39 protein-coding genes and 1 pseudogene (1 of these 40 only partly in view) are annotated in these 43,391 nt (G+C 72.1%); 18 read left to right on the forward strand and 22 right to left on the reverse strand.

The annotated features are described in order from the left end of the window. Both KZ813_RS04725 and pdhA read right to left on the reverse strand, forming a co-directional pair. Window positions 1–1,084, reverse strand: partial view of a pyruvate dehydrogenase complex E1 component subunit beta gene (locus KZ813_RS04725; protein ID WP_219753787.1) — the 5' portion only. It extends 356 nt beyond the left edge of the window; 1,084 of the gene's 1,440 nt are visible here — the first part of the coding sequence; the start codon lies at window positions 1,082–1,084; the stop codon falls past the left edge of the window. Window position 1,085: 1 nt separating this feature from the next. Then, the gene (pdhA, locus tag KZ813_RS04730) at window positions 1,086–2,156 is read right to left on the reverse strand and encodes a pyruvate dehydrogenase (acetyl-transferring) E1 component subunit alpha (protein ID WP_219753788.1); all 1,071 of its coding nucleotides are present in this window, start codon (window positions 2,154–2,156) and stop codon (window positions 1,086–1,088) included. A 114-nt stretch (window positions 2,157–2,270) separates the two neighbouring features. On the opposite strand from pdhA, the gene KZ813_RS04735 reads away from it, so the two are divergent. The 3 genes from KZ813_RS04735 to KZ813_RS04745 are packed head-to-tail and all read left to right on the forward strand — an operon-like array spanning window position 2,271 to window position 5,912. Next, entirely contained in the window at window positions 2,271–3,638 is a 1,368-nt protein-coding gene (locus KZ813_RS04735) for an MFS transporter (RefSeq protein ID WP_219753789.1), read from the forward strand. Then, window positions 3,635–4,555 (forward strand): cysteine synthase A, encoded by a 921-nt coding sequence (gene cysK, locus KZ813_RS04740; RefSeq protein ID WP_219753790.1) that lies wholly within the window; start codon window positions 3,635–3,637, stop codon window positions 4,553–4,555. Before KZ813_RS04735 ends, cysK begins: the two co-directional genes overlap by 4 nt. Before the next feature lie 58 nt (window positions 4,556–4,613). Beyond that, window positions 4,614–5,912 carry a cell wall hydrolase gene (locus KZ813_RS04745; protein WP_308461786.1) on the forward strand — a complete coding sequence of 433 codons (1,299 nt, stop codon included), beginning with the start codon at window positions 4,614–4,616 and terminating at the stop codon, window positions 5,910–5,912. 239 nt (window positions 5,913–6,151) lie between these two features. Here KZ813_RS04745 and KZ813_RS04750 read toward each other — a convergent pair whose 3' ends face one another. The 4 genes from KZ813_RS04750 to hisI form a co-directional block, all read right to left on the reverse strand. Further along, the gene (locus KZ813_RS04750; RefSeq protein WP_219753791.1) at window positions 6,152–7,954 is read right to left on the reverse strand and encodes an acyl-CoA dehydrogenase C-terminal domain-containing protein; all 1,803 of its coding nucleotides are present in this window, start codon (window positions 7,952–7,954) and stop codon (window positions 6,152–6,154) included. Window positions 7,955–7,958: 4 nt separating this feature from the next. Continuing rightward, window positions 7,959–8,390: a MerR family transcriptional regulator gene (locus tag KZ813_RS04755; RefSeq protein WP_219753792.1), complete on the reverse strand. Its 432-nt coding sequence runs from the start codon at window positions 8,388–8,390 to the stop codon at window positions 7,959–7,961. 115 nt (window positions 8,391–8,505) lie between these two features. After that, a complete protein-coding gene (locus tag KZ813_RS04760; RefSeq protein WP_308461787.1) occupies window positions 8,506–9,006 on the reverse strand; it encodes a hypothetical protein in 501 nt (166 codons plus the stop codon). After that, window positions 9,003–9,383, reverse strand: coding sequence for a phosphoribosyl-AMP cyclohydrolase (gene hisI, locus KZ813_RS04765; protein ID WP_219753793.1), 381 nt, complete (start codon window positions 9,381–9,383; stop codon window positions 9,003–9,005). The genes KZ813_RS04760 and hisI overlap by 4 nt, the downstream gene beginning before the upstream one ends. Before the next feature lie 279 nt (window positions 9,384–9,662). Here hisI and KZ813_RS04770 point away from each other — a divergent pair, with 279 nt between their 5' ends. Both KZ813_RS04770 and KZ813_RS04775 read left to right on the forward strand, forming a co-directional pair. Beyond that, window positions 9,663–11,003: a cryptochrome/photolyase family protein gene (locus KZ813_RS04770; protein ID WP_219753868.1), complete on the forward strand. Its 1,341-nt coding sequence runs from the start codon at window positions 9,663–9,665 to the stop codon at window positions 11,001–11,003. A 10-nt stretch (window positions 11,004–11,013) separates the two neighbouring features. Further along, window positions 11,014–12,225, forward strand: a complete 1,212-nt coding sequence (locus KZ813_RS04775; protein ID WP_219753794.1) for an SAM-dependent methyltransferase — start codon at window positions 11,014–11,016, stop codon at window positions 12,223–12,225. A 33-nt stretch (window positions 12,226–12,258) separates the two neighbouring features. Here KZ813_RS04775 and KZ813_RS04780 read toward each other — a convergent pair whose 3' ends face one another. From KZ813_RS04780 to KZ813_RS04790, 3 genes are all read right to left on the reverse strand, one after another. Further along, on the reverse strand, window positions 12,259–12,966 hold the full coding sequence (locus KZ813_RS04780) for an SDR family NAD(P)-dependent oxidoreductase (RefSeq protein WP_219753795.1): 708 nt from the start codon (window positions 12,964–12,966) through the stop codon (window positions 12,259–12,261). Window positions 12,967–12,968: 2 nt separating this feature from the next. After that, a complete protein-coding gene (purF, locus tag KZ813_RS04785; RefSeq protein ID WP_219753796.1) occupies window positions 12,969–14,426 on the reverse strand; it encodes an amidophosphoribosyltransferase in 1,458 nt (485 codons plus the stop codon). 191 nt (window positions 14,427–14,617) lie between these two features. Continuing rightward, window positions 14,618–15,556: a histone deacetylase family protein gene (locus KZ813_RS04790; protein WP_219753797.1), complete on the reverse strand. Its 939-nt coding sequence runs from the start codon at window positions 15,554–15,556 to the stop codon at window positions 14,618–14,620. Window positions 15,557–15,614: 58 nt separating this feature from the next. On the opposite strand from KZ813_RS04790, the gene KZ813_RS04795 reads away from it, so the two are divergent. The 7 genes from KZ813_RS04795 (at window position 15,615) to KZ813_RS04825 (ending at window position 22,474) form a co-directional block, all read left to right on the forward strand. Continuing rightward, window positions 15,615–16,616 (forward strand): alpha/beta hydrolase, encoded by a 1,002-nt coding sequence (locus tag KZ813_RS04795; RefSeq protein ID WP_219753798.1) that lies wholly within the window; start codon window positions 15,615–15,617, stop codon window positions 16,614–16,616. A gap of 96 nt (window positions 16,617–16,712) precedes the next feature. After that, the gene (gene cobA, locus KZ813_RS04800; RefSeq protein ID WP_219753799.1) at window positions 16,713–17,513 is read left to right on the forward strand and encodes a uroporphyrinogen-III C-methyltransferase; all 801 of its coding nucleotides are present in this window, start codon (window positions 16,713–16,715) and stop codon (window positions 17,511–17,513) included. Next, entirely contained in the window at window positions 17,510–17,806 is a 297-nt protein-coding gene (locus KZ813_RS04805) for a DUF2849 domain-containing protein (RefSeq protein WP_219753800.1), read from the forward strand. The genes cobA and KZ813_RS04805 overlap by 4 nt, the downstream gene beginning before the upstream one ends. A 158-nt stretch (window positions 17,807–17,964) precedes the next feature. Next, window positions 17,965–19,596, forward strand: coding sequence for a nitrite/sulfite reductase (locus KZ813_RS04810; RefSeq protein ID WP_219753801.1), 1,632 nt, complete (start codon window positions 17,965–17,967; stop codon window positions 19,594–19,596). A 24-nt stretch (window positions 19,597–19,620) separates the two neighbouring features. Continuing rightward, complete coding sequence (locus KZ813_RS04815) at window positions 19,621–20,052, forward strand: DUF934 domain-containing protein (RefSeq protein WP_219753802.1); 432 nt, start codon at window positions 19,621–19,623, stop codon at window positions 20,050–20,052. Beyond that, window positions 20,045–20,803, forward strand: coding sequence for a phosphoadenylyl-sulfate reductase (locus KZ813_RS04820; protein WP_219753803.1), 759 nt, complete (start codon window positions 20,045–20,047; stop codon window positions 20,801–20,803). Before KZ813_RS04815 ends, KZ813_RS04820 begins: the two co-directional genes overlap by 8 nt. Before the next feature lie 177 nt (window positions 20,804–20,980). Then, window positions 20,981–22,474, forward strand: a complete 1,494-nt coding sequence (locus tag KZ813_RS04825; RefSeq protein ID WP_308461788.1) for a DUF4403 family protein — start codon at window positions 20,981–20,983, stop codon at window positions 22,472–22,474. A gap of 84 nt (window positions 22,475–22,558) precedes the next feature. On the opposite strand, the gene KZ813_RS04830 is transcribed toward KZ813_RS04825, so the two are convergent. The 6 genes from KZ813_RS04830 to KZ813_RS04855 all read right to left on the reverse strand — a co-directional run bounded on the left by KZ813_RS04830 (window position 22,559) and on the right by KZ813_RS04855 (window position 27,909). Then, on the reverse strand, window positions 22,559–22,924 hold the full coding sequence (locus KZ813_RS04830) for a response regulator transcription factor (RefSeq protein WP_219753804.1): 366 nt from the start codon (window positions 22,922–22,924) through the stop codon (window positions 22,559–22,561). Between the two features lie 87 nt (window positions 22,925–23,011). After that, window positions 23,012–23,491 (reverse strand): GAF domain-containing protein, encoded by a 480-nt coding sequence (locus KZ813_RS04835; RefSeq protein ID WP_219753805.1) that lies wholly within the window; start codon window positions 23,489–23,491, stop codon window positions 23,012–23,014. Between the two features lie 113 nt (window positions 23,492–23,604). After that, window positions 23,605–23,895 (reverse strand): hypothetical protein, encoded by a 291-nt coding sequence (locus KZ813_RS04840; protein WP_258046395.1) that lies wholly within the window; start codon window positions 23,893–23,895, stop codon window positions 23,605–23,607. Between the two features lie 11 nt (window positions 23,896–23,906). Beyond that, on the reverse strand, window positions 23,907–25,451 hold the full coding sequence (locus tag KZ813_RS04845) for a L,D-transpeptidase family protein (RefSeq protein ID WP_219753806.1): 1,545 nt from the start codon (window positions 25,449–25,451) through the stop codon (window positions 23,907–23,909). Window positions 25,452–25,615: 164 nt separating this feature from the next. Continuing rightward, window positions 25,616–26,068 carry a MaoC family dehydratase gene (locus KZ813_RS04850; protein WP_219753807.1) on the reverse strand — a complete coding sequence of 151 codons (453 nt, stop codon included), beginning with the start codon at window positions 26,066–26,068 and terminating at the stop codon, window positions 25,616–25,618. Further along, the gene (locus KZ813_RS04855; protein WP_219753808.1) at window positions 26,068–27,909 is read right to left on the reverse strand and encodes an acetyl/propionyl/methylcrotonyl-CoA carboxylase subunit alpha; all 1,842 of its coding nucleotides are present in this window, start codon (window positions 27,907–27,909) and stop codon (window positions 26,068–26,070) included. The genes KZ813_RS04850 and KZ813_RS04855 overlap by 1 nt, the downstream gene beginning before the upstream one ends. A 116-nt stretch (window positions 27,910–28,025) precedes the next feature. On the opposite strand from KZ813_RS04855, the gene KZ813_RS04860 reads away from it, so the two are divergent. After that, complete coding sequence (locus KZ813_RS04860) at window positions 28,026–28,352, forward strand: GIY-YIG nuclease family protein (protein ID WP_219753809.1); 327 nt, start codon at window positions 28,026–28,028, stop codon at window positions 28,350–28,352. Window positions 28,353–28,432: 80 nt separating this feature from the next. Here the strand turns inward: KZ813_RS04860 and KZ813_RS04865 are convergent, their stop codons facing one another. Both KZ813_RS04865 and KZ813_RS04870 read right to left on the reverse strand, forming a co-directional pair. After that, the gene (locus KZ813_RS04865; protein ID WP_219753810.1) at window positions 28,433–30,034 is read right to left on the reverse strand and encodes a carboxyl transferase domain-containing protein; all 1,602 of its coding nucleotides are present in this window, start codon (window positions 30,032–30,034) and stop codon (window positions 28,433–28,435) included. Beyond that, a complete protein-coding gene (locus KZ813_RS04870) occupies window positions 30,031–31,200 on the reverse strand; it encodes an acyl-CoA dehydrogenase family protein (protein WP_219753811.1) in 1,170 nt (389 codons plus the stop codon). The genes KZ813_RS04865 and KZ813_RS04870 overlap by 4 nt, the downstream gene beginning before the upstream one ends. Before the next feature lie 174 nt (window positions 31,201–31,374). Here KZ813_RS04870 and KZ813_RS04875 point away from each other — a divergent pair, with 174 nt between their 5' ends. Together KZ813_RS04875 and KZ813_RS04880 are read left to right on the forward strand one after the other, a co-directional pair. Beyond that, a complete protein-coding gene (locus KZ813_RS04875) occupies window positions 31,375–32,265 on the forward strand; it encodes a LysR family transcriptional regulator (RefSeq protein ID WP_219753812.1) in 891 nt (296 codons plus the stop codon). Window positions 32,266–32,332: 67 nt separating this feature from the next. Next, window positions 32,333–35,068 carry a TonB-dependent receptor gene (locus KZ813_RS04880; RefSeq protein WP_219753813.1) on the forward strand — a complete coding sequence of 912 codons (2,736 nt, stop codon included), beginning with the start codon at window positions 32,333–32,335 and terminating at the stop codon, window positions 35,066–35,068. Window positions 35,069–35,416: 348 nt separating this feature from the next. On the opposite strand, the gene KZ813_RS04885 is transcribed toward KZ813_RS04880, so the two are convergent. Next, window positions 35,417–35,626, reverse strand: coding sequence for a hypervirulence associated TUDOR domain-containing protein (locus tag KZ813_RS04885; RefSeq protein WP_219753814.1), 210 nt, complete (start codon window positions 35,624–35,626; stop codon window positions 35,417–35,419). 120 nt (window positions 35,627–35,746) lie between these two features. On the opposite strand from KZ813_RS04885, the gene KZ813_RS04890 reads away from it, so the two are divergent. Then, on the forward strand, window positions 35,747–35,932 hold the full coding sequence (locus tag KZ813_RS04890) for a hypothetical protein (protein WP_219753815.1): 186 nt from the start codon (window positions 35,747–35,749) through the stop codon (window positions 35,930–35,932). A 37-nt stretch (window positions 35,933–35,969) separates the two neighbouring features. On the opposite strand, the gene KZ813_RS04895 is transcribed toward KZ813_RS04890, so the two are convergent. Together KZ813_RS04895 and KZ813_RS04900 are read right to left on the reverse strand one after the other, a co-directional pair. Beyond that, window positions 35,970–37,982 carry a TonB-dependent receptor gene (locus KZ813_RS04895; RefSeq protein ID WP_219753816.1) on the reverse strand — a complete coding sequence of 671 codons (2,013 nt, stop codon included), beginning with the start codon at window positions 37,980–37,982 and terminating at the stop codon, window positions 35,970–35,972. 84 nt (window positions 37,983–38,066) lie between these two features. Next, window positions 38,067–38,471: a hypothetical protein gene (locus KZ813_RS04900; protein WP_219753817.1), complete on the reverse strand. Its 405-nt coding sequence runs from the start codon at window positions 38,469–38,471 to the stop codon at window positions 38,067–38,069. A gap of 202 nt (window positions 38,472–38,673) precedes the next feature. Between KZ813_RS04900 and KZ813_RS04905 the strand changes: the two genes are divergently transcribed. Further along, entirely contained in the window at window positions 38,674–40,542 is a 1,869-nt protein-coding gene (locus KZ813_RS04905) for a methyl-accepting chemotaxis protein (RefSeq protein ID WP_219753818.1), read from the forward strand. 303 nt (window positions 40,543–40,845) lie between these two features. Here the strand turns inward: KZ813_RS04905 and KZ813_RS04910 are convergent, their stop codons facing one another. Both KZ813_RS04910 and KZ813_RS04915 read right to left on the reverse strand, forming a co-directional pair. Next, window positions 40,846–42,138, reverse strand: a complete 1,293-nt coding sequence (locus KZ813_RS04910; protein ID WP_219753819.1) for an ATP-binding protein — start codon at window positions 42,136–42,138, stop codon at window positions 40,846–40,848. A gap of 32 nt (window positions 42,139–42,170) precedes the next feature. Further along, window positions 42,171–42,830, reverse strand: a complete 660-nt coding sequence (locus tag KZ813_RS04915; protein ID WP_219753820.1) for a response regulator — start codon at window positions 42,828–42,830, stop codon at window positions 42,171–42,173. Window positions 42,831–42,938: 108 nt separating this feature from the next. Here KZ813_RS04915 and KZ813_RS04920 point away from each other — a divergent pair. Continuing rightward, window positions 42,939–43,391: pseudogene (locus KZ813_RS04920) on the forward strand (hypothetical protein); the annotation flags it as partial.

Here is a 43,391-nt window from a genome sequence, read left to right on the forward strand (position 1 = left end):
AGCTCACGATCGTCACGTCCTTGCCCTGGCGCATCACGCGCGCCTTGCCGATCGGCAGCACCCAGTCGTCCAGCTTGGGCACCTCGAACGAGCGGCCGTAGAGCAGCTCGTTCTCGAGGAACACCACCGGGTCCTGGCTGCGGATCGCCGCCTTGAGCAGCCCCTTGGCGTCGGCCGCGTCGTACGGCGCGATCACGATCAGGCCGGGGACGCTGGCGTACCACGGGCCGTAGTTCTGCGAGTGCTGCGCGCCGACCCGGCTGGCGGCGCCGTTGGGGCCGCGGAACACGATCGGGCAGCGCATCTGGCCGCCGGACATGTAGTTGGTCTTGGCGGCCGAGTTGATGATGTGGTCGATCGCCTGCATGGCGAAGTTGAACGTCATGAACTCGACGATCGGCTTCAGTCCGCCCATCGCCGCGCCGGTGCCGACGCCGGCGAAGCCGTATTCGGTGATCGGCGTGTCGATCACGCGCTTGTCGCCGAACTCGTCGAGCAGGCCCTGGGTCACCTTATAGGCGCCCTGATATTGCGCGACCTCCTCGCCCATCACGAACACGCGCGCGTCGGCGCGCATCTCCTCGGCCATCGCGTCGCGCAGCGCCTCGCGGACGGTCTGCTTCACCATCTCGGTGCCCTCGGGCACCGCGGGGTCGCTCACCTCCGACTCGTGCGCCGCCGCCTCGAACAATTGGCGCGCACCGGTGTCGACCTTCTCCTGCGCGGGGTGCGCCGAATCCTCGACCGTGTCGGGCTTCTTCTGCTCGTCGGCCCGGGCGTCGCCGCGCGGCGAATCGTCCTTGGTCGCGGCGGGCGCGGGGTCACCCGCCCCGGCCTCCTCGCCCTCGCCGGCGAGCTGCAGGATCACGGTGCCGACCTTCACGCCGTCGGTACCCTCGGCGACCAGGATCTTGGAGACGGTGCCCTCGTCGACCGCCTCGAACTCCATCGTCGCCTTGTCGGTCTCGATCTCGGCCATGATGTCGCCGGACTTCACGGAGTCGCCCTCCTTGACCAGCCACTTGGCGAGCGTGCCCTCCTCCATCGTCGGGGACAGCGCCGGCATCTTGATGTCGATCGCCATCTCAATACTTCTCCACCAGGACGTCGGTATACAGTTCGGCCGGCTCGGGCTCGGGGGTGCTCTCGGCGAAGTCGGCCGCCTCGTTCACCTGCTTGCGGATGCGCTGCTCGATCGCCTTGAAGTCCTCTTCCTTGGCACCGTGCGTCTCGGACAACGTGCGCTTCACCGCCTCGATCGGGTCGGACTTGTCGCGGACCGCCTGCACCTCGTCGCGCGAGCGGTATTTGGCGGGATCGGACATCGAGTGGCCGCGGTAGCGATAGGTCTTCATCTCGAGGATGATCGGCCCCTTGCCCGCGCGCACCCAGGCGAGCGCCTCCTCCGCCGCGCCGCGCGCCGCCAGCACGTCCATGCCGTCGATCTGCAGGCCCGGGATGCGGAAGCTCTCGCCGCGCTTGTAGAGCTGGTCCTCGGACGAGGCGCGGTTCACGCTGGTGCCCATGGCGTATTGGTTGTTCTCGATCACGAAGATGATCGGCAGCTTCCACAGCTCGGCCATGTTGAAGGCCTCGTACACCTGGCCCTGGTTGGCTGCGCCGTCGCCGAAATAGGCGAGGCAGACCCCGCCGTCCTCGCTGTACTTGTGCTTGAACGCGAGACCGGCGCCGAGCGACACCTGCGCGCCGACGATGCCGTGGCCGCCGTAGAACTTATGCTCGACGCTGAACATGTGCATCGAGCCGCCCTTGCCCTTGGAGATGCCGGCCTGACGCCCGGTCAGCTCCGCCATCACGTCCTTGGGCGGGATCCCGCACAGCAGCATATGGCCGTGGTCGCGATAGCCGGTGATCACCGAATCGGCCTCGGTCAGCGCCGACTGGAGCCCGACCGCGACTGCTTCCTGGCCGATGTACAGGTGGCAGAAGCCACCGATCAGGCCCAGGCCGTAGAGCTGCCCGGCCTTCTCCTCGAAGCGGCGGATTAGCAGCATGTCCTCGTAGAATTTGAGCAGCTCTTCCTTGCTGGCGTCGTACGGACGCGGGTCCGACGGGCGCTCGCGATTCGTCTTGTGCGGGTCGGCGGGGGGCGTGTCGCCGGCCGGTGCCGGGCTGCGTGCTGGGGCTTTTGCCACGATGGACAGGACCTCATTCCTTGGGAAGATGCGCGCCTATAGGCGCGGGTCGCGTCGGACTGCAAACCCCACCGGCTTGCAAGGGTTTCGACGCGGGTCTAGGCCGCTGCTCCGATGCACGCCCCGATCGACCCGCCGGCCGCGCCGCGCCACCCGTTACGCATCGCCGATTTCCGCGCCTATTGGCTCGCGCGCTTCTCGGGGACGATCGCGATCAGCGCGCAGGCGATCATCATCGGCTGGCAGGTCTACAGCCTCGCGCGCCAGACGATGGACATCCGCGACGCCGCCTTCCTGCTCGGCATGATCGGGCTGGTCCAGTTCATCCCCTTGTTCCTGCTGACGCCGGTCGTGGGGCTGGTGGCGGACACGGTCGACCGGCGCTGGATCGTGCGCGGCACCACCGCGCTGCTGGTGCTCAACGCCGTGACGCTCGGCCTGCTGACCTGGTCCGGCCAGCTCGGGCTTCCCTATCTTTTCATTTCCGCGGTGCTGATCGGTGTCGCGCGTGCCTTCTCGGGACCCGCTTATTCCGCGCTGGCGCCGAACCTCGTCCCCAAGGAGAGCCTGCCGACCGCGATCGCGATCTCCTCGATCGCCTGGCAGTTCGGCACGATCGCGGGGCCGAGCGTCGGCGGGCTGCTCTACGCGTTCCATCCCGACGTGGCTTACGGGGTGATTGCGGGGCTGCTGCTGCTCGCGCTCGGGCTGATGTTCCTGATCGGCAAGGTCCCCCAGCCGCCCGCGCAGAAGGACCGCCAGCCGCTCCAGCGCATCCTCGACGGCTTCGCCTATGTCCGCCGCAACCGGCTGGTGCTGGCGGCGATCACGCTCGACCTGTTCGCGGTGCTGCTGGCGGGCGCGACCGCGCTGCTGCCGATCTTCGCGCGCGACATCCTCCACGTCGGCGCCTCCGGGCTGGGCGTGCTGGCGGCGGGGATGGGGATCGGCGCGGCGAGCACCGCGATCTGGTTCTCGTTCCGGCCGATGAAGCGCAACGTCGGCGTCAAGATGCTCGCCGCGGTGGTGGTGTTCGGGCTGGGCATCCTGACCTTCGGCGTCGCCACCCAGCTGACCGACGCGCTCGGGATCACCCATGTCGCGCTCGGCGCGGGGCTGCCGGTGCTCCAGACCGACTTCCTGCTCAGCCTCGTCGGGCTGATCGTCGCGGGCGGCGCCGATATGGTCTCGGTCTATGTCCGCAGCTCGCTGATCCAGCTGCACACGCCCGACGCGATGCGCGGGCGCGTCAGCGCGGTGTCGCAGCTCACCATCTCGGCGTCGAACGAGCTCGGCGAGGCGGAGAGCGGGCTGATGGCGTCGCTGCTCGGCCCGGTCGGCGCGGTGGTGTTCGGCGGGGTCGGCGCGATCGCGATCACGCTGATCTGGGCGCGGCTGTTCCCGGAACTGAAGCGGGCGCGTACCTTTGACCCGCCCGAGATGCTAGAGACCGAACCCCAGCACGGAGTAGCGCAGCCATGAAGGCCCAGACCATCCTGGAGACGATCGGCAACACGCCGCACATCCGAGTCCGCAAGCTGTTCCCCGGCTCGGAGGTGTGGATCAAGTCCGAGCGTTCCAACCCCGGCGGCTCGATCAAGGACCGCATCGCGCTGGCGATGATCGAGGCGGCCGAGGCGTCGGGCGCGCTCTCGCCCGGCGGCACGATCGTCGAGCCGACCAGCGGCAACACCGGGATCGGCCTCGCCATGGTGGCCGCGGTGAAGGGCTACAAGCTGATCCTCGTCATGCCCGAGAGCATGAGCCTCGAGCGCCGGCGGCTGATGCTCGCGTACGGCGCGCAGTTCGACCTCACGCCGCGCGAGAAGGGGATGAAGGGCGCGATCGAGCGCGCGCTCGAGCTGGTCGAGCAGACGCCCGGCGCCTGGATGCCGCAGCAGTTCGAGAACCCCGCCAACGTCGACGTCCACGTCCGCACCACCTCGCAGGAGATCCTGAACGACTTCCGCGACTCGCCCATCGACGTCATCATCACCGGCGTCGGCACCGGTGGCCACATCACCGGCGTGGCCGAGACGCTCAAGAAAGAATGGCCCAACCTGAAGGTCTTCGCGGTCGAGCCCCAGGCCTCGCCGGTGATCTCGGGCGGCCAGGCCGGCCCGCACCCGATCCAGGGCATCGGCGCGGGCTTCATCCCCGCCAACCTCCACACCCAGGCGCTGGACGGCGTGATCGAGGTCGACGCCGCGGTGGCCAAGGACATGGCGCGCCGCGCCGCGCGCGAGGAAGGCATGCTGGTCGGCATCTCCTCGGGCGCGACGCTCGCCGCGATCCTCCAGAAGCTGCCCGACCTGCCCGACGACGTGCGCGTGCTGGGCTTCAACTACGACACCGGCGAGCGCTATCTCTCGGTGCCGGACTTCCTGCCGGAGAACTGAGCTGGCGAGCGTCAGCGCGCGGACGGGCGCGCTCCTCGGCGGGATCGCGCTGCTCGCCGTGGCGGGGCCGGTGGTGGTGATCCAGCGCACGCCGGCGGTGCCGCGCGCGATCGCGGCCAAGGTGCGCGTGCCGCAGCGGGTCGCGCCGCCGACCGAGCTCCCCGAGGTCGAGCCGGTTGAGCTGCAGGATCTCACCGCCGAGGAGGCGCGCGCCTATAACGCGGGCATCCCGTTCGTGCGCGGCCCCAAGCCGGCGGCGCAGCCGTTCCGCTTCGCCGGCGACTCGGCGGCGCTGGCGCGCGCGACCGACTGCCTCGCCGCCGCGGCCTGGTATGAGGCGGGCGACGATGCCGCGGGGCAGCGCGCGGTGGCACAGGTGGTGCTCAACCGGCTGCGCCATCCCGCCTTCCCCAAGACGGTCTGCGGCGTCGTCTTCCAGGGATCCGAGCGCAGCACCGGCTGCCAGTTCACCTTCACCTGCGACGGCGCGCTGGCGCGGCACCCGAGCGGCCCGGCCTGGGATCGCGCGCGCAAGGTCGCCGAGGCGGCGCTGGCGGGCAAGGTCGAGAAGAAGGTCGGCTATGCGACACACTACCACACCGACTGGGTGGTGCCGTACTGGAGCTCCAGCCTCGACAAGATCGCCGAGGTCCACACCCACCTGTTCTTCCGCTGGACCGGCTGGTGGGGCACGCCCCCCGCGTTCCGCCGCACGGTGTCCAGCGCGGAGCCGGTGATCGCCGCGCTCGCCGCGGTGTCGCCCGCGCATCAGCTGAGCGGCGCGCTGGCGGAGGCGGACGCCGCGACCGCAGCGGCGGCGCCGCTGCTCGCGGGGGCGCCCGGGCCGGCGCCGGCGGCGACGCCGTTGGCGGGCGACGAGGACGCCTTCGCGATGGTGCTGGGGAGCGACTCGCCCGAGCGCTTCGTCGACGCCGCGCGCGCGGCATGCGGGGAGCGCGCGCGGTGCAAGTTCATGGGCTGGACCGACCGCGCGCAGCTGCCGGGGAGCGCCACCATGACGCCGCAGCAGATGGCGGCGATGTCGTTCAGCTATCTCCGCAACAAGGACGCGGGGATCGAGCGGATGCTGTGGAACTGCAAGGAGTTCCCGCGCACCGGCCCGGGCCTGTGCATGCGGAGACAGGCGATCCCGCAGCTCGCGCCGCCGTCGGGCGCGCTGCCGGGAGGACCGGAGCCGCTGGACGGGGTGCGGCGACGCGAGGGAACGGGGGTGAGAAACTCCCTGCCTTCGGGCGCATCAGGTGAACTGCGTCCCACGTTGCCGAGGTCGGACCGACCGGATGCCGGCACCGCCACGAACCCCGCTCCCGCGGCGAAGCCCCGGCCCCTCCACTGAAGGAGAGCGGTGCGAGACCGTAAGATCCTCCCCGCTCGCGGGGAGGGGGACCGCCCGGCGCAGCCGGGTGGTGGAGGGGGTTCGCCCCGAACACACCGGCCCGCGCGCGGAGAGCCCCCGCCGTCAGCGCTGACGCGCTGCCAGTGCGGGCGAGATGGTGTCCCCCGGACACCATCTTGGCTTGCTGAAGGCAAGCCAAAGCCCGCACTCCCCGCGAGCGGGGAGGATCTTCAGCACCCTCACGCCGCCGCGAACATCTCCGGCGGCAGCGCCATGATCGCCTCGGCGCCGCCCTCGATCTTGCGGCGCAGCGCGCCCGCCTCGGGCAGCACGCGCTCGGCATAGAAGCGCGCGGTGATCAGCTTGGCCTCCAGGAAGGCGGCGTCGCCCGCGCCCTCCCCCTTCAGCCGCGCCGCCGCGCCCGCCATGCGCAGCCACATCAGCCCGACCGCGACCACGCCGACGAGGTGCATGTACGGCACCGCCCCCGCGCCGACGTTGTTCGGGTCCTTCATCCCGTTCGCCAGGAACCACATCGTCGCCGCCTGGAGCTCGCCCGCGGCCTTCTCCAGCCGCGCGGTGAGGTCGGCGGTGGCGGGCTCGCCCTTCCCCGCCGCGATCTCGTCCATCACCAGCTTGCCGAACGCCTGTACCGCGCGGCCGCCGTTGAGTGCGAGCTTGCGCCCCACCAGGTCCATGGCCTGCACGCCGTTGGTGCCCTCGTAGATCATCGCGATCCGGGCATCGCGGACGTACTGCTCCATGCCCCATTCGGCGATATAGCCGTGCCCGCCATAGACCTGCTGCGCGTTGGTGGCGATCTCATAGCCGCGGTCGGTGCCGACGCCCTTGATCACCGGCGTGAGCAGCCCCAGCAGGTCGCCGGCGAGCTGGCGCTCCGCCTCGTCGGTGGCGTGATGCTCGAGATCGGCCTGGAGCGCGCCCCACAGGCAGAGCGCGCGAAGCCCCTCGGTCCAGGCCTTGCCCTCCATCAGCATGCGCCGCACGTCGGGGTGGACGAAGAGCGTGTCGGCCTTCTCGCCGGGCTCGGCCGGACCCCTGAGCGCGCGGCCCTGGCGGCGGTCCTTCGCATATTGCACCGCGTTCTGATACGCCGTCTCGGCCACGCCGAGCCCCTGGAGCCCGACGCCGAGCCGCGCCGCGTTCATCATGATGAACATCGCGGCGAGGCCCTTCATCTCCTCGCCGACGAGCCAGCCGGTCGCGCCGTCATAGTTCATCACGCAGGTCGAGTTGGCGTGGATGCCCATCTTGTGCTCGATCGAGCCGCAGCTCACCGCGTTGCGCTCGCCCAGCGAGCCGTCGTCGTTGACCAGCACCTTGGGCACCACGAACAGCGAGATGCCCTTGGAGCTGTCGGGGGCGCCCGGGGTCTTCGCCAGCACGAGGTGGATGATATTGTCGGTCAGGTCGTGCTCGCCCGCCGAGATGAAGATCTTCGTGCCCGTGATCTGGTAGCTGCCGTCCGCCTGCGGCTCGGCGCGGGTGCGGATCAGGCCGAGGTCGGTGCCGCATTGCGGCTCCGTGAGGTTCATCGTGCCGCCCCACTCGCCCGAGACCATCTTGGGCAGATACTTCTGCTGCTGCTCGGGGCTGCCCTTCACCAGCAGCGCGGCGATCGCGCCGTGCGCCAGGCCCGGGTACATCGCGAACGCCATGTTCGCCGAGATCATATATTCCTGGAAGGCGGTGGAGACGACGTGCGGCATGCCCTGGCCGCCGAACGCCTCGGGCGCGCTCAGCGTGCCCCAGCCCGACTCGACGAACTGCGTATAGGCCTCCTTGAACCCCTTGGGTGTCGTCACGCTGCCGTCGGGGTGACGGGTGCAGCCCTCCAGATCGCCCGATTGGTTGAGCGGGAACAGCACCTCGGCGACGAAGCGGCCGCCCTCCTCGAGCACCGCCTCGACCGTGTCGGGCGTGGCGGCGGCGAAGCCGGGGACGTTGGCGTAGCGATCAAGTCCGATCACCTGCTCGAGGACGAAGCGGGTGTCGCGGATCGGAGGAACATATTGCGGCATCGTCTCAGTCTTCCTTGGCTGCGCCACCCTCGACCACCGTCAGGAACTCGGCCAGTTCGGTGATCGCGGCGTCGATATCGTGCTTCTGTTGGTGGAGCGCGGCGATGCGCTCGCGGCAGCGCTCGATCGCCACCGCGCGCTGCTTCTGCCGGCCGTCACCGACGTCGTAGAGGTCGATCATCTCGCGGATGTCGGCGAGGCTGAAGCCCACGCGCTTGCCCCGCAGGATCCACGCCAGCCGGGCGCGGTCGCGGTGCGAGTAGATCCGCACCATCCCCCGCCGCTCCGGCGCGATCAGCCCCTCGTCCTCGTAGAAGCGCAGCGCGCGCGGCGTCACGCCGAACTCGGCCGACAGGTCGGTGATGGTGAAATGGTCGCGGTCCGCGCGCGGCGGCACGACGGCATAAGCGGCAGACGCGTCGAGAAGGTCGCTCATGACCAGCGAGGTAACTTCCCTTTACGTGAACGTCAACTGGCGTCTCCTGCTGCCGCGTGAGGAGAGGACAGCGCCGCGGACGGCACGTCCGGGGCGCTTGGCAGACGAGGTGGATCTACCCGTCGCCGCACAGCAGCCGTCCATCGGCGCCGCGCGTGCGGCTCGCCTCGGCGACCGAGTCGCTCAATCGCTCGAGACGAAGCCCCGCGAGCGAGGCGCGGCCGGTGCAGCGCGAGTCGCAGGCGGCCGGCAGCGTCGCAGGGACGATCAGCGCGTCATGGTCGTAGCGCAGTGCGACGGTGCAGCCCCCGCCCCAGTCGACCTCGAGGGTCGAGCCGGGGCGCGCCGACCCGCGCGCGACGCAGCGCTGGCCCGCGCCATAGTCGACGCTCGTGCCCGTGCGGAGAACGCTGTCCCCCGGGACGAGGCAGAGCCGCGCGGTCTCCGCGGCGAACACGCCGACCGGCCGCTCGCGCGCCGGCGCCGCGATCAGCCCCGCCGCGCCCGCCGAGCGCTCCAGCGCGGCGCCGGCGGCTGGGCCGGCCGGCGGGGTCGGTGTCGCACGATCGCAGCCGGCGAGCAGCAGCGCCGCGAGCGCGAGCGCACGCCCCGTCACGCCACCGGGCTCAGCGCGCCCTCCCCCGGCCCCACGCCGGGTGCGACCCGACGGTAGAAGCAGCTGCGCGCGCCGGTGTGGCAGGCGGGGCCCGCGGGGTCGACGATCAGCCACAGCGAGTCCTGGTCGCAGTCGACGCGGAGCTCGGCGACGCGCAGCACGTTGCCCGAGGTCTCCCCCTTCTTCCACAACCGCCCGCGGCTGCGCGAGAAGAAGGTCGCCTCGCCTGTCGCGCGCGTGGCGGCGATCGCCGCCGCGTCCATATGCGCCACCATCAGCAGCTCGCCGGTGGTACGGTCGGTCACCACCGCGGTGACCAGCCCGGCCGAGTCGAACTTGGGGAGGAAGTCGGTGCCGGTCTCGCGCGTGTCGGTCATGTCGCCGAGGTAGAGCGTGTCGCGGCCGGTTTGAAGCCGCGATATGGGTCGTGGACGCGGCCTGTCGCTGACCGCGCGCCGGCCAGGGCCGGAGCACAGCTGGCAAGCTCCCGCGGACCAGGCGGCGGGCTCGTGCCGCGAGGCGCCGGGTCGAGCCGGGCGCGCGAGCCACTCACGCCGTCGCGACCGGGCCCCGGCGCGCACGGTGGACAGGGCCGCCGATCACGCCGGTTGAAGCTGGGCCAGGAACCAGCCTCCGTGCTGGAACGTACCCTCGCGATGACCGACCTGCTGTGGCTGCGCCAGGACCTCCGCCTCCATGACCAGCCCGCGCTGGTGGCCGCCGCGCATAGCGGCGCGGTGATCCCGGTCTACGTGCTCGACGACGAGTCGCCCGGCGCGTGGAAGATCGGCGAGGCGCAGCGCTGGTGGCTTCATCACAGCCTCGCCGCGCTGGGTAAGGCGCTCGAGAAGAAGCACAGCCGCCTGATCCTGCGCCGCGGCCGGGCGGCCGAGGTGCTTACCGCGCTGCTCGAGGAGACCGGCGCCGAGCGGGTCCATGCCATCCGCCACTATGAACCCTGGTGGCGCGACGCCGAGACGGCGCTGGGCGACCGGCTCTGCCACTATGACGGCAACCATCTGGCACGGATCGAGGACGTCACCACCGGCGGCGGCGCGCCCTACCGCATCTACTCGTCCTTCTGGAAAGGGCTGCAGCCGCACCTGCCCCCCCAGCAGCCGCTCGCCGTGCCGCGCACCATTCCCGCACCCGACCGTTGGCCCGGGAGCGACTCGCTCGCCGACTGGAAGCTGTTGCCCAGCGCGCCCGACTGGTCGGGCGGGTTCGACTGGACGCCGGGCGAGACCGAGGCACTCGCCAAGGTCAAGCACCTCGCGCTCGACGGCTATGACGAGCGCCGCAACCTGCCGAGCGAGGAGGGCACGTCGCGGCTCTCGCCGCACCTCCACTTCGGCGAGGTGTCGCCGCGCACCGTCTGGCACGCCACCGGGGCGGGCGACGTCACCTTCCGCAAGGAACTGGCGTGGCGCGACTTCACCGACGGCGTCGTGCTCGCCCTGCCCGACTATGCCGACGCCAACGGTCGCGACCGCTACGACAGGCTACCGTGGCGCAGCGGCACGGCGGCGCAGAGCGACCTGCGCGCGTGGCAGCGCGGGCGCACCGGCTATCCCATCGTCGACGCCGGAATGCGTCAGCTGTGGCAGACCGGCTGGATGCACAATCGCGTACGGATGATCACCGCCTCTTTCCTGACCAAACACCTGCTGATCGACTGGCGCGAGGGCGAGCGCTGGTTCTGGGACTGCCTGGTCGACGCCGATTACGGCAACAACTCGGTCAACTGGCAGTGGGTCGCGGGCACCGGGGTGGACGCCAACATGTTCGGCCGGATCATGGCGCCGATCGGCCAGTCCGAGAAGTTCGGCGCGGGCGACTATATCCGCCGCTGGGTGCCCGAGCTGGAGCATCTGCCCGACGCCGCGATCCACGATCCCGAGGCGGCGGGCTGTCGGCCCGCCGCTTATCCCGCCATGCTGATCGGGCATCGCGAGGCACGCGAACGCGCGCTGGCGGCCGGGAAAAAGGTGCGATAGGCGCCGCGGCATGGACGCCGCGACCTCCCATCCTCCCCCGGCCGATCTCGGCAGCCGGATCGTGGCCCCGTTGTTCCACCGGATCCTCGACCGGGTCGACCGCGGCCTGATGTCGGGCGCGATCGAGGCCGAGCTGCCCGACGGCACGCGCCGGCTGCTCGGCGGGCATGACTCGGGGCCGTTCGCGGCGGTGCGCGTGGTGCGCTGGCGCGCGCTGTGGCGGCTGGTCAGCGCGGGCTCGATCGGCTGGTACGAGGGTTGGGCGGCGGGCGACTGGACCAGCCCCGATCCCGTGCCCGTGTTCGACCTGTTCGTGCGCAACCGCGCCGCGCTGGGCGACGTCGCGCGCGCCAAGCGCGGGGCGAGATGGGCCGCGCGGCTGTTCCACCGGCTGCGTCGCAACGACCGCGGCGGCGCGCGCCGCAACGTCGCGGCGCACTACGACCTCGGCAACGATTTCTACCGCGAGTGGCTCGACGAGACGCTGACCTATTCGAGCGCGCGCTACGCCGCGCCGGGTGAGCCGCTCGCCGACGCGCAGCGGCGCAAGCTGGGCGCGATCCTGGCGCGCACCGGCGCCACCGCGGGGCAGCGCGTGCTCGAGATCGGCTGCGGCTGGGGGTCGTTCGCGGCGACCGCGGCGGCCGCGGGGGTCGGCGTCCACGCGCTGACGCTCTCGACCGAGCAGCGCGACCATGTCGCCGCACGCGGCCTGCCGAACGTGAGCGTGGCGCTGTGCGACTATCGCGACGTCACCGGGACGTTTGACGGCGTCGCGTCGATCGAGATGGTGGAGGCGGTGGGGCCGGATTATTGGCCGGCCTATTGCGCGACGCTGGCGCGCGTGCTGCGGCCGGGCGGCCGCGCCGCGATCCAGCTGATCGCGATCGCCGACGACGTGTGGGACGCCTATGCCGGCGGCGTGGATTTCATCCAGCGCTACATCTTCCCGGGCGGGTCGCTGGTGTCGGCGAGCCGCTTCCGCGCGATCGCCGCGGCGCACGGACTGGCGTGGCAGGACGAGGAGCGCTTCGGCCCGGATTACGCCGAGACGCTGCTGGAGTGGCGCCGCCGCTTCGACCGCGCCGCCGCCGAGGGCAGGCTGCCGGCGCGGTTCGACGCGCGCTTCCAGCGGCTGTGGCGCTATTACCTGATGTACTGCGAGGGCGGCTTCCGCGGCGGCGGTATCGACGTGCTGCAGGTGACGCTGGTCAAAGGGTAACGGGTCGGCGAGGTCGAGTCATCCGCTCGACCGTCAGCCCACCCGCTCGCGATGGTTCGCCCCGAACCCGTCGATCGCCAGCGCCGCGATCCGCGCCGCGACCGCCTCTGGCGGCTTGACCGAGGCGGGGTCCTCGCCCGGATAGGCGCGCGCGCGCATCTTGGTCCGCGTCGCGCCGGGGTCGAGCACCGCCACGCGCACCTTGCTCACCTCGGCCATCTCGTCGCCATAGGCTTCCAGCAGCGTCTCGAACGCCGCCTTGGACGCGCCATACGCGCCCCAATAGGCCCGCGGCGTGCGCCCGACCGAGGACGTGACCCCGATCACCCGCGCCCCGGCCGAGCGCCGCAGCATCGGGTCGAAGGCCTGGATCATCGCCACCTGCGCGGAGACGTTGAGCGTCAGCACCTGCGCCAGTTCCTTGGCGTCGATCGCGGGCACCGCGGCGAGCGAGCCCAGCATCGCGGCGTTGAGCACCAACACGTCGAGCGCCTGCCAGCGCTCGCCGATCGCGGTGGCGAGACGCGCGATCGAGTCGCTCTGCGCCAGGTCGAGCGGCGCGATCGTCGCCGAGCCGCCCACGTCGAAGATCGCCTGCTCCACCTCCTCCAGCCCGGCGGCGGTGCGCGCGGTGAGCACGACGTGCGCCCCCTCGGCGGCGAGCGCGATCGCGGTGGCGGCGCCGATGCCACGGCTCGCGCCGGTGACCAGCGCGAGCCTGTCCGTCAGTGGCTTGCTCAAGCTCAGTTCACCCGTTCGGCCAGCATCGCGAACTGATCGACCGCGCTGCTCTCGTCATGGTCGGTCAGCGTGGTGGGATAGTCGCCGGTGAAACAGGCGTCGCAATATTTCGGCCGGATGTCGGCGCGGTGGCTCTCGCCCAGCGCCTTGTAGAGGCCGTCGATCGAGACGAAGGCCAGGCTGTCGGCGTGGATGAAGTCGGTCATCCCGCCGAGGTCGTGCTTGGCGGCGAGCAATTTGGCGCGCTCGGGCGTGTCGACGCCGTAGAAGCAGCTATGGCTGGTCGGCGGCGAGGCGATCCGCATGTGTACCTCGGCCGCGCCCGCCTCGCGCATCATCTGCACGATCTTGAGGCTGGTGGTGCCGCGCACGATCGAATCGTCGATCAGCACCACCTTCTTGCCCTTGATCAGCGCGCGATTGGCGTTGTGCTTCAGCTTGACGCCGAGATGGCGGACCTTGTCGCCCGGCTGGATGAAGGTGCGGCCGACATAGTGCGAGCGGATGATGCCGAGCTCGAACGGGATGCCCGACTGCTGCGCGTAGCCGATCGCGGCGGGCACGCCCGAGTCGGGCACCGGGATGACGAGGTCGGCGTCGACCGGCGCCTCGATCGCGAGCTGCGCGCCGATCTCCTTGCGCACCGAGTAGATCGACTGGTCGTCGACGATCGAGTCGGGGCGCGAGAAATACACCCACTCGAAGATACACGGCCGCGCCGCCATGCTGGCGAACGGGCGGATCGAGCGGACCTGGCCGTTCTGGACGATCACCAGCTCGCCCGGCTCGACCGAGCGCTCGAACTCGGCGCCGACGACGTCGAGCGCGACCGTCTCGGAGGCGAAGATCACCGCGTCGCCCAGCCGACCCATCACCAGCGGGCGGATCCCGAGCGGGTCGCGGCACGCGATCATGCCCTCGGGCGTCATCACGATCAGCGAGTAGGCGCCCTCGATCTGCTTCAGCGCGTCGATGAACTTGTCGAGCAGCGTGCGATACTGGCTGGTCGCGACGAGGTGGATGATCGTCTCGGTGTCCGAGGTCGACTGGAAGATCGAGCCGCGCCGCACCAGCTCGCGCCGCAGCCGCATCGCGTTGGAGATGTTGCCGTTGTGCGCGATCGCGAAGCCGCCCGACTGGAGCTCGGCGTAGAGCGGCTGGACGTTGCGCAGCGCGGTCTCGCCCGTCGTGGAGTAGCGCACATGGCCGCACGCGACCTCGCCCGCGAGCGCGCGGATGATGTCGTCGCGATCGAAATTGCCCGCGACATGACCCATCGCGCGGTGCGTGTGGAAGTCGTGGCCGTCGAAGCTGGTGATGCCGGCGGCCTCCTGCCCGCGGTGCTGCAGCGCGTGCAGCCCCAGCGCCACCAGCGCGGCGGCGCCCTCGGAGCCGGAGGCGCCGAAGATGCCGCACTCCTCGTGCAGATGATCGTCGTCGAACGGGTTCGTGGTCAGCATGTGCGGAGGCTCGCCTGGTGCGGGGCCGCATATAGCGACTGTCGCGGGAATGTCATCCGGCTGCGGGAGCATGGCGCGGAACCAGGAAGGACGTCGGGCGTGCGGCGGCACCGCCCCGACCGCCGTCGCGTCCGGATCGCTGAGGGGAGGATACCGGACCAAGTCCGGGGCGTCGGAGAGTAGAGGGCCGTCTAGATAATTCCTGCCGGCGCTCGCGGAGGAACGTGACCGGCGCCCTCATACGCCGCCGCCAGCCGCTCGATCACCGCGACGTGGCGCGTCGCGATCGCCATCACGTCGTCGCCGTAGCCGCCGCCCACCGTGCTCGCCAGCGGCACGCCGCGCGCGAGCGCCAGCCCCGCCACCAGCCGGTCGCGCCGCGCCAGCCCCGCGTCGCTGAGCGCGAGTCGCCCGAGCCGGTCGCCCGCATAAGGGTCGACCCCGCCCTGATAGAGGATCAGGTCGGGCCGCACCTCGTCGAGCAGCGGCACCAAAGTCTCCTCCAGCCGCGCCAGATAGTCGTCGTCGCCGACCGCGTCGGGCAGCGCCACGTCGAGCGTCGAGCGCGCCTTGCGGACGGGGAAGTTCTTCTCGGCGTGGATCGAGTAGGTCGCGATCTGCGGGTGGCCCGCGGTCAGCGCGGCGGTGCCGTCACCCTGGTGGACGTCGACGTCGACGACCAGGATCCGCTCCGCCGCGCCCTCGGCCGCCAGCCGCACCGCCGCCACGGCGAGATCGTTGAACACGCAATAGCCTGCGCCCGTGGTAGCGAGCGCGTGGTGGCTACCGCCGGCGGTGTTGGCGGCGAACCCGTGCGCCAGCGCGAGCCGCGCCGCCAGATAGGTGCCGCCGGGCACCAGCGCGGCGCGGCGCGCCACCAGCTCGGTGACGGGGAAGCCGATCCGCCGCTCCTTCTCGCGCGGCACCGCGGCGGCCAGCACCTCGGCGACATAGCCGGGGTCGTGCGTCGTCTCGAGCCAGTCGCGCGGCATCGCCTCGGGCTCGTGCCACGCCACCGCCTCGCCCCGCTCGAGCAACAGGTCGCGGATCGCGCCGTTCTTACCCCAGCGGTACGTGCTGCGCGCGGGCGCCTCGGTGACATAGGCGGGATGGTGGACGACCCGGATCATCCGCCTAAGATAAGGCCAGGATCGCGGCGCGCCATCGCGCCCCGGCAGAGGAACGCGCATGACCGCCACCGTCGCCGGGACCGACCGGACCAGTCCCTTCGTGCGGCCCGACGTCGCGGCGTTCCTTCGCTATCTCAACAGCATCCCTGGCCCGAAGATGCACGAGTTGCCGCCCGCCGAGGCGCGCGCGGCGATGGTGGCGATGAAGGACGTCGCAGACCTGCCGCGCGGCGAGCTGGCGGTGGTGCGCGACCTCACCCTGCCCGGCCCGGGCGGCGCGCTGCGCGCGCGCCTGTTCGACGCGCGCGCGACCCGCGCGCCGGGCCCGGCGGTGGTGTTCTTCCACGGCGGTGGCTGGGTGATCGGCGACCTCGACACCCATGCCAGCTTCACCGCCGAGATGGCGCGCCAGCTCGACCTGCCGGTGATCTCGGTCGATTACCGCCTCGCTCCCGAGGCGCGCTGGCCCGCCGCGCCCGACGACTGCGAGGCGGCGGCGCGCTGGGTGGCGTCGGCGCCGGAGGCGCTCGGTCGCGGCGTCACCTCCCTGGTGCTGTCGGGCGACAGCGCGGGCGGCAATCTGACGATCATCGTCGCCGCCGCGCTGCGCGACCGGCCCGCCGCGGTGCCGGTGATCGTGCAGGCGCCGCTCTATCCCGCCACCGACGCGAGCCGCCCCTATGCCTCCTTCGACGCCTTCGCCGACGGCTATCTGCTCACGCGCGAGGGGATGATCTGGTTCAACGACCATTATGCCGGCGACCCGCGCCACCCGCGCTTCTCGCCGCTGCTCGGTGACGTGGCGGGGCTGCCGCGCGCGGTGATCGTCACCGCGGGGCTGGACCCGATCCGCGACCAGGGCCGCGCCTATGCCGCCGCGCTGGCGCAGGCGGGCGTGGCGGTGAGCTTCCGCGAGGCGCAGGGCAATATCCACGGCTTCATCACGCTGCGCAGGGCGATCCCCTCCTCGCAGGGCGACGTCGCCGGCTTCCTCACCGCGGTGCGCGCCGCGGTCAGCGAGGCGGAGGGCGAGCGCGTGCTGCGCCAGGCCGCGGGATGAGGTCGGGCGCCGGCGGCGCGCGTAAAAAGCCAGGCTAGGCACGGGACAAGCGAACAACGGTTGCGCGCCCCCCACCCCGCCGCCCATGTAGCGGGCATGGCAAGCCTCCTCGATCCCGACGCGCGCGGCCGCGTCATCCTCGTCGGCGCCGGACCGGGCGATCCCGGGCTGCTCACCGTCCGCGCGGTGGAGGCGCTGCGCGCGGCGGACGTGGTCGTCCATGACGGGCTGATCGACGACCGCGTGCTCGCGCTCGCCCCCGCGGCCGCGCAGCGCATCTCGGTGGCGAAGCGCCGCGCGCGCCACACGCTGCCGCAGGAGGCGATCAACGCGCTGATCGTCGCGCACGTCCGCGCCGGCAGCGTGGTGGTGCGGCTCAAGGGCGGCGACCCGTTCATCTTCGGGCGCGGCGGCGAGGAGGTCGAGGCGGTGCGCGCCGCGGGCCTCGCGGTGGAGGTGATCCCCGGCGTCTCGGCCGCGCTCGGCTGCGCCGCCGAGGCGATGCTGCCGCTCACGCACCGCGACCACAGCTCGGCGGTGACCTTCGTCGCCGGCCAGTGCAAGGGGCTGACCGATCAGGACTGGTCGGGGCTCGCCGGGCAGGGTCGCACGCTGGTGATCTACATGGGCGTCGCCACCGCCGAGGCGATCGCGGACAAGCTGATGGCCGACGGCGTCGCGCCCGACATGCCCGTCGCGGTGCTCGAGAAAGGCACGCTGCCGGGGCGCCGCGCGCTGCGCACGCTGCTGGCCGATCTCGGCGCGATGGTGGCGCGGGAGCGCGTCGCCAGCCCGGCGATCATCGTCGTCGGCGAGGTGGTCGAGCTGTCCGACGCCGAGGATCGGCTCGCCGGCTACGCGCGGGTCGCCGAGAGCGTCGGGAGCCTGCCGGCATGAGGCTGGTGACGGGCAACGACCTGCCGACCGGCGACGTGGTCTGGTGGACGGGCGGCGGCTGGTCGCGCCACATCGAGGATTCGGTCGACGCGGGCGAGCGCGCCGAGGCGATCGCGCGCGAGGAAGAGGCGGCGCGGCGGGTCAACGTGCCCTACGTCATCGAGGCGACCGCGACACCCGGGGGCCCCCGCCCCGCGCACATCAAGGACCGTATCCGCGCGCTCGGCCCGACCGTGCGCGCCGACCTGACGCTCAAGCCGGCCGACCCGAACGCGGGCAGCTGGGTGATATGAGAAACGATCCTCCCCGGCACGGGGAGGGGGACCACTCGCCGCAGGCGAGTGGTGGAGGGGGCTCGCCGCGAACGGTTCGCTGGCGGGAGCCCCCCTCCACCACCGCCCTGCGGGCGACGGTCCCCCTCCCCGTGCCGGGGAGGAGTTAGGATCAACGAATGTACCGTTACGACGAATATGATCAGGCGATCGTGGACGCACGGGTCGAGGAGTTCCGCGACCAGTGCCGGCGCCGGCTGGCGGGCGAGCTGAGCGAGGACCAGTTCAAGCCGCTGCGGCTGATGAACGGCCTCTATCTCCAGCTCCACGCCTATATGCTGCGCGTCGCGGTCCCCTATGGCACGCTCAACGCGCGCCAGACGCGGATGCTGGCGCATGTCGCGCGCAGATATGACCGCGGCTACGGCCACTTCACCACGCGCCAGAATATCCAGTACAATTGGATCAAGCTGGAGGACGCCGCCGACATCCTCGCCGAGCTGGCGACGGTGGAGATGCACGCGATCCAGACCAGCGGCAATTGCATCCGCAACATCAGCTCGGACCAGTTCGCCGGTGCCGCCGCGGACGAGGTCACCGACCCGCGCCCCTGGGCCGAGCTGCTGCGCCAGTGGAGCACCTTCCACCCCGAGTTCACCTATCTGCCGCGCAAGTTCAAGATCGCGGTGATCGCCGCCGACGAGGACCGCGCGGCGATGCGGCTCCACGACATCGGCCTCCAGCTGGTCGAGCAGGACGGCGCGCTCGGCGCGCGGGTCTATGTCGGCGGCGGCATGGGGCGGACGCCGATGATCGCGCCGCTGATCCGCGACTTCGTCGGCGCCGACGAGCTGATGAGCTACCTCGAGGCGTGCCTGCGCGTGTACAATCGCTACGGCCGCCGCGACAACATCTACAAGGCGCGGATCAAGATCCTGATCCACGAGCTGGGCGCGGACGCGTATCGCCGCCAGGTCGAGGAGGAGTTCCTCGCGGTCAAGCAGCTCGGCATCGACCCGCCCGCCGCCGAGCTGGCGCGGATCAGCGCGATGTTCGCGCCCCCGCCCTTCGACATCGCCGCGCCCGACGCCGTGGACCGCGCCGACCCCGATTTCGCGTTGTGGCTCGACCAGAACGTGAAGGCGCACAAGCAGCCGGGCTATGCGATCGTCAACATCTCGCTCAAGCCGATCGGCGGCATCCCGGGCGACGCCTCCGCCGAGCAGATCGACGTGATGGCCGACTTGGCCGAGCGCTACAGCGCGGACGAGCTGCGCGTCACCCACGCGCAGAACATCGTCCTGCCGCACGTCCGCAAGGCCGACCTGTACGCCGTGTGGCAGACGCTCACCGCGGCGGGGCTGGCCGAGGCCAACCTCGACCTGATCAGCGACATCATCGCCTGCCCCGGGCTCGATTATTGCGCGCTCGCCAACGCGCGCTCGATCCCGCTGGCGCAGAAGATCGGCCAGCGTTTCGCCGACGCCGGGCGGCAGCGCGACCTGGGCGAGCTGAAGCTCAAGATCTCGGGCTGCATCAACGCCTGCGGCCACCATCACGCGGGCCATATCGGCATCCTCGGCGTCGATAAGAAAGGCACCGAGAATTACCAGCTGCTGCTCGGCGGCTCCGGCGCGGAGGACGTCAGCCTCGGCCGGATCACCGGCCCTGGCTTCGACGAGGACGGCGTGGTCGACGCGATCGAGCGGGTCACCGACACCTATCTCCAGGTGCGTGAGCGGGGCGAGCGCTTCGTCGACACCTATCGCCGCGTCGGCATGCAGCCGTTCAAGGAGGCGATCTATGGGTGAGGCGACCGGCCTGGGAGGTCGCGCATGAGCGACAACGTGCTGCGCTACCGCGACGACGAGGCGCACGACGAGCCCGCGGTCACGCTCGACTCGTTCGTCGCCGGCCAGACCAACGCCGGCGCGGTGCGGCTGGAGGCGGGCGACGACGCGCGCGCGCTGCTGCCGTATCTCGAGCGGCTCGCGCTGGTGGAGGTCTCGTTCCCGAGCTTCCGCGACGGGCGCGGCTATTCCAGCGCGCGGATCCTGCGCGAGGCGGGCTATGCCGGCGAGCTGCGCGCCGCGGGCGACGTGCTGGTCGACCAGATCCCGCACATGCGCCGCTGCGGCTTCGACAGTTTCGCGCCCGAGGCGGCGATCGACGCGGCGGTGCTGGAGCGCTCGCTCGCGCGCTACCCGACGCCGTACCAGCGCGCCGCCGACGCCAAGGTGCCGGTGTGGAAGCTGCGTCATGGGTGAGCCCGCGCGCCAGCTCGACACGATCGACGTCACCCCCGTCTTCTCGGCGGAGGAAGCGGCGGCGCTCGACGCGCGCTACGCCGGCGCCACCGCGCCCGAGCTGCTCGCCGAGCTGATCGCGGGGCCGCTCCAGGGGCGGATCGCGGCGGTATCGTCGTTCGGCGCCGAATCGGCGGTGCTGCTTCACATGGTGGCGGCGGTCGACCGCGACGTGCCGGTGATCTTCACCAACACGCAGAAGATGTTCGGTGAGACGCTGGCCTATCGCGACGAGCTCGCCGAGCGGCTCGGCTTCACCGACCTGCGCGTCTTCCGCCCCGATCCGCGGCTGCTGCGGCTCAAGGACGAGAAGGGGCTGCGCTGGTCCTACGATCCCGACGGCTGCTGCGAGCTGCGTAAGGTCGAGCCGCTGCGGCGCGCCCTGCTGCCGTTCGCGGCGTGGATCTCGGGGCGCAAGGGCTTCCAGGCGTCGACGCGGCGCGCCATCCCGCGGGTCGAGGTCGACGAGGGACGGCTCAAGATCAACCCGCTCGCCGACTGGTCGAAGGAGCGGCTCGACTCGTATTTCGCCGAGCACGACCTGCCGCGCCACCCGCTCGAGGCGCAGGGTTACCTCTCGATCGGCTGCGCCCCCTGCACCTCCAAGGTCCGCCCCGGCGAGGACCCGCGCGCCGGTCGCTGGCGCGGCTGGGACAAGGTGGAGTGCGGCATCCACGTCGCCGCCCAGCCGGGTGAGGAGCCCGTGTTCTAGGCCGGTGCGGCTCGCCGGCTGGTCGTGGGCCAGCGCACGGCCGTGACCGCCGCGCCAGGCGAAGAGTCGAGGGGGAGGCGCATACCGCCCGCCCCCGCTCTTGACACCCAGGGCGACGCCACGGATCAATCGGCCGGCCGATGGCGCGGCGCCCGGCCGCCCCTCGGGGAGTCGATCGTGCGCCGTACCGCCTTCCCCGCCCCGCCCCGCCTCGCCGGCGCCGCCATCCTCGCCACCGCCCTGCTGACCGGCTGCGGCAAGACGCGCGACAACCCCGCGCCACCCCGCGTCGAGGCGCAGGCCGGGCAGCTGCCGGCGGAGAGCTCGACCATCGTCGTGCCCGTCACCGCCGATCTCGCCGCGCTGGAACGCGGGCTCAACCAGGAGACCCCGCGCGTCCTGTGGACGATCGACCAGCATCGTGATCGCTGCGTCGCCGCCAAGCGGATCGACCTCGGCATCGGCAAAGTGAAGGTGCTGCCCGATCTCGGCTGTCGCCTGGTGGGGCGCGTGACGCGCGGCGCGATCCGGCTCTCGGGCAAGGGTGACCGGCTCGACATCGTCATGCCGGTCAACGCCGCGATCGCCGCGCGCGACGTCGGCGGCGTGCTCAGCAAGACCGCGACCGGCAGCGCGGTGGTGCGCGCCACCGGGCGACTGGGCATCGTGGGCGATTGGCAGCCCACCGCCAAGCTCGACATCGCCTATGACTGGCGCGAGGAACCCGGCGTCGACGTCGCGGGCCAGCGCGTCACCTTCACCTCGCGCGCCGACGCGAAGCTCCAGGGGATCGTCCGCAAGCTGGAACGCGACCTGCCGCGTCAGCTCGCCAAGCTGCACCTGCGCGACCAGCTCGACCAGCTCTGGCCGCAGGGTTTCACCGCGATCGAGCTGAGCAAGCGCAACCCGCCCGCCTGGCTGCGCGTGACCCCGCGCGCGCTCGGCTTCGGCGGCTATCGCGTCGCGGGGCGGACGCTGCGACTGACGCTCGCCGCCGAGGCGCTGACCGAGACCTTCGTCGGCCAGCGCCCGCCCGACCCGGCGGTGACGCCGCTGCCCGCGCCGACGCGGGTCAGCGATCGCGCCGGGCTGCGCTTCTCGGTGCCGGTGCTGGCCGACTATGGCACGCTCGAGCCGGTGGTGGAGCGCGCGCTGCGCAAGCTCGCCGCGCGCGGGATCAGCGTCGCGGGCGTGGGGCCGGTCGACGTCGCCTTCGGCAAGGTCACCGTCTACGCCACGCAGGGCGGGCGGCTTGCGGTGGGCGTGCGAGCCAAGGTGACGCCGCGCGCGGTCGGCAGCGCCTCCACCAGCGGCGAGGCGTGGCTCACCGCGGTGCCGTACAACGAGCCCGGCTCGCAGCTGGTGCGCGCGCGCGACGTGCGGCTGGTCGCGCGCACCGACTCGGCGGCGCTCGACCTGCTCATCCGTCTGCTCGGCGAGGCGCAGGTACAGAGCGCGGTGGCGCTCGCGCTCCAGCACGATTTCCACGGCGACTATGCCGAGGTGCTGGGCAAGGCACAGCGCGCGATCGGCGCGCGGCAGCAGGGCGACTTCTTCCTCTCGACCGACGTCACCTCGGTGGAGAACGGCCAGCTGCAGGTGACCGGCGCGGGGCTGTTCCTGCCGGTGCGCGCGCAGGGCACCGCCGAGATCGCCTATCGGCCGCGGTGAGACGAGCCCGCGTCGTCGCGCCGGGCGGCAGGCCCGGGACGATGACGCGCGGTGACGACGCGCGCGCGCGTCGAAGCGCGCCGCTCACCGCAGCAGATCGGAGACCTTGTCGAGGAAGCTCGCGATATGGTCGGGCTTGGACACGAAGGCGTCGGCGCCCGCGGCGAGACAGGCGTCCATGTCGTGCTGGCTCTGCAACACCGTGAGCGCCATCACCGGGATCGCGCGCGTGGCGGGGGCGCCCTTGAGCGTCTCGATCACGTCGAGGCCGCTGACGTTGGGCAGGCGGATGTCGACGATGATCGCGGCGGGCGCGATCGTCTCGGCCGCGTCCAGCGCGCCGCGCTCGTCGTCGACCACGCGCGGGTCATAGCCGCCGATCCTCAGCCAGGAGGAGTAGAGTTTGCGGTGGCTCGGATCGTCCTCGACCAGCATGATACGCTTCTTCATCCGTCTCCCTCGTTGGGCTGCCCGACGCGGCAGCCGACGGCGCGCGCGATTATACGATCGCCCTCGTCGGGCATGCGGCGCGGCGCGTCAATGCGCGATCAGCCGCTCCACCCCGCGCGCGAGCTCGCCGAGCCGGTAGAGGTCGGGCAGCACGTCGTGGAGCTTATCGTCGATGACGCAGAGCGCGCCGAGCGGGTAGCCGGCGCGGTCGACCAGCGGCAGGCCCGCGTAGAAGCGGATGAACGGCGCGGCGGTGACCAGCGGATTGTCGGCGAAGCGCTTGTCGTGGCGCGCGTCGGGAACGATCATCGGCTCGCCGGGGCGGTGGATCGCGTGCGCGCAGAAGGACACCGCCCGCGGCATCTCGTCGTCGACCTCGCCGACCTTGGCGAGGATGCACTGGCGACGGCGGTCGACGATCGAGATCGTCGCGATCGGCGTCTGCGCCACGCGCGCGGCCTCCTCCACCACGTCCTGCAGCGCGGCGTGCTGGTCGCGCGCGGGTTGCCACGCGCGCTCCACCGCGTGGAGGCGGCGCTCCTCATCGAACGGCACGAAGGCCACCATTCCATCCCCTGTAACTACTACTCGCGTAGTACATCGGATAGTTCGGCGCGCGTCGATCCCCGTCAAGCGCGAACCGATCCGATCCGGCGGTGACCCGCACCGCCGCCGCGGGATCAGTCGCGCTCGGCGTCGCGGCTGGCGCGCGCGGTCATGCCCGTGGCCGAGGCGTCGTCGAGCATCTGCTCGTCGGGTGCGGGCTTCTCCTCCGGCGGCAGCGCGGCGGTGGCGTTGGTGAGCTCGGTCGGCGACACGACCGGCGAGGGCTCGGGGGTGGGCGTCGGCTCGGGGAGCGGTGCCTCCGACGCCGAGGGGGTCGGCTCGGGCGCGGGCGCGGGCTCGCGCGAGCAGCCGGCGATCGCCAGCGCGGCGGTCGCGAGCAGCGGGAGCATCAGTCGCTTGGTCATCGTCATCGTCCTCATCGCGCCGCCACCTGCACCTGCACCGCCGAGCGCCGCTCGACGCTGGCGGCGAGCCGCGCGTCCCAGCTGTACGGATCCTCGCGGAAGCCTACCTGCCCGCTCGGGCTGGCGAAAGCCGTCCAGTAGAGCAGGTAGACGCTGACCGGGGTGGCCATCGCCGCGCGCACCGTCTTGCCCGCCGCCACGGTGGAGTCGATCGTCTCCGGCGGCCACTCGGGCGTGTCGCGCAGCATGAGCCGCGCCAGGTCGGCGGGCTTCTCCAGCCGGACGCAGCCGTGGCTGGACAGTCGGTCGAAGCGCGAGAAGCCCGAGCGCGCCGGCGTGTCGTGCAGGTAGACCGCGAACTCGTTGGGGAAGTCGAACTTGTAGCGGCCGAGCGCGCTCTTCTCCGACGATTGCTGGAGCCGCTTGCCGCCGTTGCCCGTGTCGATCACGCGGAAGCCGTTGCGCCTGAGATAGCCGGGGCTGGCCTTCTCCTTGGGCCACAGCTCCTTCGTCGCGATCGAGGTCGGCACGTTCCACGGCGGATTGAGGACGATGCTGTTGATCTTGGAGATCAGCATCGGCGTCTCATTGCCCGGCCGCCCGGTCACCGCGCGCATCGACATCACCGGCTCGTCGCCCTCGAACACGGTGAGCACCGCGGCGGCGATGTTGACCTGGACGCGCTTCTGATCGAGCTCGGGCGGAAGCCAGCGCCAGCGCTCGAGATTGGCCATGATCTGGCGCATGCGGCGCTCGACCGGCACGTTCAGCGCGGCGAGCGTCTGCGCGCCGACCTGCCCGGCCGGGTTCAGGCCGTAGCGCCGTTGCGCGCGCCGCACCGCCTCGAGCAGCGCGGCGTCGAACGTGTCGCCCGAGGTCGGCGCCTGCGCGTCCTCGAGCGCCAGCCGCTCGCGCAGCCGCACCACGTCGCCGCCGCGGCTGCCGAAGACGGGGGTGGCGGAGAGCGTGCCCCAGCCGCCCTTGTCGGCGATGGCGCGGTAGCGCGCGAGCCCCGCGACGAGCGTGTCATAGCCCTGGTACGGCGGCGGCAGCGAGCGAAGCCAGCCCGACAGACGGTCGCGCGACACCGCGTCGGCGAAGGCGGGCAGCGGGTCATAGGCGGGCGGGCGGACGCCCCAGTCCTTCTGGAAGTCCTCGGGCATCAGCCGGCCGGCGTGGACTGCGCGCGCGTGATCGAGCGCGGCGCGCACCATCGCCTCGGAGTCGAGCGTATCGAGGTCGGTGCGGCGAGTCAGCCGCAGTCCCTGCGCGAGCTCGTCGTCGGCGATCAGCGTGGCGAGCTGCTGGCGCTGCGCCGCGGTGAGCGTCGGCAGCGGCACGCTCGGTGCCACCGGCGGGACCGGGACGACCGGCACCGGCGCGGGCGGCACCGGCGAGGCGGGGACGGGGGTGGGCGCCTGAGCGGGTGCCTGAGCGACGGGCGGCGCGGCGGGCGCGGCCACCTGCGCCGCCGCGGGCGCGACCAGCGCGACGACGGCGGCGACCGTGCCGGCGCGCCAGAGCAGCCGGCGTGAAGGAGCGGGACGCGGGTTCATCGCGCTTCCTCTAGAGCGCCGCGCGGTCGGTGGGAACACCCCCTCGCGACGTGGCGTGGCGTGCGGCGCAGAGACCCATGACGGCCCTCCCGCCCCGGCCTCGGCCCCTGCCGGGGCACAGCGGTCGCGGCGCCCTCGCGCGAACCCTCCACCGAGACCGTCGCTCACCCGCCCTTGCGCGTCAGCAGCGCGGTGCGCAGGCACTGGCACACCAGCTCGCCGCGCTGGTTGTGGAGCCGGTGCTCGAACGTCACCAGCCCCGCCTCGGGTCGAGAGCGGCTGTCGCGCAGCGCGCTCACCTCGGTCGAGGCGCGCAGCGTGTCCCCGATGAACACCGGCGCGGGCATGACGAGCCTGTCATAGCCCAGATTGGCGACGAGCGTGCCCAGCGTCGTCTCCGCCACCGAGAGGCCCACCATCAGCGCGAAGGTGAAGGTGCCGTTGACCAGGATCTGCCCGAACTCGGACTCGCGCGCCGCCTCGGCGTCGAGGTGGAGCGGCTGCGGATTGTGCGTCATCGTCGAGAACAGCAGATTGTCGGTCTCGGTGACGGTGCGGCGGATCGGATGCTCGATCCGGTCCCCCACCGCCCATTCGTCATAGTGCCGGCCCGCCATCACGCCGTCTCCCGCTCGATCCGCGCCAGCAGCGCGCCGTCCGCCACCTGTGCCCCCGCCATGACGCCCAGCTCGGCGACGGTGCCGTCGAACGGCGCGGTGAGGCTGTGCTCCATCTTCATCGCCTCGAGCGTGACCAGCCGCTGCCCGGCGGTGACTCGCTCGCCCGCGGCGACCTCGACCGCGATGACCCGGCCGGGCATCGGTGCCAGGATCGCGCCATCGCCCGCGGCGCCGCCGCCAGCGCCGTCGGCGCGGAACGGCGTGAGCGCGTAGGTCTGCCCCGCCGCGGTGATCAGCGCGCGCTCGGCGGCGGGCGTGCCCGGCGTCGCGTCGACGAGGCCGACGCTCACGGGCGCGCCGTCGAGCAGGAAGGTCGCCTCACGCCGCGCCGACGCGTTGAGGCGAAAGCCGGGCACGAGCGCGGGTCCGGTGAGTTCGACCGCGGCGGCGGTCAGCGCCGCCTCCCCCGGCCGCTCGGGCGGCATCAGCGCGGCCCCGGCCCGCTCGATCAGCCCGGTGTCGACCGTGCCCGCGGCGAAGTCCGGATGGTCGAGCGCGCGGACGAGGAAGCCGGCGTTGGTGCGCACCGGCCATACCTCCGTCTCCGCCAGCGCCGCGCCGAGCCGCGCGCGCGCGGCATCGCGGGTCTCGGCGTGCGCGATCAGCTTGGCGATCATCGGGTCGTAATAGGGCGAGATCGCCGCGCCCTGCGCCACGCCGGTGTCGACGCGCACGCCGGCGCCCGGGCGGAAGGCGGTCAGCGTGCCGGTCGAGGGCAGGAAGCCGCGCGCGGGATCCTCCGCGTAGAGCCGCGCCTCGATCGCGTGGCCGTTGATCGCGAGCTGTTCCTGGCGCAGCGGCAGCGGCTCGCCGCTCGCGACGCGGAGCTGCCACTCGACCAGGTCGACCCCGGTGATCGCCTCGGTGACGGGATGCTCGACCTGGAGCCGCGTGTTCATCTCCATGAACCAGACGCGGTCGGCGCGGAGACCCTGGCTGGCATCGGCGATGAACTCGATCGTGCCCGCGCCGACATAGTCGACCGCGCGCGCCGCCCGCACCGCGGCGTCGCACACCGCGGCGCGCGTGGCCGCGTCCATGCCGGGCGCGGGCGCCTCCTCGATCACTTTCTGGTGGCGGCGCTGGAGCGAGCAGTCGCGCTCGAACAGGTGGACGACCTCGCCGTGCCGGTCGCCGAACACCTGCACCTCGATGTGGCGCGGCGCGAGGATGTATCGCTCGATCAGCACGCGCTCGTCGCCGAACGCCGCGGCCGCCTCGCGCCGGCACGAGGCGAGCGCGGCGGCGAAGTCGGCGGGCTCGTCGACGCGGCGCATCCCCTTGCCGCCGCCGCCAGCGACCGCCTTGATGAGGACGGGATAGCCGACGCGCCCGGCCTCAGCGGCGAGCCGCTCGGGCGACTGGTCCTCGCCGAGATAGCCCGGGGTGACGGGCACGCCCGCGGCGATCATGCGCTGCTTGGCGGCGTCCTTGAGGCCCATCGCGCGGATGCTGGCGGGATCGGGGCCGACCCAGACCAGCCCGGCGTCGATCACCGCGGCGGCGAAGTCGGCGTTCTCGGAGAGGAAGCCGTAGCCCGGGTGGATCGCGGCGGCGCCGGTCGCGCGCGCGGCGGCGAGGATCAGGTCGCCGCGCAGGTAGCTGTCGCGCGCGGGCGCCGGACCGAGCCGCACCGCGGTATCGGCGGCGCGGACGTGGAGCGAGTCGACGTCGGCGTCCGAATAGACCGCGACGGTGCGCACGCCCCGCGCGCGCGCGGTGCGGATGACGCGGCAGGCGATCTCGCCGCGATTGGCGATGAGGAGCGAGGGGAGCATGAGGTTACCTATCGAAACCCGGGGACGAGTGGCGGGCGCACTGTCTTCCTCCTGGCGTCATGCTGAACTCGTTTCAGCATCCACCGCGCCGCACGCGCCGTCCTACGAGGAAGAGGATGGTCAAGCGGCCGTGCGTCTACATTCTCGCGAGCCGGCGCAACGGCACGTTGTACGTCGGCGTCACGGCCGACCTGCTGCGCCGCTTGGATCAGCATCGTGCCCCTAAGGAGGGCTTCACAAGCCGCTACGAAGTCACCCGGCTGGTCCACTACGAGTTCTTCGCCGACATGCCCGCCGCGATCGCGCGCGAGAAACAGCTCAAGCGCTGGCATCGCGAGTGGAAGATGAACCTCATCGAGCGCGACAATCCGGACTGGGCCGATCTCGCGGTACCGCTGGGCCTCGCACCACTGAGTCCACCTACGCGGCGCGGTGGACCCTGAAACGAGTTCAGGGTGACGCCGGATGGAGGGAGTAGCGCGCGTGCTCCGGCGCGACCGCTCGCCGAGATGATCCGCCCCGCTCACATCCGGAACACCCCGAACCGCGGTGCCTCCTCCACCGGCGCGTTGAGGCATGCCGCCAGCGCCAGGCCGAGCACGTCGCGCGTCTGCGCCGGGTCGATCACCCCGTCGTCCCACAGCCGCGCGGTGGCGTGATAGGGATTGCCCTCGTCCTCGTACTTCCGCCGCACCGGCGCCTTGAACGCCTCGGCCTCGTCCGCCGTCCAGCGCTCGGCGTCGCGATGGACGGTGGCGAGCACCGCCGCGGCCTGCTCGCCGCCCATCACGCTGATCCGGCTGTTAGGCCAGGTGAACAGGAAGCGAGGGCCATAGGCGCGGCCGCACATGCCGTAATTGCCCGCGCCGAAGCTGCCGCCGATCAGCAGCGTCAGCTTGGGCACGCTCGCGGTCGCCACCGCGGTGACGAGCTTGGCGCCGTGCTTGGCGATCCCTTCCGCCTCATACTTGCCGCCGACCATGAAGCCCGAGATGTTCTGCAGGAACAGCAGCGGCACGCGGCGCTGGCACGCCAGCTCGATGAAATGGGCGCCCTTCTGCGCGCTCTCCGAGAAGAGCACGCCGTTGTTCGCCAGGATCGCCACCGGCATGCCGTGGAGGTGCGCGAATCCGCACACCAGGCTGCTGCCGAACAGGGGCTTGAACTCGTGGAAGCGCGAGCCGTCGATCAGCCGCGCGATCACCTCGCGCACCTCATAGGGCGCGCGCACGTCCTGCGGCACGATGCCGTACAGCTCCTCGGCCGGGTAGAGCGGCGCGGTCGCGGGCGCGAGGTTGACCGTCGGCGGCGCCACCGGCGGCAAGGTCGCGATCACGTCGCGCACGATCGTCAGCGCGTGCAGATCGTCCTCGGCGACATGGTCGACCACGCCCGAGCGCCGCCCGTGCGTGTCGGCGCCGCCGAGCTCCTCGGCGCTGATCACCTCGCCCGTCGCCGCCTTCACCAGCGGCGGGCCGGCGAGGAAGATCGTCCCCTGCCCGCGCACGATCACGGTCTCGTCGGACATCGCCGGCACATAGGCGCCGCCCGCGGTGCAGCTGCCCATCACGCACGCCACCTGCGCGATGCCGCGCGCCGACATCTGCGCCTGGTTGAAGAAGATCCGGCCGAAATGGTCGCGGTCGGGGAAGACCTCGGCCTGGTGCGGCAGGTTGGCACCGCCCGAGTCGACGAGGTAGATGCAGGGCAGCCGGTTCTCGAGCGCGATCTCCTGCGCGCGCAGATGCTTCTTCACGGTGAGCGGGTAATAGGTGCCGCCCTTCACCGTGGCGTCGTTGGCGACGATCATCACCTGCCGCCCCGAGACGGTGCCGACCCCGCAGATCAGCCCCGCGCCGGGCACCTCGTCGCCGTAGAGCCCGCCCGCGGCGAGCTGGCCGATCTCGAGGAAGGCGGCGCCGGGATCGAGCAGCCGCTCCACCCGCTCGCGCGGCAGCAGCTTGCCGCGCGCGGTGTGGCGCTCGCGTGACGCCGCGCTGCCGCCGAGCGCCGCCGCGGCGACGCGCCCGCGCAGATCCGCGGCGAGCGCGCGATGGTGCGCGTCGTTCGCGCGGAACCGGTCGTCGTCGCGCGCGATCGTCGAGGCGAGGACCGGCGCGCTCACTGCGCCACCGGCTCGGTCGCGCCGACCAGCTCGCGCCCGATCAGCATCCGCCGGATCTCGTTGGTGCCCGCGCCGATGTCGAGCAGCTTGGCGTCGCGCAGGAAGCGCTCGACCGGCCAGTCCCGGGTATAGCCCGCGCCCCCTAGCGCCTGCACCGCCTCGCCCGCGACGCGGAAGGCGCTCTCCGAGGCGAGCAGGATCGCGCCCGCGGCGTCGAAGCGCGTCGTCCGCCCCGCGTCGCAGCTGCGCGCCACCGCGTAGACATAGGCGCGCGCCGAGTTGAGCGCGACATACATGTCCGCCACCTTGGCCTGCATCAGCTGGAAACTGCCGATCGCGCGGCCGAACTGGCGCCGCTCGCGGAGATAGGGGAGCACCGTGTCGAGGCACGCCTGCATGATGCCGAGCTGGATGCCCGCGAGGACGGTGCGCTCATAGTCGAGGCCGCTCATCAGGATCCCGACGCCGCCGTCGAGCGGCCCCATCACGTTCGCCTCGGGCACCTCGCAGTCGGTGAACACCAGCTCGGCGGTGGGCGAGCCGCGCATCCCCATCTTGTCGATCTTCTGCCCGATCGCGAAGCCGGGCATCTCCTTCTCGATGAGGAAGGTGGTGATGCCGCGGCTGCCCTCGCCGGTCTTGGCATAGACCACCAGCGTGTCGGCATGCGTGGCGTTGGTGATCCAGAACTTCGTGCCGTTCAGCACCCAGCCGCGGTCGGTACGGCGCGCGCGCAGCTTCATCGACACGACGTCCGAGCCCGCCCCCGCCTCGGACATGGCGAGGCTGCCGACATGCTCGCCCGAGATCAGCTTGGGGAGAAAGCGCGCCTTCTGCTCGGGGTTCGCCCAGCGGCGGATCTGGTTGACGCACAGGTTGGAATGCGCACCGTAGGAGAGGCCGATCGAGGCCGAGGCGCGCGCCACCTCCTCCTGCGCGACGACATGCTCGAGATAGCCGAGCCCCAGCCCGCCGTCGGCCTCGTCGACGGTGATGCCGTGGAGGCCGAGCTCGCCCATCGCCGGCCAGAGCTCGTCGCGCGGGAACCAATCCTCGGCGTCGATCCGCGCGGCGAGCGGGGCGATCCGGTCGGCGGCGAAGCGCCGCGTCGTGTCGCGGATCATCTCCGCGTTCTCGCCCAGTGCGAAATCAAAATCGGGCGTCATGGCCGCATCCTCTGCCGTTCTGTCGGGCGCGCCGTCTATTTCCTTGCCGACCCGGCGGACGCCGGGGTGGCGGCAAGGCCGCGGCTGTCAGCGTTCCTTCGTCGTCGAGACCATAGCCGCCCCGCCGCTCCGCCCCAAGTTGAAGCGCGCGAACACTTCCCATAGATGGCGTCTATGATCGATCGCTACCTGCTGCGCTACTTCCTGGCGGTGGTCGACCACGGCACCTTCTCGCGCGCCGCGTCGCACTGTCGCGTGACCCAGCCGACGCTCTCGGTCGGCATCGCCAAGCTCGAGTCGCTGCTCGGCCAGCCGCTGTTCGAGCGCAGCAGCCGCCGCGTCGCGCTCACCGCCGCGGGCGCGCGCCTGGCCGAGCACGCGCGGCGGATCGAGGCAGGGTTCGTCGCCGCCGAGCAGGCGGTGAGCGACTCGCCCGCGGCGAAGCTGATCCGGCTCGGCGTCTGCGCCACGCTGCCCGATGGCTGGGTCGAGGAGGCGCTGCGCGCCGCCGCCCCGGCGCGCGACGCGGGCGAGCGGCTCGAACTGGTCGAGGGGCGCGCCGGCGAGCTACGCGCCGCGCTCGACCGCGGCCGGGTCGACGCGATCGTCGCGCCGCTCGATTCCGCGCTGCCGCACCGCGCCCTGTTCGACGAACCCTATGCGATGGCCTTCGCGCGCGACCACCGGCTGGCGCGGCGCGCGAGCGTCGAGGCGGAGGAACTCGCCGAGGAGCCGATGGTGGTGCGGCGCCACTGCGAGATGCTGGCCGAGACCAGCCGTTTCTTCACCGCGCGCGGGATCCGCCCCTTCATGGCCGCGCGCACGCACAGCGACGCGCGCGCGCTCGCCTATGTCCGCGCCGGGCTGGCGACGACCCTGCTTCCCGCCTGCTACGCCGACCCGGCGCTCGCGCTGGTCCCGCTGTCGGGCTTCGACCAGCGCCGGATGATCGCGCTGTGCTTCGCGCCCGCCAGCCGCGCGCGCGCCGAGCATAGCGCGGCGCTGGCCCGCATCGGCGACCGGCTCGCCGAACTCGGCGGCGGCGGCGCGCGTGTTTACCGTTAATTATACCACTTCGGCCTAATCGCCCACCGCTACGGCGCGGCAGCGTCGCATGGGGGGATGTCTATCTATGTCGAAGTCCGCGTTCCTGCTCTCGGCGGCGGTGCTCGCCGGTCTCGCCGCCCCCGCCGCGGCGCAGAACCTGCGCGGGTCCGCCGCCGACGCCAAGCCGAGCGACGCCAAGTCGGGTGACTCCCCCAACACCGCCGACATCGTCGTCACCGCGACGCGCCGCTCCGAGCGGCTGTCCAACGTGCCGATCGCGGTCTCGGCCTTCGGCCAGGCGGCGCTGCAGAACTCCGGCGCGACCGACATCCGCCAGATGACCCAGATCGCGCCCTCGCTGCTGGTCTCCTCGACCGGCTCCGAGGCCAACGCCGCGGCGCGTATCCGCGGCATCGGCACCGTCGGCGACAATCCGGGCCTCGAGAGCTCGGTCGCGGTGTTCATCGACGGCATCTATCGCAGCCGCACCGGCGCGGGGCTCAACGACCTCGGCGAGATCGAGCGGATCGAGGTGCTGCGCGGCCCGCAGGGCACGCTGTCAGGACGCAACTCCTCGGCCGGCGCGATCAGCATCTACACCAAGCTGCCCGAGTTCAAGTTCGGCGGCTTCGCCGAGGCGACCTACGGCAATTACGACGCGGTGCGCCTGTCGGGCGCGCTGACCGGGCCGGTGATCAAGGACCTGCTCGCCTTCCGCGTCGACGGTGTCTATTCCAAGCGCGACGGCTTCCTGCGCGACGTGGTGAACAACACCGACTATAACGATCGCAACCGCTATTTCGTCCGCGGCCAGCTGCTCTTCACCGTCACCCCCGATCTCGCGATCCGGCTGATCGGCGACTATACGCATCGCGATGAGAAATGCTGCGGAGCGGTCTATATCGGCACCGCCGAGACGATCGATCCCACCCCGGGCGCGCCCGGCGACTTCGCCTTCAACCCCAACGGCAACCGCATCACCGCGGTGCTGCGCAGCCTCGGCGGCGTGCTGCCGAGCGAGGGCGATCCGTATGATCGAAAGATCGCCTTCTCCCCCGGCCGCGACTATTCCAACCTGACCACCGACGGCGGGGTCTCGGCGCGCGTGCGCTGGAACATCGGCGCGACCCAGCTGACCTCGCTGACCGCGTATCGCGAGTATAAGTCCGCGGGCGCGGCCGACATCGACTATGGCAACGTCGACATCGGCTACCGCCCCGACGACGGCAACAACTATCGCCGCTTCAAGACCTTCACGCACGAGAGCCGGTTCTCCGGCTCGATCCTGGGCAACAAGCTCGACTGGCTGATCGGCGGCTATTACGCGCACGAGGACCTGGAGGTCGTCGACAATCTGCGCTTCGGCACGCAGTACGGCGCCTTCGCCGCCTGCCGCATCGTGGCGACCATCAACCCGCTCGCGGCGCTGCGCAACCCGGCCAATCGCGGCTGCCTCAGCACGGTCGGGCGCGGCGCGCTGACCGGCGCGGTCGGCGCGCAGATCGTCGGCGGGATCGATCGGCTGAGCACGCTCAACGACCTCGGCAGCCTGCGCGACGTCTACGACCAGACCAGCGAGAACTGGGCCTTCTTCACGCACAACATCTACAAGCTGACCGATCGGCTCAACGTGACGCTCGGCCTGCGCTACACGCACGAGAGCAAGAAGCTGGGCGCCGCGTTCAACAACAACAACACGGTCTGCCCGGCGCAGCAGGCCGCGCTGGCGCCGCTGCTGCGCAGCACCAACGCCACGCTCCAGTCGCTCGCGGCGGGCATCGTCACGCTGAGCTGCACCGGCAACTCGACCTCGGCGCTGACCGGCGTCGGGCTCGACGACCGCTTCAAGGAGGGTCAGCTCACCGGCACCGGGGTGGTGTCGTGGAAGCCGGTCGACAGCACGCTCGTCTACGCCTCCTACGCGCGCGGCTACAAGGCGGGCGGCTATAATCTCGACCGCTCGGACCTCACCGCCACCGTCTTCGCCACGCCGACCGCGGCCACGGCGAGCAACCTTCGCTTCGATCCGGAGACGGTGAACGCCTATGAGCTGGGCCTCAAGTACAGCGCGCACCAACTCACCGCCAATGTCGCGCTGTACCGCTCGGAGTTCACCAACTTCCAGCTCAACACCTTCAACGGCACCAATTATATCGTCCAGAACATCGGCGGCTGCGACCAGTCGCTGAGCGGCGCCGACCGGGACAATTCATCGACCAGCGGCGCCTGCACCGGCAAGGTCGGCAAGGGCGTGGTGACGCAGGGCGTCGAGCTCGAGCTCGGCCTCTACCCGGCGCCCGACTTCACGGTGAACCTGGGCTACACGCTGGCCGACGCCAAATATCGGCGCGACCTCGTCGGCAGCAAGGCGGGCGAGCCGCTCAACGCCGCGCTGTTCCTGCTGCCGGGCAGCCAGATGTCGAACGCGCCCAAGCACACCGTGACCAGCGCGGTGACGTGGAGCCCGGCGCTAGGCGGCGGCGGGCTGACCGGGCTGTTCTACGTCGATGGCCGCCTGACCAGCGACTATAACACCGGCTCGGACCTGTTCGCGGAGAAGGCACAGGACGGTTTCTTCTTGATGAACGCGCGCCTGGGCGTCCGCGGGCCGGAGCAGCGCTGGGCGGTGGAGCTGTGGGCGCAGAACCTCCTCGACGCCGACTATCAGCAGGTGGCGTTCAACCTGCCCTTCCAGGGCGCGGGCAGCCGCTCGCAGGTGCAGGCCTTCGGTTCGCCGTCCTACGCCACGGGCAACGCCCTGTTCGGCGCCTTCCTGGCCGAGCCGCGCACCTATGGTGTGACGCTGCGCTCGCGCTTCTGAGGCGCCAAGCGGGCGTGCCGCCGCCGCGCCTCGGTGCGGGGGCGGATCGCGGGTCTACCCTCGCGGCGAGACGTGATGCGGCAGGCGCGAGCGGGCGGACATCCGCTCGCGCCTGATCTCACTCGCCGCGCTGCGCCGCACGACGACGACGTTCGAGCTGCGGCATCCCTGCGATGACATCGGCTCCGCGGGCTCTGGTCGGCCTGCTCGCCGTCGACCGACCGGGAACCAGCGGGATGCTCCTGCCGACGTAGAAGCCCAGAGGCACGAGCGTCACGCCTGGGGCCTTGGGCTCCGGCGTTCGCCGAAGCTCGGATCGATGGAGGTGGATCAGACTCTAACGCCCGCTCACGCCTTCTTCAGCTCCTCCGGCTTGTGGACCGCTTCCTTGCCCGACTTGGCGCTCTTGACGCGATATTGCGGGTCGTCCTTGCTGGCCTTGGCAGTATGGCCGCCGGCCTTGGTGGTCTTGGTCTCCTTCTTCACCACCGTGCCGCTGGTCTGCCCCTGCGGCGTATCCCACTTCACCTTGTCGCCGGCCTTGAGGGTCTTGGTCATGGCTGCTCTCCTGTCGCTCGGCGACGTCAAGTGGATCAGGCCCGCGCTAGTTCCATCGCCTCGCTGATGCGGCGATATCGCCGCTCGCGGGTTGGATGTCCCGGTCCCGAGGAGAGAGCGATGAGCGAGAGCGAGAAGATCACCACCGGCGCCAACGACCGCGCCGTCGACGAGTCGCTCGCCAGCGGCGCGCCCGGCATCCCCGACGACGCGCTGCTGCCGGGCGAGGACCTGCCCGACCCGCCCAGCGACGAGGAAGTCGCCCGCGTCGCCCGCCAGCTCGGCGCGCCTGTGCCCGAGGCGTGAGGCGCCCCGGCCCGGCCGCGGAGACGAGCGGGACCCGCTAGAATCGCGCGCGCACCGCCCCCGCGAGCATGCGCGGGTCGGCCGGCGCGTGGAGCCGCTGCGTGCCGTCGTACCAGACATATTCGTGGCGGTCGTCCGCGAGGTTGCGTAGCTGCAGCGACAGCTCCACCGCGCTAGTCAGCCGATAGCCCGTCTCGGCGGTGAGCTGGACGTAGCGGCCATAGCGCCCCTGCGCGTTGGCGGGCGTCAGCGCGTAGGACGACTGCCCGTTACCCCATAGCGAGGCGCGCCAACGCCCGCGCGGCGGCGCCCATTCCACGCCGGCGGTATAGACGTCGCGCGGGACGTGATCGATCTCATTGCCCGCCTGTGAGGGTGTCGCCGGGTCGGGCACGCGGATCACCGCTTTCTGGCGCGACCAGCTCGCCCAGGCCGACCAGCCGTCGCCCGGCTGGACGCTCGCCTCGAGGTCGACGCCGCGCCGTCGCGTCGCGCCGAGATTGTCGAACTCGCCCGCGGGATCGTTGAGGCGCCGGCGCAGCTCGCCGGTGGCGGTCTGCTGCCACAGCGCCGCGCGCGCGGTCAGCCAGCGCCCGCGCGCCAGCCGCACGCCCGCCTCATAGCCCTCGTTGATCGAGGCCGCGACGTCGCGCGCGCGCGGCGGCACGATGAACGCGCCCGACCCCGCGCCGATCTGGAACGTGCGCCCGTAATTGCCGTACGCGGTCACGCCCGCGACCGGCTCGACCGCGATCGAGAGCTTGGGCTGGCTGATCGTGCCGTAATCGTTGACCGGATAGCGCCGGCCGTTGAGCCGGTTGACATAGTCGCCGCCGACGCGGTCGAGCCGCCACGCCGGCGTGACGCGCAGCCAGCGCGCGGGTGTCAGCACCGCCTGGACATAGCCGCCGCCGACGGTGAGGTCGACGTCCTGGTCGCGCGTCGCGGCGATCACGCGGCGGCGGTCGGTCGTCCAGCGTCGGCTGATATTGTGCTGCCACTGCACGTCGCCGCCCGCCTCCGCCATCAGCCAGGGCGCGGCGTGCCAGTGAAGGGCGGCGACGACGCCATATTGCTGCTCCTCGGTCAACCGCTGCTGCTGCGCCACGCTCTCCGAGAAACGCACGTAGCGATTGTCGTCGATCGTGTTGGCATAGCCGCTGAGCGACAGCGCCACGCTCGTGCCCGGGGCGGCGTCGAGCGTCACCGCATATTGGCCGAGCGCGCGCGTGCCCCCGTCGCTCGCCGAGAGCGGGTAGGAACGCCGGCGGTCGCCGTACGCGTCCGCGTCGGTGAGATAGCCCGGCTCGTCGGCATCGGCGCGGCTGTGGCGCGCGATGAGACCGAGCTGCGCGCCGCCGAGGTCGAGCCGCCACTTGCCCGACAGCGTCAGCCGATCGAAACCCGCATGGTCGCGGTACCCGTCCGAGCGTCGATAGCCGAGCGCGAGATTCTGGCTCAGCCGCCCGGTCTCGGCGCCCGCGGCGAGCTGTGCCTCGGCGGTGCCGAACGCGCCCGCGCTGACCCGCGTGTCGAGATAAGTGCCGCCGCCGCGCGTGACGATATTGGCGCTGCCGGCGATGGCGTGAAGGCCCCAGCGCGGGTCGGAGGTGCCGCGCACCAGCTCGACCGAGCCGATCGCCAGCGGCGAGACCAGGTCGATGAAGTCCATCCGCCCCGCGTTGTCGTTGGAAGGGATGCCGTCGATCAGCAGCTTGACCGCGTTGATCTCGCCCTCGCCGTTGAAGCCGCGGATCGAGAAACGGCCCGAGGTGGTGCCCTGGCCGAAGTCGGTCAGCACCACGCCGGGCAGCCGCGCGAACAGCTCCCAGGCATCGTCGACGTTCTGCCGCTGCGCGACGTCGCCGCCGAGCACGTCGACCGAGGTGAGGACCTCGCCGGTGGAGCGGGTCATCGACTCGGCGGTGACGACCACCTCGCCGATGGTGACCCCGGTGGCGGAGGCCGGGTCGCGCGCGTCCTGCGCGCGCGCGACGGCGGGGAGACAGGCGAGCGCGACCGCGCCCGCGGAGAGAAGATGACGAGACATGAGGATTCCGATCGCTCGCGCGCGCTCGGGCGCGCCGTCGCTGGAGGGCCGCTCACCGTAAAGCGTCGGCCGGGATGGTCGGGATCAGGCGCGCGCGGGCGGCGCGTGCGTCGGCGGTCGCAGCCATTCCCCCGCCGCGAGGCGAAGCGCGCGGCCGCGCGGCGCGGCGGCGGGCGCGACGTCGGGGGTCGGGAGCGCCAGCGACGGTGGGTCGCCCGCGGCGAGTGTGGGCAGCCCCAGGCCAGCGAAGGCACAGGTCGACTCGGTGTGACGGTGCGGCGCGCGGTGATCGGCGCGATCGTGCCCTTCGCGATGCGCCATCGCGCCCGGCGCCGCGCCCCACTCCGGGCAGCCGACCAGCGCGAGGCCCCGCGCCGAGGAGTCCGGCATGAAGCCCGCGGGTACGATCAGCCGCAGCGCGAGCGCGAGCAGCAGCACCAAGGCCAGCGCCGCCGGCCGTCGCTCGATCAGGTGCCGCAGCGACTCCACGCCGGCGAGCTAGCCGCGATCCGCGCGCGAGTCGCCGTCGCCGCGTGCGCGGCGAGGCGATGCTGGGCGGGGCGCGGGCTTTACCATCGGCTAACCATGGTACGCGCCTATCCGTAAACATGCGGTTTAGACAGCTGCGCCCGCTAAGAGGTTAGAAACACATCGGCCCTAATCACCGCCTCACCATCCTGAGGTCTCCCCCATGAAGAACTTGAAGATCAGCGCGAAGTTGCTCACCGCCTTCGGGCTTCTCGCCGCCGCCCTGGTGGTCATGGCGGTGATGTCAATCGGCGCGCAGAGCAAGTTGAACGACGCCGTGGAGCGGCTCGGTCGCGACCGCCGCGACAAGCTCGTCGCGATCGCGACGATCAACACCGCCACGTCGGACTATCGCGTCGCCGAGGCGAGCAGCATCCTGTCGGAAGAGCCCGAGCAGATCGCGGCCGCCGAGAAGGACGTCGCCGCGCGCGTGGGGATCATCGACCAGAACATGGCCTTCCTCGACCAGCGCCTGCGCGTCCCCGCCGCGATCGGCGCCTTCAAGACGTTCCGCGCGGAGTGGGCCGCGTTCGCCGCCGCGTCGCGCGAGACGCTGCAGCTGTCGCATCGAAATCTCAACAACGAGGCGCTCGCTCACTTCCGTGCGAGCAAGGGTCTCTTCGACAAGGCGAACGAGGACGCGGCCGAGCTGCAGCGCGTGCAGGTCCGCGTGATGGACGCCGACATGGAGTCCGCGGCGGCCACCTACGTCTGGTCGCGCAACGCCTCGATCGCCATCTCCCTCGCGGTACTGGCGCTCACGGTCGTCATGCTGGTCTCGCTGATCCGCGGCATCGCCACGCCGCTCACCGCGATGACCGCGACGATGCGGCGGCTCGGCGCGGGCGACCTGAACGCCGAGGTCGCGGTCGACCCCCGGCGCGACGAGGTGGGCGAGCTCGCCGGCTCGATGGTGGCGTTCCGCGACCAGCTCGTCGCCGCCGAGCGCGCCAAGCAGGAGCAGACGCGGCTGATCGTCGACAGTGTCGGCAGCGGGCTCGACTCGCTCGCGCGCGGCGACCTCACCGCCCGCATCGAGGCCGAGCTGACCGGGCCGTTCGCCAAGCTGAAGGACGATTTCAACAACGCGATGCAGTCGGTCGCCGCGACGCTCACCGCGGTGAACGCCAGCGCGGGGGGGATCACCAGCGGCGCCAGCGACATCCGCCAGGCCTCGGACGATCTGTCGCGCCGCACCGAGCAGCAGGCCGCCAGCCTGGAGGAGACCGCGGCGGCGATGCACCAGATCACCACCACGGTGCGCGACACCGCCGCCAACGCGGTCAAGGCGAACGGCGTGGTGAACGACACGCGCCGCGACGCCGAACAGTCCGGCGACGTGGTGCGCCGGGCGGTCGAGGCGATGAACGGCATCGAGCGCTCGTCGACCGAGATCAGCGAGATCATCGCGGTGATCGATGGCATCGCCTTCCAGACCAACCTGCTCGCGCTCAACGCGGGCGTCGAGGCGGCGCGCGCGGGCGACGCCGGCCGCGGCTTCGCGGTGGTCGCCTCCGAGGTGCGCGCGCTCGCGCAGCGCTCCGCCGATGCCGCCAAGGACGTGAAGAGCAAGATCACCGCCTCGACCGAGCAGGTCGACGCCGGCGTCACGCTGGTGGCGCAGGCGGGCGAGGCGCTCAACCGCATCACCGGGCGGATCGGCGAGATCAGCGCCTTGGTGTCCGACATCGCCTCCGCGGCCGAGCAGCAGGCGACCGGGCTGCAGCAGGTCAATACCGCGGTCAGCGAGATGGACGGCGTGACCCAGCAGAACGCCGCGATGGTCGAGGAAGCCACGGCGGCGGCGCGCAGCCTCGCCGAGGAGACCGAGAATATGTCTCGCCAGGTCAGCCGCTTCCGGCTGAGCGATCGCGAGGGGCAGGCGCCGGCCACGCGCCAGGTGGCGGCGTCGCCGGTCCACCAGCTCCAGGCCCGCGCGGCGAACGCCGGCGCGCGCATCGCCGCCGGCGCGCGCGCCAGCCGCGGCAGCGCCGCGGTCGCGGTGGCGCAGGACGATTGGTCGGAGTTCTGACAGCCCTGCCTTCCCCGCTGCCCCACCTGCCCTCATCCTGAACCCGCGTCAGTATCCGAGCCTGGCTCGTCCCGACGGCCGCGCCGCCCGCGGGCCGGTCGACCCCGCTGACGAGCGCCGGATGAGGGCGGCGCCGGGGTAGTATGCGACTTCATGCCGCACCCTCGCAGCCGACGGGTTTCCGCCCCTCCCGCTCCTCCGCGCTCCCGCGGCGCGCGTGGCGATAGCCGATGAGCGAGCGCGGAGGGATCCGCCTCATCACCGGCGCGAGGACCGACGTCCGGCTCGGGCGACGAAGGTCTTCTACGCCGCCGGCAATGTCAGCCGCACCGCCAGCCCACCGCCGCTCGCCTGATCGAGCGACAGCGCGCCACCGTAGAGCGCCACCAGCTCCGACGCGATCGCCAGCCCGAAGCCGTGACCGTCGCCACGCTCGTCCAGCCGGGTCCCCGGTCGCGCGACCCGCTCGCGCTCGGTCGCCGGGATACCGGGACCGTCGTCGACCACCTCGACCGCGACCCAGCGCCCATCGCGCACCGCCCCCAGCGTGACCCGCGCGGCGGCGTGGCGCGCGGCATTGTCGAGCAGGTTGCCGAGCAGCTCGTCGAGATCCTGCGCGTCGACCGCGACCACCAGATCGGCGGGCACGTCGAGCGCGATCCGCGCGTCGCGGTGCAGCGCGCCCACCGCGGCGACGAGACCCTCGGCCGCGGGGCGCAGCGACGTGGCGGCGCGGCGGTCGATCGCGGCGGCGCGCGCGCGCGCGAGGTGGTGGCGGATGGTGCGGTCGATCCGCTCGATTTGCGCCGCCTGCTCGGGCCGGTCGCGCAGGTCGAGCGCGAGCGCCGCGACCGGGGTCTTGAGCGCGTGCGCGAGATTGGCGGCGGCCCCGCGCGCCGCGGCGAGCGCGGCGGCATTGTCCGCGGCGAGCGCGTTAAGCTCGGCGGCGAGCGGGCGCAGCTCGGCGGGCTGGTCCTCCTCGACGCGATCGCGCGCGCCGCCGCGGATCGCCGCGACCTGGTCGCGCAGCCGGCGCAGCGGCGCCAGCCCGACGCGCAGCTGCACCAGCAGCGCCGCGGTGAGCACCGCCGCCACCGCGGCGAGCGCGCCGAGCAGCGGCCACAACGCCCCCTCGATCGGGCGGCGCACGACCGAGCGCGGCGCCGCGGCGGTGAGCGTGACGTCGCCGCGCGGGGTCGCGATCACCAGCTCGCGCGCGTGCACCTCGCCCCCGCTCTCGGCGGCGCCCTCGCGCGGCCGCGGGCCCCGCGACGCGAGGGGGCCGGCGGGCGGCGCAGGGCCGAGCGGCGGGTCGAGTGGATGGTCCAGCCGGGGGAAGTCGGCCGAGCCGAGCGTGCCGTCGGGGCCGTCGACGCGCCAGCGCCACTCAGGCCCGGCGTCGAGCGCGCCGCGCACCCGCTCCAGCCGCGCACGGTCGACGTGCCCGTCGGCGTCGACCGCGCTGGCGAGCAGGGCCAGCTCGGCGTCGAGCCGGCGGTCGAGTCCCTCCACCACGAGACGCCCGAGCAGCCCCGCCATCGCCGCGCCGGCGAGCGCCAGCGCCACGGCGGTGGCGAGCGCGGACACGATCAGCATCCGCGCCTGGATCGAGCGCGGCGCGCGCGCGCTCACTCGCCGACCAGCCGGTAGCCGCGCCCGCGCACCGTCTCGATCAGCGCGGCGCCGATCTTCTTGCGCAACCTGCCGACGATCACCTCCAGGCTGTTCGAGTCGGTGTCGGCGTCGCCCTCATAGACCTTCTCGAGCAGGTCGAGCCGCTCGATCACCACGCCCTTGCGCAGCATCAGCTGCGACAGCACGCGCCACTCCAGCGCGGTCAGCTTGAGCGGCAGGCCGTCGAGCTCGAACGTGCCGGTCGGCGCGTCGAGGCTGAGCGGGCCGGCACGCAGCAGCGGCTGGGCGTGGCCGGCGGCGCGGCGGACGAGGGCGCGCAGCCGCATCACCAGCTCCTCGACGCGGAACGGCTTGACCAGATAGTCGTCGGCGCCGGCCTTGAACCCCGACACCTTGTCGGACCAGCCATCGCGCGCGGTGAGCACCAGCACCGGCAGGTCGCGCCCCGCCGCCCGCCACGCGCGCAGCACGGAGACGCCGTCCATGCCGGGCAGCCCGAGGTCGAGTACCGCGGCGTCATAGGCCTCGGTCTCGCCGAGATGCGCGGCGTCGACGCCGTCGGCGACGAGGTCGACCGCGCAGCGTTCGTCGCGCAGCGCGCGCGCGATACGGGGACCCAGGTCGCGGTCGTCCTCGACGAGCAGGATACGCATGGCTCGGCGCTATACACCCGGCTTAAACCGAAACTGAACCGCGCGGTTCAGCGCGGGTGGCGGGAGGCCGGCGTAGAGACGGTGCATCGCAAGCAGAGGAGCCGATCGATGACCCTTCTACCCCATGTCAATGCCCCGCGCCGCGTCGCTCTGGCGGGCGCCGCGCTACTGGCACTCGGTGCCGCCGGCGGCGCCGGCGCGATGGCGCTGACCCGTCCCACGGTCGAGATGGCGCCGACCGTGCCCACCGCGGTCGCCCGGCTGCAGCAGTCGAGCGGCACCGTCACGGTGCGCGGCCGCGTCGCCGCGGTGTACGGCGACCGCTTCGTCGTCGAGGACTCGACCGGGCGCGCGCTGGTCGATGCCGGCCGCGACTCGGCGCCGCGCGCAGGTGCGCCGGTGCTGGTGCAGGGCCGCTACGACGAGGGGCAGCTGCGCGCGCGCTTCCTGGTCGACAGCGCCGGCGCGCGCGAGGTCGGCCCGCCGCCCCCGCCGCGGCACGGCCCCGGCGCGCCGCCGCCCCCCGCGTCGGGCGCCGGGGCACCCCCGCCGCCGCCGGGC

The organism is Sphingomonas folli, from assembly GCF_019429525.1.
GTDB lineage: Bacteria > Pseudomonadota > Alphaproteobacteria > Sphingomonadales > Sphingomonadaceae > Sphingomonas > Sphingomonas folii.

Excerpts from the sequence above, each read along its gene's own strand:
- KZ813_RS04875 (WP_219753812.1), top strand. The coding sequence starts at position 31,375 with ATGATCGATCGCTACCTGCTGCGCTACTTCCTGGCGGTGGTCGACCAC.
- purF (WP_219753796.1), bottom strand. The coding sequence starts at position 14,426 with ATGCTGACCACGAACCCGTTCGACGACGATCATCTGCACGAGGAGTGC.
- KZ813_RS04880 (WP_219753813.1), top strand. The coding sequence starts at position 32,333 with ATGTCGAAGTCCGCGTTCCTGCTCTCGGCGGCGGTGCTCGCCGGTCTC.
- cobA (WP_219753799.1), top strand. The coding sequence starts at position 16,713 with ATGGCAAGCCTCCTCGATCCCGACGCGCGCGGCCGCGTCATCCTCGTC.
- KZ813_RS04820 (WP_219753803.1), top strand. The coding sequence starts at position 20,045 with ATGGGTGAGCCCGCGCGCCAGCTCGACACGATCGACGTCACCCCCGTC.
- KZ813_RS04850 (WP_219753807.1), bottom strand. The coding sequence starts at position 26,068 with ATGGCGGGCCGGCACTATGACGAATGGGCGGTGGGGGACCGGATCGAG.
- KZ813_RS04845 (WP_219753806.1), bottom strand. The coding sequence starts at position 25,451 with ATGAACCCGCGTCCCGCTCCTTCACGCCGGCTGCTCTGGCGCGCCGGC.
- KZ813_RS04775 (WP_219753794.1), top strand. The coding sequence starts at position 11,014 with ATGGACGCCGCGACCTCCCATCCTCCCCCGGCCGATCTCGGCAGCCGG.
- KZ813_RS04750 (WP_219753791.1), bottom strand. The coding sequence starts at position 7,954 with ATGCCGCAATATGTTCCTCCGATCCGCGACACCCGCTTCGTCCTCGAG.
- KZ813_RS04770 (WP_219753868.1), top strand. The coding sequence starts at position 9,663 with ATGACCGACCTGCTGTGGCTGCGCCAGGACCTCCGCCTCCATGACCAG.
- KZ813_RS04755 (WP_219753792.1), bottom strand. The coding sequence starts at position 8,390 with ATGAGCGACCTTCTCGACGCGTCTGCCGCTTATGCCGTCGTGCCGCCG.
- hisI (WP_219753793.1), bottom strand. The coding sequence starts at position 9,383 with ATGACCGACACGCGCGAGACCGGCACCGACTTCCTCCCCAAGTTCGAC.
- KZ813_RS04905 (WP_219753818.1), top strand. The coding sequence starts at position 38,674 with ATGAAGAACTTGAAGATCAGCGCGAAGTTGCTCACCGCCTTCGGGCTT.
- KZ813_RS04835 (WP_219753805.1), bottom strand. The coding sequence starts at position 23,491 with ATGGTGGCCTTCGTGCCGTTCGATGAGGAGCGCCGCCTCCACGCGGTG.
- KZ813_RS04795 (WP_219753798.1), top strand. The coding sequence starts at position 15,615 with ATGACCGCCACCGTCGCCGGGACCGACCGGACCAGTCCCTTCGTGCGG.
- KZ813_RS04790 (WP_219753797.1), bottom strand. The coding sequence starts at position 15,556 with ATGATCCGGGTCGTCCACCATCCCGCCTATGTCACCGAGGCGCCCGCG.
- KZ813_RS04805 (WP_219753800.1), top strand. The coding sequence starts at position 17,510 with ATGAGGCTGGTGACGGGCAACGACCTGCCGACCGGCGACGTGGTCTGG.
- KZ813_RS04855 (WP_219753808.1), bottom strand. The coding sequence starts at position 27,909 with ATGCTCCCCTCGCTCCTCATCGCCAATCGCGGCGAGATCGCCTGCCGC.
- KZ813_RS04860 (WP_219753809.1), top strand. The coding sequence starts at position 28,026 with ATGGTCAAGCGGCCGTGCGTCTACATTCTCGCGAGCCGGCGCAACGGC.
- KZ813_RS04810 (WP_219753801.1), top strand. The coding sequence starts at position 17,965 with ATGTACCGTTACGACGAATATGATCAGGCGATCGTGGACGCACGGGTC.
- KZ813_RS04910 (WP_219753819.1), bottom strand. The coding sequence starts at position 42,138 with ATGCTGATCGTGTCCGCGCTCGCCACCGCCGTGGCGCTGGCGCTCGCC.
- KZ813_RS04890 (WP_219753815.1), top strand. The coding sequence starts at position 35,747 with ATGAGCGAGAGCGAGAAGATCACCACCGGCGCCAACGACCGCGCCGTC.
- KZ813_RS04915 (WP_219753820.1), bottom strand. The coding sequence starts at position 42,830 with ATGCGTATCCTGCTCGTCGAGGACGACCGCGACCTGGGTCCCCGTATC.
- cysK (WP_219753790.1), top strand. The coding sequence starts at position 3,635 with ATGAAGGCCCAGACCATCCTGGAGACGATCGGCAACACGCCGCACATC.
- KZ813_RS04735 (WP_219753789.1), top strand. The coding sequence starts at position 2,271 with ATGCACGCCCCGATCGACCCGCCGGCCGCGCCGCGCCACCCGTTACGC.
- KZ813_RS04885 (WP_219753814.1), bottom strand. The coding sequence starts at position 35,626 with ATGACCAAGACCCTCAAGGCCGGCGACAAGGTGAAGTGGGATACGCCG.
- KZ813_RS04815 (WP_219753802.1), top strand. The coding sequence starts at position 19,621 with ATGAGCGACAACGTGCTGCGCTACCGCGACGACGAGGCGCACGACGAG.
- KZ813_RS04840 (WP_258046395.1), bottom strand. The coding sequence starts at position 23,895 with ATGACCAAGCGACTGATGCTCCCGCTGCTCGCGACCGCCGCGCTGGCG.
- KZ813_RS04830 (WP_219753804.1), bottom strand. The coding sequence starts at position 22,924 with ATGAAGAAGCGTATCATGCTGGTCGAGGACGATCCGAGCCACCGCAAA.
- KZ813_RS04895 (WP_219753816.1), bottom strand. The coding sequence starts at position 37,982 with ATGTCTCGTCATCTTCTCTCCGCGGGCGCGGTCGCGCTCGCCTGTCTC.
- KZ813_RS04870 (WP_219753811.1), bottom strand. The coding sequence starts at position 31,200 with ATGACGCCCGATTTTGATTTCGCACTGGGCGAGAACGCGGAGATGATC.